Source organism: Pontibacter actiniarum (assembly GCF_003585765.1).
GTDB lineage: Bacteria > Bacteroidota > Bacteroidia > Cytophagales > Hymenobacteraceae > Pontibacter > Pontibacter actiniarum.
Genome location: NZ_CP021235.1, coordinates 2,242,185 through 2,299,855, shown reverse-complemented (window position 1 = coordinate 2,299,855; position 57,671 = coordinate 2,242,185). Strand labels below are relative to the sequence as shown.

53 protein-coding genes and 2 pseudogenes (3 of these 55 running past the window's edge) are annotated in these 57,671 nt (G+C 46.2%); 43 read left to right on the top strand and 12 right to left on the bottom strand.

What is annotated here, in order from left to right; translation table 11 throughout:
• Positions 1–6: the end of a hypothetical protein gene (locus tag CA264_RS09930; protein WP_025606781.1), read on the top strand. The gene continues 1,746 nt to the left of window position 1, outside the view; 6 of the gene's 1,752 nt are visible here — the last part of the coding sequence; its start codon lies beyond the left edge, outside the window; its stop codon occupies positions 4–6.
• Positions 1–1,573: the 3' portion of an alkaline phosphatase D family protein gene (locus CA264_RS09925; RefSeq protein WP_025606780.1), read on the top strand. Its footprint begins 8 nt before the window's first position; 1,573 of the gene's 1,581 nt are visible here — the last part of the coding sequence; its start codon lies off the left edge, out of view; its stop codon occupies positions 1,571–1,573. Before CA264_RS09930 ends, CA264_RS09925 begins: the two co-directional genes overlap by 14 nt.
• 139 nt (positions 1,574–1,712) lie before the next feature.
• On the opposite strand, the pseudogene CA264_RS22205 reads toward CA264_RS09925, so the two are convergent.
• A pseudogene (locus CA264_RS22205) lies at positions 1,713–2,483 on the bottom strand (IS3 family transposase); the annotation flags it as partial.
• Positions 2,484–2,783: 300 nt separating this feature from the next.
• Between CA264_RS22205 and CA264_RS09905 the strand changes: the two are divergent.
• The 16 genes from CA264_RS09905 to CA264_RS09825 all read left to right on the top strand — a co-directional run bounded on the left by CA264_RS09905 (position 2,784) and on the right by CA264_RS09825 (position 27,218).
• Positions 2,784–5,225, top strand: a complete 2,442-nt coding sequence (locus tag CA264_RS09905) for an outer membrane beta-barrel family protein (protein WP_025606778.1) — start codon at positions 2,784–2,786, stop codon at positions 5,223–5,225.
• A gap of 66 nt (positions 5,226–5,291) precedes the next feature.
• The gene (locus CA264_RS09900) at positions 5,292–6,308 is read left to right on the top strand and encodes a hypothetical protein (protein ID WP_025606776.1); all 1,017 of its coding nucleotides are present in this window, start codon (positions 5,292–5,294) and stop codon (positions 6,306–6,308) included.
• A gap of 43 nt (positions 6,309–6,351) precedes the next feature.
• Entirely contained in the window at positions 6,352–7,572 is a 1,221-nt protein-coding gene (locus tag CA264_RS09895) for a lanthionine synthetase LanC family protein (RefSeq protein WP_025606773.1), read from the top strand.
• Positions 7,562–8,743 (top strand): lanthionine synthetase LanC family protein, encoded by a 1,182-nt coding sequence (locus tag CA264_RS09890; RefSeq protein ID WP_025606771.1) that lies wholly within the window; start codon positions 7,562–7,564, stop codon positions 8,741–8,743. The genes CA264_RS09895 and CA264_RS09890 overlap by 11 nt, the downstream gene beginning before the upstream one ends.
• A 14-nt stretch (positions 8,744–8,757) precedes the next feature.
• Positions 8,758–9,672, top strand: a complete 915-nt coding sequence (locus tag CA264_RS09885) for an LLM class flavin-dependent oxidoreductase (RefSeq protein ID WP_025606769.1) — start codon at positions 8,758–8,760, stop codon at positions 9,670–9,672.
• 607 nt (positions 9,673–10,279) lie between these two features.
• Positions 10,280–10,492 carry a class I lanthipeptide gene (locus tag CA264_RS09880; protein WP_025606767.1) on the top strand — a complete coding sequence of 71 codons (213 nt, stop codon included), beginning with the start codon at positions 10,280–10,282 and terminating at the stop codon, positions 10,490–10,492.
• Positions 10,493–11,650: 1,158 nt separating this feature from the next.
• The gene (locus tag CA264_RS09875; RefSeq protein WP_025606766.1) at positions 11,651–11,863 is read left to right on the top strand and encodes a class I lanthipeptide; all 213 of its coding nucleotides are present in this window, start codon (positions 11,651–11,653) and stop codon (positions 11,861–11,863) included.
• A gap of 288 nt (positions 11,864–12,151) precedes the next feature.
• Positions 12,152–15,325, top strand: a complete 3,174-nt coding sequence (locus CA264_RS09870; protein ID WP_025606763.1) for a lantibiotic dehydratase — start codon at positions 12,152–12,154, stop codon at positions 15,323–15,325.
• A gap of 9 nt (positions 15,326–15,334) precedes the next feature.
• A complete protein-coding gene (locus CA264_RS09865; protein WP_025606761.1) occupies positions 15,335–17,788 on the top strand; it encodes an alpha/beta hydrolase family protein in 2,454 nt (817 codons plus the stop codon).
• An 83-nt stretch (positions 17,789–17,871) separates the two neighbouring features.
• Positions 17,872–18,069 carry a hypothetical protein gene (locus CA264_RS09860; protein ID WP_025606759.1) on the top strand — a complete coding sequence of 66 codons (198 nt, stop codon included), beginning with the start codon at positions 17,872–17,874 and terminating at the stop codon, positions 18,067–18,069.
• A gap of 11 nt (positions 18,070–18,080) precedes the next feature.
• On the top strand, positions 18,081–18,263 hold the full coding sequence (locus tag CA264_RS09855) for a hypothetical protein (RefSeq protein WP_025606758.1): 183 nt from the start codon (positions 18,081–18,083) through the stop codon (positions 18,261–18,263).
• An 8-nt stretch (positions 18,264–18,271) separates the two neighbouring features.
• Positions 18,272–20,548 (top strand): peptidase domain-containing ABC transporter, encoded by a 2,277-nt coding sequence (locus CA264_RS09850; RefSeq protein ID WP_025606756.1) that lies wholly within the window; start codon positions 18,272–18,274, stop codon positions 20,546–20,548.
• A gap of 57 nt (positions 20,549–20,605) precedes the next feature.
• Positions 20,606–21,292 carry an HlyD family secretion protein gene (locus CA264_RS09845; RefSeq protein WP_157593678.1) on the top strand — a complete coding sequence of 229 codons (687 nt, stop codon included), beginning with the start codon at positions 20,606–20,608 and terminating at the stop codon, positions 21,290–21,292.
• A 467-nt stretch (positions 21,293–21,759) separates the two neighbouring features.
• Positions 21,760–22,482 carry a LytR/AlgR family response regulator transcription factor gene (locus CA264_RS09835; protein WP_036776013.1) on the top strand — a complete coding sequence of 241 codons (723 nt, stop codon included), beginning with the start codon at positions 21,760–21,762 and terminating at the stop codon, positions 22,480–22,482.
• A 539-nt stretch (positions 22,483–23,021) separates the two neighbouring features.
• Positions 23,022–26,120, top strand: coding sequence for a lantibiotic dehydratase (locus tag CA264_RS09830; RefSeq protein ID WP_025606750.1), 3,099 nt, complete (start codon positions 23,022–23,024; stop codon positions 26,118–26,120).
• Entirely contained in the window at positions 26,121–27,218 is a 1,098-nt protein-coding gene (locus CA264_RS09825; RefSeq protein ID WP_025606748.1) for a sensor histidine kinase, read from the top strand.
• A gap of 1,515 nt (positions 27,219–28,733) precedes the next feature.
• Here CA264_RS09825 and CA264_RS09820 read toward each other — a convergent pair.
• From CA264_RS09820 to CA264_RS09805, 4 genes are all read right to left on the bottom strand, one after another.
• Complete coding sequence (locus CA264_RS09820; protein WP_025606747.1) at positions 28,734–29,645, bottom strand: helix-turn-helix domain-containing protein; 912 nt, start codon at positions 29,643–29,645, stop codon at positions 28,734–28,736.
• Positions 29,646–29,677: 32 nt separating this feature from the next.
• A complete protein-coding gene (locus CA264_RS09815; protein ID WP_025606745.1) occupies positions 29,678–30,040 on the bottom strand; it encodes a hypothetical protein in 363 nt (120 codons plus the stop codon).
• 63 nt (positions 30,041–30,103) lie between these two features.
• The gene (locus CA264_RS09810) at positions 30,104–31,009 is read right to left on the bottom strand and encodes an alpha/beta hydrolase (protein ID WP_025606744.1); all 906 of its coding nucleotides are present in this window, start codon (positions 31,007–31,009) and stop codon (positions 30,104–30,106) included.
• A gap of 582 nt (positions 31,010–31,591) precedes the next feature.
• A complete protein-coding gene (locus tag CA264_RS09805) occupies positions 31,592–31,942 on the bottom strand; it encodes a winged helix-turn-helix transcriptional regulator (protein WP_025606742.1) in 351 nt (116 codons plus the stop codon).
• Positions 31,943–32,056: 114 nt separating this feature from the next.
• Between CA264_RS09805 and CA264_RS09800 the strand changes: the two genes are divergently transcribed.
• Both CA264_RS09800 and CA264_RS09795 read left to right on the top strand, forming a co-directional pair.
• On the top strand, positions 32,057–32,686 hold the full coding sequence (locus tag CA264_RS09800; protein ID WP_025606740.1) for an NAD(P)H-dependent oxidoreductase: 630 nt from the start codon (positions 32,057–32,059) through the stop codon (positions 32,684–32,686).
• A 292-nt stretch (positions 32,687–32,978) separates the two neighbouring features.
• A complete protein-coding gene (locus CA264_RS09795; RefSeq protein ID WP_025606738.1) occupies positions 32,979–33,632 on the top strand; it encodes a hypothetical protein in 654 nt (217 codons plus the stop codon).
• A 703-nt stretch (positions 33,633–34,335) separates the two neighbouring features.
• Here CA264_RS09795 and CA264_RS09790 read toward each other — a convergent pair.
• Both CA264_RS09790 and CA264_RS09785 read right to left on the bottom strand, forming a co-directional pair.
• Positions 34,336–35,232 carry a helix-turn-helix domain-containing protein gene (locus CA264_RS09790; protein ID WP_025606737.1) on the bottom strand — a complete coding sequence of 299 codons (897 nt, stop codon included), beginning with the start codon at positions 35,230–35,232 and terminating at the stop codon, positions 34,336–34,338.
• A 72-nt stretch (positions 35,233–35,304) separates the two neighbouring features.
• Positions 35,305–36,309 carry an aldo/keto reductase gene (locus CA264_RS09785; protein WP_025606736.1) on the bottom strand — a complete coding sequence of 335 codons (1,005 nt, stop codon included), beginning with the start codon at positions 36,307–36,309 and terminating at the stop codon, positions 35,305–35,307.
• 194 nt (positions 36,310–36,503) lie between these two features.
• Here CA264_RS09785 and CA264_RS22480 point away from each other — a divergent pair.
• Positions 36,504–37,619 (top strand): annotated as a pseudogene (locus tag CA264_RS22480) (IS3 family transposase).
• A 144-nt stretch (positions 37,620–37,763) separates the two neighbouring features.
• Here CA264_RS22480 and CA264_RS09775 read toward each other — a convergent pair.
• Positions 37,764–38,228, bottom strand: a complete 465-nt coding sequence (locus tag CA264_RS09775) for a hypothetical protein (RefSeq protein ID WP_025606735.1) — start codon at positions 38,226–38,228, stop codon at positions 37,764–37,766.
• A 319-nt stretch (positions 38,229–38,547) separates the two neighbouring features.
• On the opposite strand from CA264_RS09775, the gene CA264_RS21845 reads away from it, so the two are divergent.
• The gene (locus tag CA264_RS21845) at positions 38,548–38,757 is read left to right on the top strand and encodes a hypothetical protein (RefSeq protein WP_157593677.1); all 210 of its coding nucleotides are present in this window, start codon (positions 38,548–38,550) and stop codon (positions 38,755–38,757) included.
• A gap of 82 nt (positions 38,758–38,839) precedes the next feature.
• On the opposite strand, the gene uraH is transcribed toward CA264_RS21845, so the two are convergent.
• The 3 genes from uraH to CA264_RS09760 all read right to left on the bottom strand — a co-directional run bounded on the left by uraH (position 38,840) and on the right by CA264_RS09760 (position 40,441).
• Positions 38,840–39,247, bottom strand: a complete 408-nt coding sequence (gene uraH / locus CA264_RS09770; protein WP_025606732.1) for a hydroxyisourate hydrolase — start codon at positions 39,245–39,247, stop codon at positions 38,840–38,842.
• Between the two features lie 16 nt (positions 39,248–39,263).
• On the bottom strand, positions 39,264–39,809 hold the full coding sequence (locus CA264_RS09765) for a heme-binding protein (RefSeq protein ID WP_025606731.1): 546 nt from the start codon (positions 39,807–39,809) through the stop codon (positions 39,264–39,266).
• A 62-nt stretch (positions 39,810–39,871) separates the two neighbouring features.
• Complete coding sequence (locus tag CA264_RS09760; RefSeq protein WP_025606729.1) at positions 39,872–40,441, bottom strand: Crp/Fnr family transcriptional regulator; 570 nt, start codon at positions 40,439–40,441, stop codon at positions 39,872–39,874.
• Positions 40,442–41,962: 1,521 nt separating this feature from the next.
• Between CA264_RS09760 and CA264_RS09755 the strand changes: the two genes are divergently transcribed.
• The 3 genes from CA264_RS09755 (at position 41,963) to CA264_RS09740 (ending at position 45,087) form a co-directional block, all read left to right on the top strand.
• Entirely contained in the window at positions 41,963–42,763 is an 801-nt protein-coding gene (locus tag CA264_RS09755; RefSeq protein ID WP_025606727.1) for an alpha/beta fold hydrolase, read from the top strand.
• A 10-nt stretch (positions 42,764–42,773) separates the two neighbouring features.
• Positions 42,774–43,415: a PAS domain-containing protein gene (locus CA264_RS09750; RefSeq protein ID WP_025606726.1), complete on the top strand. Its 642-nt coding sequence runs from the start codon at positions 42,774–42,776 to the stop codon at positions 43,413–43,415.
• 604 nt (positions 43,416–44,019) lie between these two features.
• Positions 44,020–45,087 carry an SDR family oxidoreductase gene (locus CA264_RS09740; RefSeq protein ID WP_025606724.1) on the top strand — a complete coding sequence of 356 codons (1,068 nt, stop codon included), beginning with the start codon at positions 44,020–44,022 and terminating at the stop codon, positions 45,085–45,087.
• A gap of 457 nt (positions 45,088–45,544) precedes the next feature.
• On the opposite strand, the gene CA264_RS09735 is transcribed toward CA264_RS09740, so the two are convergent.
• Positions 45,545–45,799 (bottom strand): hypothetical protein, encoded by a 255-nt coding sequence (locus CA264_RS09735; RefSeq protein ID WP_051364398.1) that lies wholly within the window; start codon positions 45,797–45,799, stop codon positions 45,545–45,547.
• 105 nt (positions 45,800–45,904) lie between these two features.
• Here CA264_RS09735 and CA264_RS09730 point away from each other — a divergent pair, with 105 nt between their 5' ends.
• From CA264_RS09730 to CA264_RS09645, 18 genes are all read left to right on the top strand, one after another.
• Positions 45,905–47,359 carry a tyrosine-type recombinase/integrase gene (locus CA264_RS09730; RefSeq protein WP_025606722.1) on the top strand — a complete coding sequence of 485 codons (1,455 nt, stop codon included), beginning with the start codon at positions 45,905–45,907 and terminating at the stop codon, positions 47,357–47,359.
• Positions 47,360–47,521: 162 nt separating this feature from the next.
• A complete protein-coding gene (locus CA264_RS09725) occupies positions 47,522–47,899 on the top strand; it encodes a hypothetical protein (protein WP_025606720.1) in 378 nt (125 codons plus the stop codon).
• A 135-nt stretch (positions 47,900–48,034) separates the two neighbouring features.
• Positions 48,035–48,424 (top strand): hypothetical protein, encoded by a 390-nt coding sequence (locus CA264_RS09720; protein WP_025606718.1) that lies wholly within the window; start codon positions 48,035–48,037, stop codon positions 48,422–48,424.
• A 75-nt stretch (positions 48,425–48,499) separates the two neighbouring features.
• The gene (locus CA264_RS09715) at positions 48,500–49,237 is read left to right on the top strand and encodes a hypothetical protein (protein WP_025606716.1); all 738 of its coding nucleotides are present in this window, start codon (positions 48,500–48,502) and stop codon (positions 49,235–49,237) included.
• A 57-nt stretch (positions 49,238–49,294) separates the two neighbouring features.
• On the top strand, positions 49,295–50,122 hold the full coding sequence (locus tag CA264_RS09710) for a hypothetical protein (RefSeq protein ID WP_025606715.1): 828 nt from the start codon (positions 49,295–49,297) through the stop codon (positions 50,120–50,122).
• A 62-nt stretch (positions 50,123–50,184) separates the two neighbouring features.
• Positions 50,185–50,625 (top strand): hypothetical protein, encoded by a 441-nt coding sequence (locus CA264_RS09705; RefSeq protein WP_025606713.1) that lies wholly within the window; start codon positions 50,185–50,187, stop codon positions 50,623–50,625.
• Positions 50,626–50,703: 78 nt separating this feature from the next.
• Positions 50,704–51,096, top strand: a complete 393-nt coding sequence (locus CA264_RS21840; protein ID WP_157593676.1) for a hypothetical protein — start codon at positions 50,704–50,706, stop codon at positions 51,094–51,096.
• Positions 51,097–51,198: 102 nt separating this feature from the next.
• Positions 51,199–51,795, top strand: coding sequence for an FEKKY domain-containing protein (locus CA264_RS09695; RefSeq protein ID WP_162912068.1), 597 nt, complete (start codon positions 51,199–51,201; stop codon positions 51,793–51,795).
• A gap of 117 nt (positions 51,796–51,912) precedes the next feature.
• Positions 51,913–52,350, top strand: coding sequence for an SMI1/KNR4 family protein (locus CA264_RS09690; protein ID WP_036776006.1), 438 nt, complete (start codon positions 51,913–51,915; stop codon positions 52,348–52,350).
• A 25-nt stretch (positions 52,351–52,375) separates the two neighbouring features.
• Positions 52,376–52,885, top strand: a complete 510-nt coding sequence (locus CA264_RS09685; RefSeq protein WP_157593675.1) for a hypothetical protein — start codon at positions 52,376–52,378, stop codon at positions 52,883–52,885.
• A gap of 82 nt (positions 52,886–52,967) precedes the next feature.
• Positions 52,968–53,363, top strand: coding sequence for a hypothetical protein (locus CA264_RS09680; protein WP_025606703.1), 396 nt, complete (start codon positions 52,968–52,970; stop codon positions 53,361–53,363).
• Between the two features lie 89 nt (positions 53,364–53,452).
• Positions 53,453–54,088 (top strand): hypothetical protein, encoded by a 636-nt coding sequence (locus tag CA264_RS09675; protein WP_025606702.1) that lies wholly within the window; start codon positions 53,453–53,455, stop codon positions 54,086–54,088.
• Positions 54,089–54,186: 98 nt separating this feature from the next.
• Positions 54,187–54,852: a hypothetical protein gene (locus tag CA264_RS09670; RefSeq protein ID WP_025606701.1), complete on the top strand. Its 666-nt coding sequence runs from the start codon at positions 54,187–54,189 to the stop codon at positions 54,850–54,852.
• A 118-nt stretch (positions 54,853–54,970) separates the two neighbouring features.
• Positions 54,971–55,609, top strand: a complete 639-nt coding sequence (locus CA264_RS09665; protein ID WP_025606699.1) for a hypothetical protein — start codon at positions 54,971–54,973, stop codon at positions 55,607–55,609.
• Between the two features lie 146 nt (positions 55,610–55,755).
• Positions 55,756–56,133 (top strand): hypothetical protein, encoded by a 378-nt coding sequence (locus CA264_RS09660; protein WP_025606697.1) that lies wholly within the window; start codon positions 55,756–55,758, stop codon positions 56,131–56,133.
• 144 nt (positions 56,134–56,277) lie between these two features.
• Positions 56,278–56,793, top strand: coding sequence for a hypothetical protein (locus CA264_RS09655; RefSeq protein ID WP_157593674.1), 516 nt, complete (start codon positions 56,278–56,280; stop codon positions 56,791–56,793).
• A 109-nt stretch (positions 56,794–56,902) separates the two neighbouring features.
• On the top strand, positions 56,903–57,325 hold the full coding sequence (locus CA264_RS09650) for a hypothetical protein (protein WP_162912067.1): 423 nt from the start codon (positions 56,903–56,905) through the stop codon (positions 57,323–57,325).
• Positions 57,326–57,429: 104 nt separating this feature from the next.
• Positions 57,430–57,671 carry the 5' portion of a hypothetical protein gene (locus tag CA264_RS09645; RefSeq protein ID WP_025606694.1) on the top strand. The gene runs 232 nt beyond the window's last position, so only the first 242 of its 474 coding nucleotides appear in the window; its start codon is at positions 57,430–57,432; the stop codon falls past the right edge of the window.

Below are 57,671 nucleotides of genomic sequence, written 5' to 3'. Positions count from 1 at the left end.
CCATAAATCGCAAAAAGCCGGGGCCTTCCCCGGCTTTTTCTTTTTAACTGTTTGGCTGCTGGCTGGCCTTCGCGCACAAGCGCAGGTGGACGCTCCAGAGCTGACAAACTTGTATGCCTTGGACAAAGCCCCTTTCTACCATGGGGTGGCCAGTGGCGATCCGCTGCACGAGCGGGTCATCATCTGGACCAGGGTGACGCCTCCGCGGCACCAGCAGGTACAGGTACAGTGGAAGGTGGCCACTGATGCCGCATTCAAGCACATCGTGCAAAAAGGACAGGTCCTCACCGACAGCAGCCGAGACTATACGGTAAAGGTGGATATCGGTGGCCTCAGGCCGGGAAAGACGTACTACTATGGCTTTGAAGCCCTCGGGGGGCACTCCATGACAGGGAGGACCAAAACGGCCGCTAAGGACGCCAAAGAGCTCCGGTTTGGCTTCGTGTCCTGCTCCAACTATCAAGCTGGTTTCTTCCATGCCTATGGTTTACTGGCCGAGCAGGAAGGGCTGGATGCAGTCGTGCACCTGGGGGATTATATTTATGAGTACCCGGCTAAGGTATATGGTGACACCACTTTGCACCGCTTTCATATTCCCAGGCACGAAGTGGTGACGGTAAAGGACTACCGGCAGCGTTACAACCAGTACCACCTGGACAGCAGTCTGGTGAAACTGCGGGCAAAGTACCCGATGATCAATATCTGGGATGACCATGAGATCGCCAACAACGCCAACCGGGAAGGCGCCGCCAACCACAACCCCAGCGAAGAAGGAACCTACCAGCAGCGGAAGCAGTCTGCAAAGACCGCTTTCTTTGAGTGGCTGCCGGTCCGGGAGCAGCAGGGGGAACGCCTATATCGCGCCTTTAACTTTGGCAAGCTGCTGCAACTGGTGGTGCTTGACGAGCGACTGCAGCGAGACCGTCCGCCCCGCAACATTGACAGGCCGCGCTACCAGGATTCCACGCGCACCATGCTCGGCCAGGAGCAGCGGGACTGGCTATTAAACAAACTGCAGCAGCCTTACCGCTGGCAGGTCATCGGCAACCAGGTGGTGTTTGGCGGCGTGAATATTGCTTTTCAAAAGCCCGAGCGGCCCAGGTACATGGATATGTGGGACGGCTATCCATTCGAAAAGCAACGTATCATTCGCCACCTGCGCAAGAGAGTTTCCTCGCAGGTGCTGTTCGTGACAGGAGACTTCCACAGCAGCCTGGCTTTGGATGTGACGGAAGACTACCTAAACCCTGCTAGCTATAACGGGGAGAGCGGGAAAGGGGCTATCGCCTCCGAGTGGGTGGTGCCGAGCATTACGGCCGCGAACTATGATTACTACATGCCGATGGAGCAGGCCCGGGAGATCGCACGCCTGCACAGACTCCCGCAGTACAACCCGCACATGCGCTACATCGATTTGACAAAGCACGGCTTTGTGGTGCTGCGCATCAACAGGAAAGAGGCAGTTGGGCAATATTTTTACGTCCATGACTTAGCTGATCCGCAGGCGGGAGGACAGGCCGGCCCTGCTCTAAAAGTAAAGCACGGTGAGGCGCACATGCAAATCATAAAGTAGAACGTTTAGGTGTGTGTGTTAAGGTGAAGGGGCAGCACTTGTGGCTGCCCCGACCTCTTTTATACCGGTAGAAGCTTCCCCTAAAAGTGTGAGCAACTTTTCCCTCCTTCAGTAATCTGTCGCTGAGCTCCTCCCAATTTTAGGACCGGTCAAAAGTAGATAATTCTGGTTTTGATATATTCTTATTTACCCACTCTTCCGGCGTTATGTCACCCAGTGAACTGTGGGGCCGGAAGCCATTGTACTCCTGTCTCCAGGCCTCTATTTTCTCTTTTGCACCCTCCAAGGAAAGGAACCAGTTCACATTCAGGCACTCACCTGAGGAGGCTGCCGTTGAAGGACTCGATAAAGGCGTTATCCGTGGGTTTGCCGGGCCTGGAGAAGTCCTGCGTCACTTTGTTTACATAAGCCCACCTATCCAGCGTCTTGGAGATGAACTCACTCCCGTTATCTACTTTGATACGCTCCGGCACTCGGCCGTGTTGTTGCTTTAGCCTCTCCATCACCGCCACCACCTACTCCCCTTTGACGCCCTGGTCCACCTCCATGGCCAGGCATTTGCGGCTATGATTATCGACTACAGTTAAGCCGCGGAATTTGCGGCCGTCGAAGAGCTGGTCAGCCACAAAGTCCATGCTCCAGCAGACATGCAGATTCGTGGCAGGAACTTGTTCCAACCGGTGGGCAGCGGCCCGGCAGCGCCGGGGCCGCAGGCTTCTCAGGTTTAGTCCTTCCAACTTATAGAGCCGGTGGACGCGCTTATGGTTGTCTGGCCAGCCTTCCCGGCGCAGCCAGCTGAGTAAATTCGCCACATGCCGTAGCGCACCCTCGTCCGGGCGATCTGCCGCATGCGCGCCCGCAGCACCAAGTCCCTTTCTTTCCCTTGTGCCTTGTAATACCAGCCCGAGCGGTGGAACATCACCACGCGGCCTTAATGGCGAAGATGATCTGCCCCTCGGTGAGTTTCGATTTCTTCAAGGCAATTCGCTTTTAAAACTATACGACTATTGCCCGTTTCCTCTACTATACAGCAGTCCGGTTTTTCGGGGGGAGGTCAAATACTTTAGTTGGTCTAAGGCATTTGCAACTTGGTCTAATAGAGTTTTAGATTTTTGTCTTCTTTCCTTGATTTAAACAATGAATCGCGGATGAGTTAAAGCCTGTTGGCAGTTTTTGCTCATGGTGTAAACAAAAAATTAATTGCGAAAGTATGAAGGCGAGAGAAAAATTCAACACAAGGAAGCACTGGCTTACTCTAACTGTGGGACTCATCTTGATGGGGTCTTCCTTGCAAGCCCAAGACGTCATTTCTGGCAAGGTGCTGGAAAAGGAAAATGCAGGAGCGCCCTTTGCCACTGTTACCCTTCTGGATGTCACCGACAGTACGGTGGTGAAGGGTGCTATCACAGGGGAGGATGGGCAGTACCATATCAAGCAGGCGCTACCAGGCCGTTACTTTCTGGCTGTGTCCTCAGTTGGTTATTCCCGCTATTATAGCCAGGCGTTTTTCTATGAAGGAAACCAGCTGGAGCTGCCAGCTATTGTGTTGAATGAATCGGCAAAAGTCTTAGGAGAGGTGACGGTAACGGCCCAGCGTCAGGTGATGGAACGAAAAGCAGACCGATATGTCATGAATGTGGCCGCGAGTACGTTTCAATCAGACAATCTACAGGACATTTTACAAGCACTGCCGTTTGTGCAGGTAAAAGGGGAGGAGATAACCGTCAACGGAAAAGGGGGTGTATTGATTCTCTTGGACAAGGTGCAAATGCCAGGTGCTACGTTAAGTACTGTTTTAGGCTCCATGACTGGTGATGAGATAGACAACATTGAATTCATTACCAATCCTTCTTCCCGCTACCCTGCCAGTGTAAGCACAGTCATTGAGATTACAACAAAAAAATCAAAACATTATGGGTTAACCGGGTCCGCGAGATTGACTGCTTCCCAAGGAGTTAAAGGGAAAGTGCTCAGTGGCACTTCCCTCACCTACAGGAAAGAGAAGTGGGTAGCCAACCTAAACCTGAACTATAATGCAGGTATATCCTATAGTGAAAATAGCGGCTACAGGGTTTTAAACACGAACGGTGAGAAGGTCGTACTTCACCAAGACCTTTCCTCCTCCCTTATGTCCCATAAGCCTTCTGTAAGAGGGAGTTTTGAATATACCATCGATAAGAACAACGTGCTAGGGGTACAGGCTACCACTTCATATGGTAGAACCATGCACAGCAGTCTTACCCAGAACAGAATTAGATTTGCCAGTGAGGTGAACGGGGCTACGGACTCACTACTGTCCACGGATTTCAGTGACGCCGGGTATAATCTTGTGCAGAACTACAGTGTGTTCTACAACCATAAGCTGGCCGCAAAGGGAAAATCGTTTGACATGGTTTTTACTTATACCCCGGCTCAAAGGAAGGAAAAAACGGAAATGCATTTCCAAAACCTATCGGATGAGCAGGGGGGATTGATCCGAAAGCTGAGGACGGTCCGGAACATCAATACGAGCCAAGCTGATATACTTGTCGGGCAAATGGATTGGAATCTTCCTTACAAAAATAACTTGAACCTTGCTACCGGCGCCAAAATAACACACTCCAGTAACAATACCCGACCAACACAGGAGGTTTTGACCAGTGACGGTTTTGTACCGGAGCGTGCGTTCAGCTTTATCAATGAATTCGAGGAAAACATCACGGCCGGCTACCTGACAGTTGACAAGCTTGTCAACAAGAACACCAACATCAGTGCAGGACTGCGGGCGGAGTATGCTACGATGCGCGTGGACAACATTACTTCTGGTACAAGAGCTGTTGACAGAAGCTTTCTGGATTTTTTCCCCACATTGATGATTCAGCACTCCTTAACGGATGATGTGCAGCTTTCCGCTAACTACAGAAGAACAATCCAGCGCCCCGGGTTTCAGGTATTGACTCCTTTCAGGACGTATGTGGATGACTTCACGATAACAGAGGGGAACCCCGGTTTACGGCCCAAATACAGCAACTCATACTCCGTCAATACAGTCTACAAAGGGAATTTATATGTAGAGGTGGAGTACAGGGAGGAGAAGGATGTCTATACCCAGTTGCCGGAGGCCGTAGGAGATATCACGATCTGGAAAGACAGGAACTTTGACCTTAGCTCTTATAGCCTTGTGGGTAACTATGGGTATAAAATCACCCCTTGGTGGTCTGGGAGTGTATTTGCCTACGGGGCTGTTTTTAACTCAGCGATCGAAACGAAGGATTTTGAAGCTATTTCAATTCCTAAGAGCTTTTATCACAGTGTTGGTCTAGAGAATACATTTAGTCTTCCGGGGGGACTTCGCTTGGAGACTTCTTACAAATACACGGGGCCTTTCCGGTATGGCTTGATCGACATTGTCGCCAACAACTTTTCCAGGGTTGCCCTGAAAGGCGACCTGCTCAACAAAAAGCTTCAGTACACCCTCGCTGTGACGGATTTGTTCAAAGGGGATGTGACAGGGGGCACAATCAACGCCTTTAACGTGAACACCAACTTAACCAATTACTATGATGGCCGCCGGATTCAGTTAGGTTTTGTCTACAAGTTTGGCAAGAACACGGTGAAAGGTGCGCAAAACAAGAAGTTGGGAAATGAAGACGTGCTGAACAGGGTAGAGTAGCAGGTATTATGGAGCAACGAGTTATAGCGTTGTTCCCAAATCATTCATGGCGGAAAACACAATACAATGGAAGAACTACTTTGTCAACTAAGTACTGCGACTACGAAAAGCGACAGGAAATACAAGTATGCTAAAGTCCTGGAATTCCTGGAACAGGCGGAAGTCGACTCCCTGAAATTTTCAGCACCTGGACAGGCCCATTACCAGCGGTATCGTGAGCGGCTGAAAGTCCTGAACCAGGCCATGTTTAAAGAGAACGCAGACTATTGCATGATCTTAGCTGACCTTCAGGGAGTCAGGCAGGAAATCTACGCAAACAAGGATGTAAGTCCATTCCTGAGAAAATACATGGAGGCACAGGTTTTTCCTAAAACAGCTTATTGCCACTATAAACTCAAAGCATATGCTCAAGCCGAGTATGACCTGAGCAGGAAGTTCTCCGTGGGATATGAATTATTCAATGAAGGCTGCTATTTCCAGTTCTTTGATTTGCTGGAGCAAATCCTGAACCTAGGCAAAGTACTACTTGCGCAGAAGAGGGTAGATGAGTGCGTCCAAAATTGGTCGGAGCTATTTCAGTTTTTGATGAATGGCCTCCCTTCCAGCTCATGCTATCTGCGGTTTGATTATGCCCATGTTAATGCTGGCCTTTTTAAGATACTGAAGGAGTATTCTATCCTCAACTTCTTGAACATGTATATTAATGGCTATATGAAGTTCGGAGTTTATCCCAGACCCAGCGTCCTCTTCTCTTCCTGGTATCATGAAATGGAGGTGCACACAACAGAAAGGCTCGCCATCTACCGGTACGTCTCCTTAGAAGAGAAAGCAGATCAAATGCCGTTGCAGCAGCTGACAAGGGAGGTGGTTGAGTTTGCGCAGCTGTTTGAACAGAGTAACTATCATGTGCTACGGTGCTCCCTCTTGGCCTTACTGGTAGATAAATTGGAGAGAGAAGACCTGTTACAGCAGCAAACAGCTGCCCGGGCAACACTCCTAAGAGACCACTTGCTTTCATTTTGTGCCGGAATTGAATGGGTCAAGGACTTGATCTGCAGACTAGAGCGGTTAATCCTGGTGTAAAGCGTTTATCAAAGGTTATACCATTTAAACAATGTCATCATTTATGCTACCAATAGAAGACGCGAGTACAGTTAAGGGTTTACCCAAGGGGCAGAGGGAGCTGAGGGCCCTGCTGGTGCAGCTTGAAGCAAGTATACAAAAACACACCCACTGTTTTGTCAGTCCTACCTTAAGCAATGGCTGGCTGGGTGCTTGCTTTTTTTACTGTTATTACGCAAAGTTCACCGGCGACCCTTCCTATTATACCCTTGCTGAAGCATACTTAGGCAATGCCTTAGAGCTGGTAGACTACAAGTATTATAAAAGAGTTTACCCCACAGACTCTTACGATGCCAACATTGCAGCTCTGGGAGTCTTTTTTATCAAAGCCACTGAGAAAGGGTTACTAGACTACGAGGCAAGCCCCTATCTCAGCACGATTGAGGATACCTTACATGCCCTTTGTAGAAATAAGATCAAGCATGCGGACTTCAGCATTTTCTCTGGAGCGCTGGCCACAGGCAATTACCTGTTGCATGCCAAAAGATCAGCTAAGAACGACCAGCTGCTAGCAGAGATTGTAGAAGCCATCGATGCGAAGGCGATACAGGGGGCCAGCAGAGGCATCTGTTGGAGAAGTCCCCGCCTGAACAACAAAGTCTATTTAGGCTTGAGCCATGGTTCTTGTATGATCATTGCCTTTCTGTCGGCCGTGTTTGAGCGGGGCATAGTACAAGATAAGTGCCGGGATTTAATTGAGCGGGCGGCAGCATTCGTCCTGCAGCATAAACGACAGAACCCTAAGGGACTCTTTCCTCACATCCTGGGGGAAGAGGTGCAGGATACGCAGTTTAGTCTTTGCTATGGTGACTTGGGAGTGGCATATGCCTTGTTAAAGGCGGGGCTCACGGTTAAAGATGATTATTTGGTAGCTGAGGCACGGGAGATATTAAACGTATGTTTAGCCAGGAGGTACGAAGATAAGCTGACCTACGATGGTAGCATGACATACGGTGCATCAGGGGTAGCCTACCTGTTTCTAAAGCTTTCTGAGCTGGATCCTGAAGGGGAGAAGTACCTAGCTGCCTATCGTTACTGGATACACCAGGTTCCCCGAAATATAACGGAGGAGAATGGTTTTTGTGGCTTCCGCTCCTTTTTCAAACCGGATGCTGACCTATTCAATTTGTCTTACGCTTGGGGAATAATCGGCATCGGCATCACATTGATGACATACCTTGATAGGGAACTGCCTGCAGTTGAAGGGTTAAACCATGGCATCTAAAGCTAGTGAAATGAAAGCGGTGTCGGAGGTGGTGGCCCGAAAACTGGTGGGCATAAGCTCCTTTGACCCTGCCGCACCGGATGCGCTGTACACGGGAAATTTGGGGAAAGTTGTGTCCCTGCTCACCCTGACCGAGTATTACCAAGATACGGCTTTTGCCAATCAGGCAGTGGAAATCATCAACAGGGTGGTGGCACGGGTGGGAACAGCGCATGGCCTGCGCTTTACGACTGCCATGAGTAATGGGCTAAGTGGTCTAGGGTGCGTTTTACTGCTGTTACAAAGGCAGGAGTACCTGGACAGGGATGGGAATACTACAGTACTCCTTGACTGGCTAGCTAGCAATGTATATGAAAAGTCGAAGGCTGAAATCGAGCGGGGGGATTTAGATCCAATGTACTCCTCCATGGGAGGGGTGTTTTATTTAGCCAAATATGCGGCGCTGTACCCAGCGGGGCTAAGGTATATAAAAGAGCTTGTTGAACTGTTAGCTACTAAAATTCAGGAAAATACGCATGGCAGGTATATCGCAAACAAGCGGCACCAACAAGCCGGGGACTACTTTATCAACACAGGGTTAGCACACGGCGTCTGCGGGATGCTTTTGATTCTCACGAGTGTCTGCCAAACGCATCGCTATCATGCTGTAGAAGACTTGATGCGCCTACTGCTGGGCTTTCTAAACGCCCTCTACAAACCCTATGAGCCTACAGAAGAAAACTTTTTATTTCCGCGGTCGGTGTCGAATAAGGGTGTTCCCCTATCCCAAGCGAGAAAACATAACGCCAACATCGGGTGGTGTACAAGTGATTTGTCTGTTGCTTACAGCATTTTGAAAGCGGGAAACGTTTTGCAGAATCGCGACCACCTTAGGTTCGGGAACGAAGTGCTTACAAGCTTCTTAAACTACAACCAAAGCCTTTTACCTATCCAGGAGGCTAATTTTTGTCATGGATACGCCGGGTTTTCCTGGCTTTTTAAAAGGTGTTACGACGTGACCAACCGTGAAGAGTGTCAGGCAGTAGCACAGCGTTGGCTAGGTGAAGCGGTGAGAAACGGCTATCCCCCTGGCGAAGATACCTTGTTGAATGGAAACCAAGGAGTCTACAATGTGATACTGCGTAGCAGTGGCATGCTGCCACAGGCGTGGGATGAGGTTTTTTTTCTTTAACAAATCCATAACATATGAAAATCAGTTTGCTAGAGTTTGGAGAGGGGGATGCCATGTCAAACAGCATGGTGCGGTTAAGCAATGTGTTGGACTATGCAGTTAAAGCAGATCAATTAGGTTTTAACAGGCTTTGGCTGGCAGAGCATCATTTGTACAACAGAAAGTCTGCCTGGGGATGCCCTTTGCCAATCATACCGGTTATTGCAGGCATAACGCAGAAGCTACGTGTAGGAACTGGTGGGATTTTGTTAAAGCTCCATAACCCTTTTGATGTTGCGGCGCAAGTTAAGCTATGGCATAACATTTACGGAGGCAGAATTGACTTAGGCTTGGCAAATGGGGGGGCTCCTAAAATAGAGCTACTGCAGCATGAAGGGACTTCCTCCGTCACCTTTGATACAAAGTTCGCCACTATCGTTTCATATTTGAAAGAAGAGGAAAAGTTGCGGGAAAAGAAGATCGTGCTGCCGCCATATCATGGTTCCGTTCCGGAGGTGTGGGCATTAAGTACGACCGGACGTGGTTTTCATCGCGCCCTGCAGTACGGGACGAACTATGTAAGGTCGATTTTTCATGAGGTGGCGGAACTGGCTCCTGAGAAGGAGCTTTTTGAGGATTTCAAAAAAGAGTTTGAGCAAAGACATGGAAGAAAGGTTAAAACCATGTTATCCATATCGGGAAGCTGCCTACGGAGTGAAAGCCGTTTGAGGGAGTTAAGAAGAGAGGCAGCAAAGGATGAGAAAAACCACCTGATCGGGTCAGTTGCTTATTTTGAAGAGAAGTTTCCTGAGCTTCTGTACACCTACGGGGCTGATGAGATAATCTGGCGAGACATGAACCGGAACGTACATGAAAAGCATGAGACGTTAGAGCTGCTTTCCGGATTTGTTACAAAGGAGGAGCCGGTAAGGGAAGTCTCCCTCCACTGATGAGCAGGAATGTTTCTGGGAATCGTGGATGCAAGCATTTAGATATCTTCACTTCCCCCAAAACAAAGAGGCCGGTACACACCGGCCTCTTTGTTTTGGGGGAAGTGAAACCCTACCATAGGCTTCCTGCTGTTTGCTCTCTCAGGTATTGGCTTTATCCGACTTCCGTGTGTTGGCTGGGTGCTGTGCATAACGTCTTCCCAAACATGACTGTCATACCCCTCTGAGCGCTAGCATAATGTAGTTTTCTGTCCGAAGAGCCGCTAAGCTCTGAGATGCTTTGGTGGAAAACCTCACCACCTTTTTAGCCGTGAGCTACCTGTAGACACATACTAGTGCCTGCTGCGGCTGGACAACTCAGGTATTCAGGTGCTGGAACAGCTCGCTGCTGCCTTGGCCCTCTATGGACTGTTGTGATCATTTGACACATAAGGCAATGCTTGTGCTCGGGGTAGCAACGCATCCAGAAAAGACTAAAAACACCCACTTTATCTAAGGGTTGGCCAGGTACGTCTAAAGAGTTCCCGTTCCAGCGCCGGTGTTCCTACCTTTCGAATGTTACTTGATCAATAACAGAAGAGAATTTCAAACCTTAACATGAACTAAAATGAAAAAGCAAAACAACGTAAACCCGCTGTCCCTGGACAAAGAAACCATCGCGAAACTAGACGAAAAGCAGCTTGAGGCGCTGGCAGGCGGTGCCGGCGACCCGGATGAAGGAGACGAGGCGACCTGCCTGTTCCTGACCAGGAACAATGGCCTGGAAGCAGAGACTGAGCCTACCGAACCGGTAGACTGCTGCGGAACAAGAACAGCTTAGTTAGGTTCTGCTGTGTACAAACGCATACACTACTTGCAGGGAGGTTCGAACTAACTAGTTCGAACCTCTTTTTTATTGGAGGTCTACAAGTAGTAGGAAGCGGTAAGCAGTTAGTTATGAAGAAATGAGGGGCCCTGCAAACCGGAACACGGGCAACGGCATCATCAACATCGCCTCCCGCTCCGGCAGCAACAGACAAACTTCTTTTCTCCTGCCGCCTTATGTGCCCCTCCTAGTGGGCGTATCCTATCTCTTATGATGAGTCCACAGATTAGCCGGAGGGGGCAAGACCTTACCAACAGGTTGGCCAAGCCAGTGGCGCGCGGCAAGCAGGTTTGGCGGGGGCAGTAAAGATTACCGAGCACGAGAGTGCGCATAAAACGCTAGCATGTGCGGCAGAGAGTTGCGGGCAAGCATATCTTTTCAAAACCTCTGTCCAGTGTACGACTCCGTACAGATGCCGCTGGGTTAGGTGGAATCTTCCCTGGGGAGCCCTCACCTGCCTTGTACAGAAGGTGTAATCAGCAGCTGTCGTAGTAGTCACAGGGAAACATGCCGTAAGCGCTGCGGAGGGACCTCCAAGGTAGTGAAGGACCAAACACAGAGCGCCTTGCGTTCGGCATGGAGGTCCAAACGAGAGCGCTTGCGCGCCCTGCCTGCAGGTCAGATGAAGGTGCTGTGGGTATCAAGAGCGGCAGCGTTATGCCTGGCGAGCCGCCGAATACGCAACGCGTACATTCGGTGGCGTGAGCGACGCGGACCGTCTCAGTTGACGCTGGAGGAGGCTTTTGTTTGATGTTCAAGCGGCTTGGGCAGTAGACTTGTAAGCCCACTTCCTGTAAGGGCGTGTTGCCGTACAGCAAAAGACAGCTGTCCATTACCGCCTGGGTGCAGTCATCTCCTGTTGCTTATGTGCCTTAGCAACTTGCATATTTAGCAGCAACTCTAAAGCCCTCATGCTGCTCTTCTTCCAGGACATTCCTTGCACAGCTACTATTTTTCATAGTTCCGCATCCAGAAAAGACTAAAAACACCCACTTTGTCTAAGGGTTGGCCAGGTACGTCTAAAGAGTTCCCGTTCCAGCGCCGGTGTTCCTACCTTTCGAATGTTACTTGATCAATAACAGAAGAGAATTTCAAACCTTAACATGAACTAAAATGAAAAAGCAAAACAACGTAAACCCGCTGTCCCTGGACAAAGAAACCATCGCGAAACTAGACGAAAAGCAGCTTGAGGCGCTGGCAGGCGGTGCCGGCGACCCGGATGAAGGAGACGAGGCGACCTGCCTGTTCCTGACCAGAAACACGGTCAAAGAGCTTGAGGCGGATACTACCGAGCCGGTAGACTGCTGCGGAACAAGAACAGCCTAATTGTATTTGGCTTAATCTATTTTCTAAGGCTGCCCAAAAACGGCAGCCTTAGAATTTTTACATTTAATTGGGGCAGTACACAGTGCGCAGCCTGCAAGAGCAGCGAAAGCTGCAGCATGGAGGGTGGTGCTACAAAAGTGGCTGAAAGTGACCTGTTGTGGAACGGGTCGTGGAGCCAAGGACAATGTGCCAGTGGAAAGACCCGTTTGGAGCACATCGGTCTTATTTTCAGAAACGATTAGAAGCCTGGGGATCTTCTAAACAACGCAACTTAATTGAAGCTTATCTATGAAATTATTTAACGATATAGATTACTACCTGCTAAGAACATCTGCACTTCCAATAGAGGATTCGTTCGATTTGATAGAAAACAGCCATGCACATGTCTGTCATGATTTCGTTCACAAGATTTCAAATCCATTTATCAAGAAGGCTTTTTTTCTGGCCTCCCCGGACTTCACTTATGCACTTGATAAGCACCTGCAGGATGGGAAGCCATTGGCAGCCGATGAAAAGATAGTTAAGTCACTCTACAAGTATTACATTCGTATGAGCAGCCGCTGCACCCCGTTCGGGCTGTTCGCGGGGTGTGCCTTGGGAACATTCTCAGCGTCAACTGATATCACGTTTGGATCAGATAAATTCAGGTCCGTGTCAAGGCTGGATATGTATTATGTGTCAGCACTTTCCGAATACATCAACCGGCTGCCCCACATTAAGGAGCAACTTCTGTTCTTTCCGAATGAGACCATCTATCAGGTAGGTGAAAATTTCAGGTACATAGAGTTTTCCACGTTAAAGTTTACCCGAAAGTACATGCTTTCTTCCTTCAAAGGGAGTCGTGTCATCCGAAATGTACTGCAGCTGGCAGGAGCGGGTGTGTCCCGTTGTGCATTGATCGAGTCTTTGAAAGCCGCAGGGTTCGACCAGGAGGAATCAACTGAGTTTATAGAGCAACTAATCGAATCCCAAATCCTAGTCAGTGACCTGCTGCCCTCCATCACAGGGGAGGATTACTTCAGTGTACTGATCAAAAGGCTAAAGTTACTAAACGGGACGGATGCGTTAGTTGCCGAGTTAGAAGCGGTCAACGCAACCGTGAAATTAAGTGACTGGACGAAAGAAGCCGCCTTGAAAGTAAAGGGGATTCTGGGGAGGCACGTGCCTGTGGGTACAAAAGACCTGGTGCAGACCGACTTATTCTTTCAAACAAAACAAAACACCATTAGCCGTGGAGTGATCGAGGAGGTAAGTAGCTTAGTCGAAGCCTGGGTAAGCCTGCAAGAGCCGGGGAAGTCGTCCGCTTTAACGCAATTCAGCAGGAAGTTTGAGGCGAAGTACGGAGAGCAGGAAGTTCCTTTATTAGTTGCGCTGGACACGGAAAACGGCATTGGCTACCAAATGACTGACCCCGAAGGAGCTTCTTATATGCCTCTTTTGGATAACATTCATGTGCCGCAAAGCAAACGCGCGCCGGGTATGACGTGGGGGGAAGAGAAAATCAACGCTTTGCAGGCGATACTGGATGCCATGCAGAATCAGAGCCGCGAAGTTGATCTTAAGCAGTCACAAGCATGCCGGGAGAAAGGACGCAGAAAACCGAACCTGCCCGACAGCATGTTCCTGTTTGGGAGTTTTTTGTCGAGCTCATCCGAAGATCTGGACAAAGGAAATTTTCAGTTTTTATTAAACGGTATCAGCGGGCCATCCGGTGCAAACCTACTCGCGCGGTTCTGCCATGGGGATGAGCAACTACAAGCAAAAGTGAAGGCAACACTGCAGAAGGAGGAGAGCCTGCACCCTGAGGTGATTTATGCAGAGATCGTTCACCTTCCCGATGGTAGGACAGGAAATGTAATCATGAGACCGACGGTTCGTTCCTATGAAATTCCCATCCTGACCAAATCTTCTGTGGAGGATGAGTTTACCATCAGGTTACAGGACCTGGCTGTTTCTATCCAAAGAGGAACAGTGGTGCTGCGGTCCAAAAAGCTAAACAGGAGGGTGATCCCCAGGTTGACCAATGCCCATAATTATGCAAGAGGCCTCCCGGTGTATAGGTTCTTGTGTGACCTTCAAAACCAGGGTTTGGAGAGCTTAAGCAGCTGGAACTGGTCTGTATTCAAGAAGCAGCCCTTCCTGCCCCGGGTAAAATACGGAAAAATAATCCTAAGCCGCGCTACCTGGAACTTGAAAAGGACGGATTTCCTGAAAGAAAAAAGTGATGCCTTCCGGGCTTATTTCAATAGGCTTCAAAGCAAGTACAACATTCCGGATAAAGTTGTCTTAGTGGAAGGAGATAACGAACTCTTGTTAAGTATGACGTGCGAGTTAAGCCTGAACATACTGGCAGACAAACTGAAGAAAAAGGATGTGGTCATTCAGGAATTTTTGTTCACACCGGATAACTGTTTTATCAAAGACAACAGGGGAAGTTATACAAATGAGTTAGTCATTCCCTTCTGCACAAAGGAAAGGAAGTTGCCACAAGTATCAAGTATACCTTCAGCGCATACACAGCCACTGGATAAAGCGGTGAAAAGGGATTTTCAGGTAGGGGAATCGTGGCTGTACTTTAAAATATTCACGGGGAACAAAACAGCGGACAGGATCCTGGTTGAGGCAATCAAGCCCTTAGCTGAATCGCTTTTGCTTGATGGGGTGATTGAAAAATGGTTCTTTCTTCGCTATGATGAACATGGTCATCATTTAAGAGTCCGGTTCTACCATGCAGACAGTGTTCGCTTGTGGGGTACAGTTATTCACCGGATGAAAGAGTGTTTACAGGACTTTCTGAAAAATGGCTTAATCCACAAGGTGCAGATTGATACATACCAAAGGGAGATAGAAAGGTATGGTGTAGAGACAATTAACTGGAGTGAAAGCCTGTTTTTCTACGATAGTATCGCAATCACAGAGTTTCTGGAGCTGTTAAACGGCGACCAGGGGGAGGAATACAGGTGGTTGCTTGCATTGCTGAACGTGGACAGGCTGCTGGATGATTTTGGGTTGACACTTTATGAGAAGTTCCAGTTAGTCAGCCAGCTCAGGGAATACTTTTACCAAGAGGCAAACAAGGGAAGCCAGTCCAAGAAGCTGTGGATCAGCCTCAACAATGGGTACAGGGCGAAAGCCAGGGACATATACGACATGCTTGAGAAAGGAACGAATAAGATGGAGGATGTACGGGAGGCAGTCGACTGTTTTAAGCGCAGATCAGAGAGAAACAGGTTGATTACGAAAGAACTGGTGCCACTGCTCGAGCAAGCCCACAGTCCTCAGCAGGTTTCTTTGTCGAGTTTTGTGAGCAGCCATGTACACATGACGCTTAACAGGACATTTCTTGCAAAGCAACGAATCCACGAAACAGTGATTTACCATTACCTGGCTAAATACTATGATTCAAAAATTGCAAGAGAGGGAAGCGTGTCGAAGAAGATCAATGCAAGTGTAACTGCCTAAAGCGTCAAAATGAGACAAATACTAAAACTACTCCTGTGCTGCGCATTATTAGCGGGCACCAACCTGTCCTGCCACGGTCAACACTCCCTAGCGTATCAAACGCCTTCCAAAGCGATTGAGGAGTTAGTGAAACTACCTGTAGAACCCGTGATGAGTCTAAGTCCTGACAGGAAGCTGATCCTGTTCTGTAGCTATGACCGGTTTCAGCACCGGAAGAACATACAGTATGGGGAACGGGTCCTAAACCTGGCCGGCATCCAGTTTAACACTGGCACAAACTTGCCTGCTGACCGGGAATGGTACAACGCCATTTCCTTTAAATACGCCACGGAGGATTCCGCTACCTTTTCCATTGAAGGCTTACCTGATACCCTTCAGATTGCGGACTATAAGTGGTCATTCGATAGCCAGTATCTGGGGTTGGCGCTCATGGAGGACAAGGGGGTAGGCTTGTGGGTTGTAAATGTTAAAACCAGAAAGGCAAAAAGAATATTCGAAGGGTACCTAAGCTTTTCCCTGGTAGGGGAGGAGATGTTCGCCTGGCTTCCGGGTGAAGAGGCGCTTGTCTTTACCGCGGTACCGCCTCGAAGCCAGAGAGAACCTGATCCAGGCGAAAGCAAGCCGACGGTGTATGAAAATGAGCACAACGTGTTGCCGCAACGCACTTATCAGGGACTGTTGAAGAGTGAGGCAGATGAAATGTTCTTTGAATACTACGCTACGGCACAACTCAAAAAGGTCAGTCTCAAAGGGAAAGTGTCTGACTTAGGACAAAAAGGGATCATAGCTGACTTTGCGCCTTCTCCTGATGGGAACTACATCAAAGTGCACTACGTGAAGAAGCCATATTCGTATGCACTGACCGTGCACCGGTTTCCCTCAGACGTGGTCATTCTCGGGAAAGACGGAATAGAGGTTACTACAATAGAGGTGCCGCCCGTGATAAGGCCGCTCGGAAGAGATGCCGCCTACAATGTACCCCGTAGTTTTGCCTGGCGAACAGATGTAGGGGCTACGTTAACCTGGGTGCAAGCAAAGGACGGAGGAGACCCGAAGGTTGAACAGAAGGAGAGGGATCTGCTATATTCTTGGCAAGCCCCATTTGATAAAGCTCCTGTGGTGTTGCAGAAGACTAGCCTGCGGCTTGACGATGTACATTGGCTGAATGACACCTTGGCTATTTTAGTGGAAAAGTGGTGGGCAAAGCGAACGACCAACTGGCTGCTTTTTAATCCCGCCACAAGCCAATTACTTGACACATTAGCGCAATTTAATGCTCAAAGCACGGCTTTTGACCAAGGTAGCCTTATCAGCATCAGAGACAGAGGCTTTAAAAGGCTATTCTTCCAGGATGGCAGCGTTTACCTATCCAGGAAAACACTCAACGGAAAGAAGGAGGTCGTGCCTGTGCTGGAGAAGCTGAACATCACCACCAAGCACAGGCAGGAGCTTTGGCGGTCACGTGCTCCTTTCTATGAGTACGTGGTGGCGATAGACGTTAAGGAGAGCGGGGACAGCTTTATCGTAGCCAGGCAGTCCAAGACGGTTCCAGTAAACTTAGTCCGGCAGTACCTGAAGACCGGGCGGGAGGGTATCTTAACCTATAACAAAAATAACCTGGCGTTACTAAACAGGTCGCTTGTCAAAAAAGAGTTAACGTACCTGCGGAGTGACAGCGTTACCTTACAGGCGACACTGTACTATAACAAGGACAGCCTGCGGGCTGACCGGCCGATGCGTTGCCTGATGTATGCCTACCCCATGGACTACATCAGCAGTGCCAGTGCGGGTAAGGTTTATACCTACCCGTATATGTTTGAATCTTCGTTTTCGCTGCAAAAGCTTCTGGCCTTGTCTGGCTATGCTGTCATGGATAATGTCTCGTTCCCTATCATAGGTATGAACGGAAGCAGCCCGAACGACACTTATTTAGAGCAAATCGAGCTGAATGCCCAAGCAGCAGTAGCCGCTGCCAAGGGCACGGGCATCGTCGATGTGGACAACATAGCGGTTATGGGGCATTCCTATGGCGCATTCATGGTGGCGAACCTGTTAACACACACAAAGCTGTTTAAAACCGGAATCGCCATGAGCGGGGCATACAACAGATCACTTACACCCTTTGGTTTCCAGCGGGAGTACAGAACCTACTGGGAAGAGCAGGCACTATACCATCGGCTTTCTCCTTTCCAGAACGCCCACAGGTTAGAACGACCAATTCTGCTCTTCCATGGAGAGACAGACGAAAATCCTGGGACCCACTACAGGCAGACAGAGCAATATTTTGCGGCATTGAAAGGCTTGGGTAAAACAGCCCGGTTTGTGTCTCTACCAGACGAAGCCCATGCCTATACCTTATTAGCGTCTTACCTGCATATCCTTTGGGAAGTAGACAGGTGGCTCAACAAACACTTGAAGCAGGGACCCGTGCTAAGGGCTGCCACGTTGAACGATGGGATGTAACGTTTGTCTAAGCCTTTTTAGGGTTGGTCTAAAATTATTTTCCTCGATAGAGCTTTTCAACAAATTAGAAAAAAAAGAGATACATGAAAAAGCTGTTAAAAATCAACACGAAGAAAAAAAGCCTGGCGGACTTAGGTGACGTGGCTATTGCTGATGCGGAGTCGCATACATTGAGCGGTGGATTCAAGGAGTACAAGCCGCCCCTCTATGATGCTGAAAAGCATCCAGCCGTGCGCATTAAAATCAGCCAGTTATTTGGCGGAAGAGAAGAAGTGGTATAAAAGCGTTAAATATGAAAAAGAGCAAGAAAATTAAAAACAAGAAAACGATCAGCGAATTAAAGAAGCTCAAACTATTCGGTGACTCAGAGATAAAGGATAGCGAGGAGGAACTAGACAACATCGCTGGAGGAAGCCAAAGCACCACTGTTGAGACCCACTGGCCCACGACATCAAATAACGTTTCAAATAAATAAAGCTGCCGATGCATTCTAAATATAAGTTTTATAAACAGTTGGACTACATGGATTGTGGTCCAACCTGTTTAAGAATGGTGAGTGCATTTTATGGGAAAGAATACACGCTGGATTACTTACGTTCCATTTCGCATATCACGAAGAATGGGGTGAGCTTTCTGGGGCTAAGCGAGGCATCTGAGAAAATTGGCTTCCGGACCTTGGTAGGAAAGCTGTCTTACAACCAACTGAAGGAAGAGGTTCCATTGCCGTGTATCTTACACTGGAACCAAGATCACTTTGTTGTACTGTATGACATCAAAGGGAAGACCTGGTACAGAAGGGAAGAGAAGCTAGTCATAGGCGACCCTGGCCATAACCTTGTGGAGGTGGATGTGGAGACCTTCAAAAAATGCTGGGTTAGCACGCAGGACAATAAAGGCATCGCCTTGCTGTTGGAGACAACCCCAGAGTTTTACCAGCCCATGAGCGAGGAGGTTGCGACAGAGCAGCATTCCTCGAGCATCGGGTTTTTGATGCAGTACATAAGGCCCTACAAGGCATACATCTTCCAGATATTCTTGGGAATGGTGCTGGCCAGCTTCATTAGCATGTGCTTTCCTTTTCTGACGCAAAGCCTGGTAGACTTTGGGATCAATAAGCAGAACCTAAACTTTGTGTACCTCGTGCTGATCTCCCAGCTCGCCCTGTTCATCGGAAGCCTGCTCGTCAACCTGATAAGGAACTGGATCCTGCTGCATGTTAGTACGCGGATCAGCATCACTATCATATCTAATTTCCTGATTAAATTAATGAAGCTGCCCATTAATTTCTTCGAATCTAAAAATATTGGCGACATCACCCAGCGGATCAGTGACCATCACAGGATAGAGAGTTTTCTCACAGGTTCTGCCCTCAGCACACTTTTTTCGATCATCAACCTAGTGATTTTTTCCGTTGTCCTCGGCATTTATGATGTACGCTTCTTGTTCATCTTCCTTGCCGGGAGTGCTATATCGGTTGCCTGGATCTTTCTTTTTCTTAAGAAGAGAAGAAACATAGACTATAACAGGTTTCAAAGGGCAAGGGAAAACCAGAACAGCATTTATGAGATCATTACCGGCATGCAGGAAATAAAGTTGTACAACAGCCAGAAGTCGCGCAGGTGGGAGTGGGAAAAGATCCAGTCCAAGCTCTTTAAAATCAACCTCAAGAGTTTGGCACTTGAGCAGTACCAGGAAGTAGGGTCCACTTTCTTTACACAGCTGAAGAACATTGTAATTTCTTTCATGGCGGCAGTCCTGGTGATCGACGGGCAGATATCGTTGGGGGTTATGTTGAGCATATCGTACATAATCGGGCAGATGAACGGCCCTTTATCTCAGCTTATCCAGTTCGTAAAGACGGTTCAGGACGCCAAAATCAGCTTAGAGAGGCTGGGGGAAATCCACAACAAGCAAAATGAGGAAAAAAGTAGCCGCCTTGTAGCAGGTCTACACGAGGAGAATTTTGGGCATTCCCTCAACCAGGCTTTTTTTGCCAAAGGGCTCAACAGTAGGTTTAAACCCGGCATCACGCTAGACAATGTTTGCTTTAGGTATGGGCATGCCAAGTCCCAGATGGTTTTGAAAAACATAAACCTTCATATCCCCCAGGGGAAAGTGACGGCCATCGTCGGGGCCAGCGGGAGTGGGAAAACAACCCTGTTAAAGCTGTTGCTAAAGTTTTACCCAGCCACAGAAGGAACCATACTCGTGGATGGGAGCAACCTTGATGACCTCTCGGCGAAGTTATGGAGGAGTCAGTGCGGAACCGTGATGCAGGATGGCTATATCTTCTCGGACTCGATTGCACGGAACATCGCGTTGGACGGCAACAAAATTGATGAGCTGAAACTGATGAATGCCGTGCATGTAGCCAACGCGCATGAGTACATTTCACAGCTTCCCCTGGGCTTTACCACCAGAATCGGCAATACCGGATCCGGGCTTAGCGGTGGGCAGAAACAACGTATTTTTATTGCAAGGGCTGTTTATAAAGAGCCTAACTACATGTTCTTTGACGAGGCGACAAGTGCCTTAGACTCCAACAATGAACGCGTTATCATGGAAAACCTGGATGAGTTCTATAAAGGGCGGACTGTTTTAATTATTGCGCATCGCTTGAGTACGGTTAAAAAGGCGGATCAAATTGTTGTCATGAAAGACGGTGAAGTTGTCGAGGTGGGTAACCATATGTCTTTAGTACACCAGCGTGGCTACTATTTTGAGCTGGTGAAAAATCAACTGGAACTGGATGCAGCTTAAACCATACAAGGTATGCCAAACTACAACCCGCTAAATTCCGAAGAGCAGAGTCATGAAATGGAGGAAATCATTGGAAGGGTTCCTCACTGGATTACAAGATGGGGCGTTACCATCCTGTTCATTGTTTCTGTCATCGGTGTAGGTATCAGCAATACCATTTCATTTCCCGACAGTGTTTCAGCTGAGGTACTGATCCAGGCAAAAGAACAACCCGGTAAGGTTCTATTGAAGCGGGATGACGCTAACCAGGAGTTTATTTTCCATGTGAAGGAAGAAGACTGGGTAACACCTGGGGATACCCTCTTTGTCCATAAAAACGACAGCAAAAACATTTGTGAGGCAATCACGACCCCTATGGCAGGCAGAGTGTTTATCGCAAAGGGGATTGATGCCAGCAACACGCAGGACTATGTTGTCTGGGTGGTGCCGGAGACCACCGACTTCGAAATAAAGTTGCTGTACCCTGTGAAGGGCTCCGGGAGGATTATACTGGGGCAGGAAGTCGTCATTACGGTGGACAACTACCCTACAGCGGATTTTGGGTTCCTGACCGGGAAAATTACAAAGATTCTCCCGGTGCCCGTTGAGGGGAAAGTACAAAGCTACGTGACGCTTGACACCAAAAAGCTGCGGACAAACCTGGGACAGGAGCTCCCTATAAAGTATTCGATGGTAGGCAAGGCCGAAATCATCCTGGAGAACAAAACGATTGCAGGCCGAATTTTTGGAAATATAATGCCATAAGTACAGCAAGCAAAGGTTACCGCGCCGCTGGGGACCCGCACGCCGGAACCTGGCAGTTCGAAAGCAACCGCGTGACAGGATAAGACGCTTGGAGGCTAACAGGCGAGCAACTTTTGTGGAAAAGAATGGTTTTCTTTCATTTTTTTATAGATCTTAGAAGGACAAAGACCGGTTTTATCGGTAGTTCTGGCAAGAGAAGGGGTTCCTGTAGGACCGCAGCTGTTTTTTCATCCCGCATCAACCAGGAACCTTCAGCCCATGGGAGTGCTTCCTTACAGCAGGTAAACAAGGCGTTACCACATGGAACTAAATACCCTTACTGCCTGTCAAGGTGATTTTGAGCAGCCGGAAACGTGCCGCAGACAGTCATAATGCTCAAGGGGATATACCTAGCCGGTCTTTTGTTGCCAAATGAAAGAAAAAGTTCCTCGTATGAGTGCTGAAAACAAATTTATTCGTTTCCCCAGATGAAGTGTATTATTATCGATGATGAGCCTTTGGCTCAGGAAGTGATCGAAAAACTCGCCCGTAAAGTTCCCTTTCTTGAAGTACTGCAAAAAGCCGGTAACGCCATTGAAGGCTTAAAGTACATTGAAGCGTTAAAGCCGGACTTAGTATTTATGGATATACAAATGCCAACAATGAGTGGCATTGAATTGATAAAGATACTGAACCATGTAAAGCCCCAAATCATCTTGACCACAGCTTCGCCCGATTACGCCCTGGAGGGCTTTGAGTTAGACGTTGCTGGGTACCTGCTAAAGCCTATCTCGTTCGAACGGTTTCTCAAAGCAGTCAACAAGGTGCACCATCTCATCAATAGCACCAACCAGGTGAAGTACCAGGAAAACGAGGGGCAGGCGTTTAATACCCATTTCTGGGCAAAAGTGAATGGGAAACTGCTGCATATTAAATTTGAAGACGTCTTGTTGGTGAAAGGCATGAAGGATTATGTCCAGATCTACTTGAAGGACCGAAAGATCATCACCTATTTAACCATGAAGCGTATTCTGGAGATTCTTCCCCCCCATGAGTTTACAAGGGTAAGCCGTTCATTTATTGTGCGAACTTCTTCCATCCAGGGAATTGATGGAAACGTTCTAGAAACCTCCGTTGCAGACGAAGAAATCATTATTGGTTCTACTTACAGGGAGAGCATTAAGAACGAAGCAAACAAATGGCTAAAGTAACAAGCCTGTGTTGGCGTCACTGAGCCAGGTTGCCTGGATGTGTTAAGAAGGTCCCGGAGGAGTTCTATTTCCAGGGGTAGGTGTCGGGAAGCAGGATGTTTGTTGGCCTGCAAGCGTTTGGCATACGCTACTAATAGACCACTGCAGATAGCCCGCTCCCCCAACTTTCCTGCATCAGCGCAGCTGCTTGTGGAGAGGTTCTTTTCTGAAGAGGGCGTGACGTAAGAATGACAGGCGGTGTTGGAGCCACTGAGGCAACAACCCTTTCAGGTGCGCCTCTTGCTGCCTCCTCTCACCCAACGAAGCCTTCGCCGATGCCGCTTGGTAGCCGCACAGCCCGATTTGTCAGCCCCAAACACAGACACGCGCTTCTGGATGGGACGCCTGTTTCCGCTGCTGCTATTCAAACACTCAGGTACCAGAGCGGCCTCGGAGAAAGGCCTGTGCCCAAGAAGGTCATCTGACGCATGTGCTAGATTGGCTCATCCCGTCACAAAAACATATATACAATTTTTACCAGAAGTCTACCTATAGGTATCATGTCTAAAATACATCATTTCGGTCGCTTTGTGATGCGTAGCCCCCTGTTTTCTTATAATAGTATCAGGCATGATGCCTCTCTAACCTTGGATGAGCTGCTGGAGGAGCAGTTAAGGAACGATACATTTCTAGAGGCGATCTTTTGGGCTTCACCTACCCTTTATGACAAGACGGTTAAAATGCTGGAAGGAAATGAGGCCAACAAGGACAGGGTGATCAGCAGCCTTAAGAAGTACCTGATAAGAGCTTCCAGCCGTTGTACCCCGTTTGGGACCTTTGCAGGGTGTAGTGTCGGGCGTGTTACCAGCACGAAGGACAACGTGGCTTGTGCAGCTGCCTCTTACACAAGCCACAAGCATGTCAGGATCGACATGCACCTTTTGTTTACCCTGAGTCACCATATCAGCAAGGACATAAGCATATGGCCTGTATTGAAGTACTACCCGAACAACTCCATGTATGAAGTGGGGGATAGCTACAGGTATGTGGAATATGAAGTGGAAAAAGGGCTAAGGAGCTACAGGGTTTCCTCCGTCGAAAAGGATAGCCTCCTCGAGACAATTTTTACCGCTGCCAAGTCCGGGGTTTCGGTGAAAGAAATAATCGACCTGATGGATTTTGATGAGGAACCCGCTGAAAAAGAGCGTTTTGCCTATGAGCTCATTGCTTCCCAGCTGCTGGTGAGTGAGCTGGAGATATCGGTGACCAACCCAGACCCGCTTGCCTCACTTACCGGGACGTTGAGGAGCATAGCACACAGCCTGGGTGGTGAACGGGTGAGGGAGTACCTAAGGGTACTGAATGACTTCCAGGAAGGAATAGCCCTGTTGCGTAAGAGTAGTGGAAAGCCTAACCTGGACAAGGTAGTGCGTGCCTTTAAGCAGGGCATCCAGGAGTTGGGCATCCCCGTGTACAACAGCAACTTTTTCCAGGTTGATCTTTTTAAAGAAGCGCAGGAGCAGGCCACCATTTCGGAGGCCACTGTGAACAATGTACTAAAAGGGGTAGAGGTCGTAAGCCGCTTTACAGGAAGCCAAACCATACACGAGCAACTCCTGGAAGATTTCAAGGCGGCCTTCGTGGAGAAGTACGAGACGGAGGAAGTGCCGCTTGCTGAAGTACTTGATTCTGAGACAGGCATCGGATTCCCTGTCCTTTCCAGTATTGGAAATGTCTCCAACATTACCTTACAGGCAGCCTACAAGGAAGGAAGACAACCCGGATCGGTGGTGGAGCCGTGGCATGGCTACCTGCAGGGGTTGTACGAGAAGGCCGTGAAGCAGGAGCTGAACACGATAGAGCTCAGAGACGAGGACATTGCTAAATTCCACCCAAAGACGGATCAGCTGCCGGCATCATTTGCCACCATGTTTTCTTTTCTTTCCTCCGAATCTGCCAGCCCGCTTTACCTTCAATCTGTTGGTGGCACTACGGCAAACTGCCTCTTGGGGAGGTTCGGTCATTTAGACCCTGCGATCCGCGCCCTAAGCCTGGAAGTTGCTGAAAAAGAGCAGGAGCTCATGCCTGATACTGTCTTAGCTGAAGTGTTGCACCTGCCGGAAGCGCGTGTTGGAAACATCTTACAACGACCTGTGCTACGGGAGTTCGAGATTCCTTACCTTTCTGAAGCAACTGTTGGGGATCAGTGTTCATTGCCGATTGCTGATTTAACCGTTAGCGTTGAGCGCGACACCATCGTGCTCCGCTCCAAACGCCTCAACAAACAGGTTATTCCACGCTTGTCTACAGCCCACAATTACGGGCAACACTCTTTGCCGGTGTACCATTTCCTGTGTGCAGTGCAGCACCAGGGAAAGCATGCCTTGAAGATCGATTGGGGAGGTTGGGCAGAAGGGATGACGTTTCTGCCCCGGCTATCCTATAAAAACATCATACTGTCACCTGCAACCTGGAGGTTCTCAGAAGAAGATGTAAAACACATCCTGGAAAGTGAGGATAAATATGAAAAGCTGGCTGAATTCTGTGAACGCTGGAAGCTTCCGCCTACTGTTGCTATCACAAGAGCTGATAACCAACTGGTTTGTCACATGGAAAAGCGGGAGTACCAGGAGATTTTTCTGCAAGAGATGAAAGTGCAGAAGTCTATTCACCTAACAGAATGGTTTCATTTTGAGGGGAACAGCAGCCCCAATAGCTTTACGAATCAAATTGTCCTGCCGCTCTACCACCTTCCCGCTGTGGGGGCTAAGGCGAAGCCGAAAGAAGGAGGCGCAGCAGCTGCTTCTGTTTTTCAGCGCTCCTTCTTCCCGGGGAGTGTGTGGCTCTATATGAAAATCTATTGCGGCGCCCATGTCTCTGATAGGATCTTGGCAGAAACAGTCAAAAGAGGCGTGGATAAATTGGTGGCGGCGGGCGATATAAGCCAATATTTCTTTGTGAGGTATGCTGACCCACACTATCATGTTCGACTTCGCCTGCATTTACAAGAGCGAGAAGGAAGCTTTACCAGGGCCCTGGACTGTTTAACCACTGCATTGGCTACCTTTACCAGGCAAAGGCTCGTGTGGAAGGTGCAGCTCGATACTTACGTGAGAGAGGTGGAAAGGTATAGTGCCGCGTTGATGGTGCTCTCAGAGCGTATTTTTTACCATGATTCTGCCCTGTTTCTCGCTGCAAATGAGCAGGTGGTGCTGGATGAGGAGGAGGACAGCCGGTTGCTTTTTGCGCTGCAGAATGTGGCCGCGTGGCTGGATACCTTTCAGTTAGATTTAGGGGAGAAACTCACTTTTGTTCAGGCAGTGGCTGCCAGCCTAGGCGCCGAGTTTCATCAGGAACTAAGGGTGGAACTCGATCAAAAATACAGATCCCTGAGGAAAAAGCTATTGCAGCAAGAGTCATCCACTATACTCGGCAGGCTCCTGGCTTTGCGAAGGGACCGGGTTGTAAATGAAATAAAAGCAGCTAATTTTAAGGATGAGAAAGCACTGCAGGGAAATTTAAGCAGCTATATTCATATGAGCATGAACAGGTGGTTTAAGTCCGACCAGCGCCTGCAGGAGTACGTGGTGTACTATTTTTTACAGAAGTTTTATACTGAGAAATCAAAGCGGGCTCGTACCTGCAATCATACCGAGTAGATGAAGTTAGTCGTTCAAATCTTTCAAGACTATAGTTTTTCCACCAGGGTTCTTCTGCATGCGATCATGTGGTTAGGGATGTTCTGCCTGCTTCTGCTTTTGCTCAAACTGCCCTTGCAGGGAGATCTGTTAGCTCCCTCTTTTCATGTTTTTATTGTGGCACTGCTGGCAATCGTGGCTGTGAACCACTATACAGTAGCCTATGGTTTGGCAGCACTTGCTCAAAGAGGGAGTTGGGTTTTAGTAGCTGTCTCTCTGGTCGGCTTGTACGTGTTTTCCGCATATGCCTCTAACCTTTGCCTGGGCCTGTTGGCGCATTTGTTCCAGGAAAACAAGGTTTTCCTGGCGTTATTTACACGCTATAGGATACAGGAGGTGTCCGACATCATGTCACTCAACACATTCACCTGGGTCATGTCCTTTGTGTTTCCTTTCTGCATGTTCACCCTGTTCATGAAGTTCTATAAAAAGAACCTTGACACATCAAGAAGGAACCTTTCGTTACAGAAAGCTAATTCTGAGCTGGAGTTAAGCTTCTTACGGTCCCAGATAAACCCTCATTTCTTTTTTAACACCCTCAACAGCTTGTATTCACTTGTCTTTGATAATGAGCGTGCAGCTAAAATTATTTTAGACCTTTCTGATATCATGAGGTTCTCCTTGTATGAAGCCAAGGCAGCGCGTATTGCCTTGGCTCGGGAGGTTCGGTTCCTGACTGACTATATTCAGTTGGAAGAACTACGCCATGACAGCCGTGTGGCCATCACGTACAACTTTGATACAGCGGGATGCGAGGACGTAGAGCTGCCCCCGCTTCTTCTGGTGAATTTTATTGAAAATGCCTTTAAGCACGGCATCAACAGTACCGTTGACAAGGCTTGGGTAAACGTTAGGCTATGCTGTGAAGACCAGTTTTTAGTTTTTTCTGTGAAGAACAGCAAACCCAAAGCCCCAAAGTCTAAACAGCAGTCTAACTTTGGCATAGGACTGCAGAATGCCAGGCGGCGGTTGGACATCATTTACCCTAACAGGCATGACTTAACGATCAGCGACGCAGCAGATACATTCAGTGTCGTACTTTGCATCCAAGTGAGGTGATCCAATTTCAAGATGTGTTGCCGTGGTGCTGGCAGCCTTACCTTGGGTGCACGGCACGTTCTCAGTTTTAGAAGGACAAAAGGCGGGAATGTAAAACGGAGTGAAAAACTGAAGTGTCCGTTATAAAAACACGTACAACTTCAAAGCCCGTTGTCTGAGCATCTTTATCGTTTAGGGTAGCAGGAGAGTTCATGCACATCCACTTGTGGGCCTGCCTAAATCGTCAAAGCCAGGCGCTAACGCACAGAGCATTCCGTACGTTTCCTTTTTCCGGGAGCAGGTTCCGGGAAGAGAAAGGATCAGATCTCGGCTTAGAAAGTGAAAGTGCACTTTTACGTTTCAGCCTCTCACATAAGCTTGCCGAGGAAAGGGCACTGCCAATTTGCAGCGTTTTCTGAAGAGGAAGTGCAGAAGAGCCCTGTGGCACAGAGACAACCTCTCCTGCTACCAAAGGGGCATCCCCGTATACCACCTGCCCAACATCCGCTAGGAGCGCCGGGTAAGTAGACGTAGCCTGAAAAGGCAGCAGTCGCTGTTTGTTTCATGAAGCCAAGCCGCAGATTCTTGCCTTACCCAAGCACCACCAGCCATAGCGGCAGCTTTTTAGCCATACAATCTACCAATCAAACTACCTGCCTGCAAAGTGCATGGATGATACCCGCCAGGGAAACAATGTCTCCGGATTGAATATATGTCGGTTGGTTTAGCAAGTTCGTCTAAGGGACTTATCCCTACGTCTAATATATTGTACAATTTACAGGTTTATGTATACCTTCGAATATAACCTTAAGCAAAAGATATATGAAAAAAGGCAAACTGCATCTGAAGAAACAATTGGTTTTCACACTTACTTCCCCAGCTGTTAAGGCAAACAAGCCGAAGGCGATATCTTCCTCTTCAATTATCATGACGATAGAAACGAATGTTTAACGTTAGCTTCGCGGCTATCTCGAAATCTTGCAGTGTAGCTTTTCGTCCGTAGGCCACACGGTGACAGCACAGCGAACGATAGGCTAAAAACGAAGAGAGCAGATCGGCACAAGGCCACAGGACTCAGGTGATTCCACGGCGGCAGCACAGGCTCGCTGCAGGTGGCCCTGAAGCAAGCTGTGCAGACGAAGCTGTCATCGATTTCACGCGAAGAACGGGAGCAGGTGCCGAAAACAAGCTTACCCGGTGAATGAGGTGACGCCACAGCTGTGGCGTCACCTCATGGCTTTTGTGGTGAGGCGTGTCGCAAACAATGGTTGAAGAGGTCCGGGCAGGGAGGCGAACGCTCCGGGAGCCGGGGTGGCCCGGCACTTGGCCGGACGGATAGCGTGTTAGGCTTTCTGAAGAATATGAGGCAGCAATAGCCTTTACTATAAATCAGCAATCATCGGACTAAACCAAGACGCAAACTGTCGCTTTAAGTTAAAGACTTGTTCCCTGATTTAATGGAGAGTAGGGGAGCAGAATTTATATGAGTTGACATTGAGCCCAACTGCTCAACATCCATTGTTGAGGTAGAAATTTTCAGTTAAACGAGCGCCTAAACTCCAAAGGCGACATTTCGGTTTTGCTTTTAAACAACTTATTGAACGATTGCGAATGCTCAAAACCCAGATTATAAGCAATTTCGGAAACCGATAAAGTGGTTGTTGTGAGGTACTCTTTTGCTTTTTCTATTAATTTTTCATGGATAAGTTGCTGTGCACCTTGTCCAGTAAGCGAACGCAAGCTATCGCTTAGATAGTTTGGGGATAAGTTAAGTAGGTTTGCCAAATACTCTACGGTAAGGATACCTTTTTGCAAGCCCGTTTCAGTGTTGAAATATTCATTGACCAAGTGTTCGGTTTTTGCAAGCAAAGTATCATTTACTGCCTTCCGGGTGATGAACTGCCTTTCGTAAAACCGGTTGCTGTAATTGAGCAACAAATCTATGTGCGTAAGAATAACGCCTTGTGTATGGTGGTCTATGTGTTGATATTCCTCTTCTATATTCCTGAAAATGGCAATCACACTGCTTTCTTCTTTTTCCGAAAGATGCAACGCCTCGCTTACTGCATAGGAAAAGAAACCGTAGTTTTTAATGGTTCCGGCTAAGTGATGTTTGACTAAAAAATCCGGATGAAACATCAGTACATAACCGGATCCTGTAGTTGCGTTGAATTTATTGGATAACTCAGCTTCAACAGACTGCACTTGTTTAGGTGCTGTAAAAATCATCGTGCCACTGTCGAAATCATAGTATTTCTGGCCATATTTCACTTTGGACTGAATATTCTTTTTCAATGAAATCGTGTAAAAGCTTGTGGCAAACCTTTTCCATACCTCAGAATCTACTGCGTGTAATTCTGAAATTTGCACCACACTAATTAGCGGATGCAGCGGCGGAGTAAGGGATAACAACCGATGGAACTCAGATAAGGAATCAATGATTTGCATACTGTCTCAATGTCATAAAATTATTACTTCGGCTATTTTAGTATTTTTGCCTCCAGAATGAAAAAGAATAGGGTGAAAGCCGCCACTTCTATTCCCAACCACAAAAACTGCTTAGTGAATAAACCATCCAGCACAAAACCCAGCAGCCTTGCCATGATGACGCCAAACGTTAATGCCGTTAATAATACTGCTGCGATCAATCCCCACGATGTCCAGGTGTGATGGAAAATCAGGAAAATTCCAGTACCTATCAATAATCCCCACTTTACTCTTTTTTCTATCATCCGATAAGCATCTATAGGGGCTGAAAATTTACCGAATAAATCGGGCTTAAAGGCTAAGGCGAATCCAGCAAGAAGCAAAATGACACCTGATACTCTTAGAATTGTGTTCATGATAAATCAATAAGTTTAGTAAATATTCGCAGATGCCATTTTGCCTGCCATCAGCTAAATGGCTTAGAGATTTTCCTGAAAGAAAGGAATGATCTGTTTCAATGCTTCTTCGGTAGCTTCCGGACGGTCATACAAATCATAATGGCTTGCGCCTTTTACAATATGGATTTTCTTATTGGTAGATCTAGCTTTGTTATACAACTCGAACCCATCCCGATACGACCCAAAGCCTCCCACCTTATCGCCCACAATCACCAATAACGGTTGCGTGAGAAAATATTCCGCCAGGTGGAAAGCATCGAAAAGAATAAGGTTGGACATACTTGTAAAGAGTAATTTATTACAGGAATTCGGGTGTTGCCCACGGGCTGTCCTGTAGTAGTCGATGGCTTCCAACAAATCCATTTCTTCCATGCCTACCCCTTTGGCTTCCTCGGCAGAATTGGGTATCCAGTTGTTGATGAGCTTTTCTGCACCATTGGCTTCGGAAGTTCGTTGTAACGCAACTGCTTTAAGTGTTGCCTCCGGATTTCCTTCCCTGAAAGCCCTGCTCGGATTGGTTCCTACCACACTTGCAACGGCTTTGATTCTTTTTTCCGAAATGGAAGCATTTGCAGCATACCCGCCACCTGCACAGATACCCATTGCTCCAATACGGCCATTGTCCACATACGCCAATGTTGTGAGAAAGTCTACCGCACAGCGGATATCTTCGACACGTGTTGCAGGGTCTTCCAAAAATCTCGGTTCGCCACTGCTTTCACCTTGGAAAGAAGCATCAAAGGCTAAAGCAATAAACCCGTTTTTGGCCAGCTGGGCCGCATATAAGCCTGCGGTTTGTTCTTTCACACTACTTCCCGGATGTACACAAACAACGGCAGGATATTGCTGCGTGTCATCAAAGTTTTCCGGAAGGTGTAAATGCCCTGCTAAATCCCAGGTTCTGTTTTTAAATCTTACGTTCTGCATTGTTATTTGATTTTAAAGTTAACAATGCAAAATTCCACAAATCCTAAAGAGGGCATGTTTCCATATTACGGTTAATTGTATCTAGATTGGAGTAAAGGCGTGTATATTGAGCATATATCTGTACTCAGTTTATTCAGAGGGTGCAGATCCCGTTCGCATCGTTGGCGAAACCGATCAGCAAGCCGTAAGCTGGCAGGCAGTGAAGGCGCCCGAGCATGGGGGAGGGAAGAGAGTGCACCTAGTGCTGCATAAGAGGCAGGGGGTAAGTAGGTACGTCATTGCAAAACACCAGAAGGGTAGATGCCTCTTGTGAAGATGTAACAGGTTACGTGGAAGTATAAGTGTCAAAACCGGGCGCTGGAATAGGGTCGATTTTGTTTTCCCAATCCAACGAGGAGGTTAAATCTTTATAATTGGTTATCCTTACCCCGATTAGAGTGAGGGCACAGCTTGTGTAAACAGCAGCGCCTTCGCTCTGTGCAAACCACTGAATAATATCCCCGTACCCTCAATAGTATGAGAGGGTGGAGTACTAGAAGCTTCAACTTGATTAGCAGCAGTGTTCGCTCTCAAACAGTGCGATTAGTTATCCATTATCCTTTTCCGGTGTGCCAGCCCCCATTCGGCAATCGTACTCGTTAAATTTTTAAGGGTTGAGCCGTACTCCGTTATCTCATATTCAACCGTCACGGGCTGGGTATTTAAAACAGTTCTTGTGATAAGTTGATTCATCTCCAGTTCTTTCAAATCTCGCGCCAGCATTTTTCCCGATATGCCCCTTACTTCTCTTAGCAGATCAGAGTACCGCATTTTTTCAAAGCAAAGGCAGGCGATAATCGATACTTTCCACTTGCCATTGAGCAGGTCCATCACATCATGAATTGCCATGATAGTTTGACCACATTCCTTTATCGGTTCTACTTTTCTTTCCATAACATGTCACTTGGTTACTCGAATGTCACTATTACTTTTTGATACTAAGTTATAAAAGGTAACCCGCTATCCTTAGCTTTGCTCTATAATTCTTAAAAAGAAAAAGAAATAGAAATGAAATTGATAGATGATCTAAAATGGCGTTACGCCACAAAAAAATTCAGTAACAGAAAAGTGTCGAACGAAGATTTGGAAAAAATAATTGAGGCAATTCGTCTTTCTGCGTCCTCTATTGGAATCCAGCCCTATAGACTTTTTATTGTCGATAACCCGTCATTGAAAAAAACGCTGGGGGAAGGTTCGTTTAATTCTCAGATTGCCGATGCCTCTCACCTTCTGGTGTTTGCTGCCTTTGATTCAATCAGCCAGGAGAGTATTGATGCTTACATCCAGTTAATTGCCCAAGAGAGAGAAACACCAATCGCAGAATTGTCCGGTTTTAAAACCACGATCAGTAGCCACCTCCTGGCACAGACCGACTATGATAACTTTGTTTGGTCCACTAAGCAAGCATACATTGGCTTAGGAACCGGAATGATCGCTGCTGCTGCATTAAAAATAGATGCCACACCAATGGAAGGTTTCGATGCTGAAAAATTTGATAAACTCCTAGAATTGAAAAAAAGGAAACTCAAAAGTGTTGTCCTTCTCGCATTAGGCTATCGTGATGAAGAAAACGATTTCTTCGCCAACCTTAAAAAGGTAAGAATACCGAAACAAGAGTTTGCTATTGTGGTAAATTGATGCCTACAGGTTGTATGGGTTAAACGTATTTCATCCTGCAGTTTATAGAAGGGAGCAGTAGGTCATTTTGTTGAAGCGATAAGCCAGTGCCGCCTTTTGTTTAGGGTAACTGTCCTGTATACGAAAAAGCCCTGGGGCGGCCCATTCGATAGGGCGGGAGGGAAGGACCGTTCTTTAGCTTAGGCTTCCTACTCCCTTGATACGCAAGCGACTTCCGTGATTGCGGTCATTCTGGCTATTGGTGAGGAACCGCCGTTTATAGTGACATCGGAGATCGATAGACACAGACACTATGAGAAAGCTACTTTCTTTGCTGACCCTTTTCGCGGCCTTCTCATGCGGGGAGAGCCCTCCGACTGATTCTGCGGCTGGAGCTGGCGGTAAAGGTGTGGTCGACACTACGGCAGAGGCACCCGATACAGCTACCAGCGCACCACAAAGGCTGGAGAGCCTGGAGGACCTCAGAAGGGAGTACAATGACATAGCCTCCAGAGCAGAAAGCGGCGGTATGGACTCCACCTTCTTCGATTACAACTGCCGCGGTGAGAAAGTGGGAAGGGTGGTATACCTCTCGGATGAAGGAGGATTACGGCTGATAAGGCACACCTACAGCGAATACAGCCATTTCTCGGCGACAGACGAGTATTTCATGAAAGACGGCACCGTGTTCTTTGCCCTTTGCAGGCATGTGTCGTGGAGTTTTGTGGGGGAGGGCGAAACTAGAGACGAAGTGACGGAACGGCGGTTCTACATCCTCGATGGCAAGCCCCTCATGTGCCTAGAGAAGAAGTACTCCTTCACACTGCCCACCACCGCGGACAGGCGGGCGCAGAAGGCGGCAAACAGGGAGACGAACTGCTCCTCGGCGGAGGCCGTGCTAGATAGGTGCAGGTTGCTTGTCAGGTACGGGAGCGGGGAAAAGAGCCCCGACTGCCTTGGGGAGTAGGCTGCGCTGTGCTGGCGTACCCGGGGCAGGCGCTGCCTCCGTAGTGCTTTAGCCAAAAAGGGGAGCGGCCGCGGCATGAGCGGCTGTAACTACTTGGTTCTCATATGAATTTGTGCTTTATAGGAAAATGGCGGCGCACCGCCCTCCGCTGAACCGCGGTTTGCGCGGATGTTACGGCACGGATCACGCAGTTGTCACGGAAAACACTTGTGAAACCGTTGGTGTGTTCGGTTGCATGTTTTTTGCCTTCGCATGGCGTTGAAACGCATCGTGTTGTGGCGATACAGAGCGCCCAAACACTGCATTTGCAGGTCTGTGGACGGGAAAGCGAAGCCCCGCACACTCCCGCATCGGCAGGAACCGCAGGCACGCGCTGTACGCCAGCCAGAGGAGCATTCGAGGTACAGACAGTCCGTGGCAGTTTGCAACAGGTTGTTTACAGTTTGTTGCAGCCTTGAAAGGCAGCCATGCACAGGGTAAGGTTTGGTCGGGTATCTGGAAGCACGGTCTTCACGCCAGCGCCACGCTCACCGCAAAACAGGTTGGCACGGCTTGCCCGCGGGACGTACCGGGTGCGGCGAAAGACAGGGCATGCAGTTGCAGGTTATGTTAATTTGGAGCCGGATTTGAAGTGAGTTTCGCTGCTGGAGCTTAGAGGCTTTTTTTATTATGCGCTCCTGATGGCCGTGGCAGCCTGGAGCTGTCAGTTAAATGACTGTCGAAACTCCAGAGGTGACATTTGGGTTTTCTTCTTAAAAAGCGTGCTGAATGACTGGGCATATTCAAAGCCCAAAGCATAAGCGATTTCGCTCACCGATAAGTTGGTGGTGGATAGTTTTTCCTTTGCCTTTTCGATCAACTTCTCGTGGATATGTTGCTGGGTGTTTTGTCCGGTGTGTAGGCGCAGGAGATCGCTTAGGTAGTTTGGCGATAGATTCATGCGTTCTGCAACACGCTGTACCGTTAACAGTCCCTGTTGCATGGTAGCATCGGAATTGAAATACTCCTCAACAAGAAGTTCAAATTTCGTAAGCAGTTGATGGTTGTGGTTCTTGCGGGTGATAAACTGTCGCTCGTAAAAGCGGTTGGAATAGTTAAGCAGCAACTCGACTTGTGACAGGATGATTCCCTGTGTGTGTTTATCAATATGCAGGCATTCCTTGTCGATCTTGCGGAGTATAATGATAAGATCATCTTCTTCTTCAGCGGAAAGATGCAGCGCCTCGTGGACTGCGTAAGAAAAAAAACCATAACCGTTAATAGTGCTTGCCAAGGAATGGGTAAGCAAAAAATCCGGATGGAAGATGAGCAGATGGCCCGACCCGCATTCCATATGCTGCAGATCCAGATACTGCACCTGATTGGGTGCAGTAAAACTCAAGACACCGTTATCGTAATCGTAGTGTTGCTGACCATACCTTATTTTACCCTTGGCTTCTCTTTTTAGGGCTACGCAGTAGAACCGGTTAATAAAACCCTCCCAAACCTTGTCTTCCAGGAAAACGCTTTCTGCCAGATTTATGACACTCACCAGCGGATGGCGGGGTTCTGGCAAAGACAACAGCCGGTGAAATTCCGAGACAGAATTAATAGAGTTCATAACACTACTTTAAGTACCACAACTTATAAAATAACGGCTGCATTGTCAAAAAATGCAGCCGCGGAGAGTTAATCAGTCAATAAGCCCCATGCTAAATTCATCGTACGGTTTACCGGTATCAGTCCCTAACGGCACAATACTTTCCAGACCAGCTAGGTCTGCTCCGCTTAATTGAATAGCGGTGGCCGCTATATTCTGCTCCAGGTATTTTCTCCGTTTGGTGCCCGGAATGGGTAAAATGCCCTTGCTCATGATCCAGGCTAGCGCCAATTGGGAAGGGGTAACGTTCTTTTCTCTCGCTAAGGCCTCAACAGCCTTGACCAACTCTAGGTTTTTAGAGAAGTGGGCTTCCTGAAAGCGGGGGATCGCACGGCGGAAATCATTCTCCGGAAGATCGTCTGTGGTACGAATCTGTCCGGTCAAAAAACCGCGGCCCAGCGGTGAGTAGGCCACGAAACCTATGCCCAAATCATGTAGGGTTTGCAGTATTCCCCGTTCTTCCACTGTACGCTCAAACAATGAGTATTCACTTTGTACGGCCGTAATCGGGTGAACCGCATGCGCTCTTTTTACCGTATCCGAGGAAACTTCTGATAAGCCGATATAACCCACTTTCCCTTCTTTCACCAGCTCACTCATGGCGGCAACCGTTTCTTCGATGGGGGTGTTTTTATCAAGCCGGTGCAAGTAATACAAGTCTATGTAATCGGTGTTAAGGTTTTTAAGGGAACGCTCCAACGCTTTTTTTACATATTCCTTTTTGCCATTGATGGCCCAGGTTACCTTGCTGTTGTCGTCTATTTCCCAGCCAAACTTGGTAGCGATAATGTACTTGCTGCGATTGCCCTTGATAGCTTTCGCGATAAGCTGCTCATTTTTGAATGGACCATACAGGTCTGCCGTGTCTAAAAAGTTGCCGCCTAATTCGAGGGACCGGTGGATGGTGGCGATGGCTTCCTGCTCGTCTGCCTCCCCGTACATGTTTGCCTCTTCAAAGCCGGTCATACCCATACACCCTAAACCAATACCTGGTACAACCAAACCCTGGCTTCCCAATGTCATTTTCTTTATTTCCATAATGTTGATTTTTATAGGCCAAAGATCGCTAAGGTTATATTACTAACTGTATGCAAAACCCTGATCCTTGTATGCAAATCAAGGGTTGTGTTAAATGTGGGGACGAATGAGATCTGACCTCCCCCCCGAAAAACCGGACTGCTGTAAAGTAGAGAAAACGGGCGATTTGTCGTACTAGCATAAAACGAATTGCCATGAAGAAATCAAAATTTACTAAGGCGCAGATCATCCTCGCCATCAAGCAAGCAGAGACGGGTACTAAGGTCGAAGAAGTGTGCCGCAAGATGGGCATCAGGAGAGGCTACCTGCTAGAGTTGGAAGAAGAAGTACGGTGGTTTAGGAGTGTCGGAACTATCCTGGGCTCCGGCAGTTGGAGGAGGAGAACCTTCAGCTGAAGAAGCTGGTGGCGGACCTGAGCCTGGACAAGCAGATGCTGCAGGACGTGCTGCGGAAAAAGCTTTAGCAAGCCCAGGTAAAGCGGCTGGCCTTAGAACTACAGAAGGACTACCGAATTTTGGTCAGAAGAGCATGTGAGGTGGTGCTGTTTCACCGCTCAGGTTGGTACTACCGCTCCAAAACCAGGGACAGCTCCGTGATCAGAAAGCGGATGCAGGAGATTGCCCAGGTGCGGGTTCGCTACGGGTTCTAGCGCATCTTTGTCCTGCTCAGGCGGGAAGGCTGGCGAGATAACTATAAGCGCGTGTACCGCCTCTACAAAGAGGAGGGGCTAAATCTGAGGAGCAAGCGGCCGAGGAGAAGTAAGGTCGCCGCCCACCGGCTGGAGCGTCCGGAACTCTCCAGTAACCACGAGTGCTGGAGTATTGATTTTGTGGCTGACCAGCTCTTTGATGGCCGCATGTTCCGCTCCTTAACTGTAGTCGATAATCATAGCCGTAGGTGCCTGGCCATTGAGGTGGATCAGGGTATCAGAGGGGAGCAGGTAATGGCTGTCATGGAGCGGTTAAAGCAGGAACTTGGTCGGGTGCCGGATCGTATCAAAGTGGGCAACGGGAGTGAATTCATTTCCAAGGCCATGGACAAGTGGGCTTATGACAATAAGGTGACGCTGGACTTCTCCAGGCCGGGCAAACCGATAACGCCTTTATTGAGTCCTTCAACGGCAGCTTCCGGGATGAGTGCCTGAACGTGCATTGGTTCCTGTCGCTGGAGGATGCCAGAGAGAAAATCGAGGCCTGGCGGCAGGAATATAAAGCTTCCGACCTCACAGTTCGTTAGAGGGTGTGACCCAGGAAAAATGGGCACAAAAGAGCATACAAAATTCCGAATTCTCTACTTTAGATCGGCCTTAAAATTGGGAGGGGATCATGTGGTACGGTTTGGAAGAGCTAAAAGAGCGGCCTTTCATCACAACAAACATTGAATACAGTTAGCTTATCTCCAGGTTTGCGCCAACATCCTCAAATCGTCCAGAAAATGGTTCGAAATTTGTACATTTAAGAGCACCTTACTGGACAAGAGCTTTTTTGGGCTCTTTGTCCAGTTTTTTTTACACCTAATATACTGTTTATCTGATAGATAAAGTGGGCAACCTCGTTTACCCGAGCGGTTCGAACTCTTCCGTCGTCAAATACCAGATTATCCGGAAATATCGAACCGATCAGCAGGCGCTTCTCCCGATTGCTGCCGTTTTCGTACAGGTAGTCCAGGCGCAGCAATTGCTCTAAACCCTTCTTTAAAAGCCCCTGCAAGTCCGTTTCCCGCGCTAAAGCGCTTAGTTTTGCCTCCAGTTTCTCGATGGTGGCCGTGCACGCGGTTTTGATTTCACGAAAGTCGACCGGTTCGATTTGTGCGCTTGCCACCAGGTCGCGGGCATGTGCAATGCGCTGTTCCAGTTCTTTGACTCGTACCAGGGTTTTATGCCTTGCCTGGTGCGTGGCGTAGTGAATATTTCCCGGCAAAGCGGTAACACCTACGGGTGCTGCCTGTATGTTTCCCGCGGGCGCAGTGCGGAAGATCCTCTTTTACAGGGGCATTTCCCTGCAAAAGGAGATATGTCAAAAGAGTAAGATCTAGAGCCCTTTCGTATAGAGGGGGCAGGGCGCTCTTCCAGACCAGCCGAGCGTGCACGAGGCGCTTCTCCATGAGAAGTAGCCCGTCATTGAGAACTGCTTGTTCGGCGGAGACATGCCACCTGCACCTCTAGGCAGCGCTGCACCAGGACGCCTACTATCAGCAGGAGACAGGCAGCTACAGCCTCTGCCCAACATCGGCATCAGCATGAGGCATAGCAACTTGCGCAAGAGCCGCTACCCGCTCTCTGACGACCTTCAGGAAGACTTCGGCAAGAAAGGACATCGTTTGCATGGCGACTGCGGTGCGGAGCTAAACGACAAGCACACCTACTTCAAGGGGAATAAAAGGCGGCAGGTTACCTTACAAACTGCAGCTTTTGGACATTTAACAGACAGGATTCGAATGGTTCTCTGACCGTTAGTGTAACGAAAGTGCACTCCAAAAAGGACAGTTTCGCCTAGGAGAAGCGAAACTGTACATGCTGTGTTGCTTTAGGTTAATTTCCTCTGTAGGTGGCGTAGCCGTAAGGGGACAGGGTGATGGGAACATGGTAGTGTTCCTTGTCCTTAATTTGGAAGACCACTTCAATAAACGGGTAGAAGCTCTCCGTTTGTTTGCCCTTGAAGTAATCAGCTACTAAAAAGCGAAGCCTGTATATGCCCACGTTAGGACTTTTGGTGGACAGAAATTCCTTGATTCGTCCGTTGTCGTCCGTTCTCTTTTCATCGACCTGTATCCACTGCTGGGTTGTTTCATCCAGTTTTTCCAGCTGAACCGGGACACCTTTGGCCGGCATGCCAGTGGCCACATCCAAAATATGGCTCGACAACTGGTAGGATGAAGTTTGGGCATGCGTAACTGTCGTTATGAGAACAAACAGGAGTAATAGAGCTAGGTTTTTCATGTTGTGCGTGTTAGAGTTAAGGTATAAGTAGTGCTGTTGCTGCTGTGGATGCGGCTTTAGCGATGGTATGGTCGTTTTCAGGTCCGCCGCCGCCAGCTACGACGATACCTCCTATCACCTGACCGTTATGCCAGATGGGGTATCCGCCGCCAAGCAGCAACAGCTCCGGAAGGTTGGCCAAGTTCTGAGTGTCGGCATTGGCTCTGGCACTGCGGGCCAACATGAGGGTAGGGGTTTTGGTGGAGAGCGCCGTGTAAGCCTTTCTTCTGGCGGCTTCGGTGTTGTGCGGTCCCACGCCATTCCCCTTTGTCAGCATAACCAGTTGACCAGAGCCATCCAGTATGGCGATGCTGACGTCCTTATCCAAAGAGGAGGCAGCAGCCCGTGCCCTACTTGTTAGTTCTATGGCTGCTTCCAATGTGAGCTGATGCGCTACAGCCGTATACTTCGACTGCACTTGATTGGAGCTTTTTTTCCGTTTAGAGCTATCTGGCCTGGTGTTCTGGGCCAAAGCGAGCATGGGGATAAAAAGGATGAGGAGCAACTGCAGTTTGTAAAGCATGGTTCGTTTTTTACAAAACTACCAGTGCTTCAAACACAAAGCATTGCCTTAAGTCAACGTTTCTACAGCCGGGCTTTAACTCTGCTTAAGGTAGAAGGGGAGAGGCCGATGTAGGAGGCTGCCATTTTGTTGGACACCCGCAAAAGAAAGTCAGGTTGATGCTCAATAACCCATTTTACTTTCTCTAAGGCATCAAATCCCTGAAAGCCATAGATTCGCTTTTGGGCGGTGATGAAGCCTTGTTCTAAAATCTGCCTGTATATGAAAGCAAAGGGCGGTATTGTTTCCACCAAGTGAAAGAAGTCCTCTCTGGCAATTCTGAGGAGTTCAGATTTTTCGATGGCTTGCATGTACTCAAAGGCGGGTTTCTGCTCGATAAAACTGGGTAGGGCAGTACCAAACCCGCCTTCAAAGGCAAAGAACCTTGTCGTCTCCACCCCATCCTTATTGATAGTGAAAAGCCGGATGCAGCCTTTGTTCACAAAATAATAGTGCTGGCAAACAGTGCCATAGGGAAGTAAAATCTCGTTTCGCTTGGCTCTCAGCGGCTCAAAGTTGGAACATACTTCCTTTAGGCAGTCCCCGGCTATGTCTGTTCTGCTTGTCAGAAATGCTTCTAAAAGGCTGTACATGCTAAGAGAAGTCCTATACTTTTGTGATGCTTATACCAGCTGTTAAACGTACTGAAGGCCATATTTGCTTGTATTGAAACTTTGGGAGCGCCTAAATGTTTAAAATTTCTGGCGCCGCAGACTAGCAATTTGCTTTGCCTGTAGTCTGTATGTGCTGGAGAGAGTAAAAATGTAGTGCGATACCGTCAGGGGAAATAATACGCCTAGCCCGCCATTAGCTGTTGACTTACTAATAGTATAGTCTGTAAGAAACATAAAAAACTTCAGTTTTACCTAAAGGCTTTTAACTTTCCTTTCGAGAACTCATTACCTGTTCAGCGGCCTTGAAGCTGTTCAATGTAACGAGGCGTGGTAAAGCTGCTCAGGCAGACCCTTTCTGACTCCCAGTTGCTCCCTCGTACAGCAGGAGACCTATGGATACGGGAGCAAGGGCCGTGCTAAATACCCTGATCATCTAGAAAGGGAGCGTGCCTGGCCCACCCGGTTTGTTCCATCTGTTTCTGCTATAACTGCGGAACTGACAATGCTGACTAAACCGGCCGATAATCCAATGAGAAGCAGGAACAGAAGAGCTGTAACTCTGCCCGGAATTTCCGCCAGCGAAACAAAACAAAACAGTATCATAGGGATGAGGTAAACTGGTAATAACTTACTTGCCGTTAACCTGTCGGTAAGGACTCCTCCGTAGCATAGAAATAGAAGTTGTACGGTAGCAAAGCCTGAAAAGCACTGAGCGTAGTATTCCTGAGGCCACCCCTTCTCACGAGCCAGCACGCATCGAGAGGAGAAAACACCAGGAGTTATAAAACTGAAACTGGTTAAAATCTGGTGCTATCAATAATTGAACTTATCATCAATATTACTTGCTCTTATTTAGGTCAATAATGATCATAAGTGAGAAACGATAAGATGTGATTCAGGGATTAGAAAGGTAAAGAGTGCTACAGGTAAAGCAACCAATGCAAATGTAAAGGGAAGGAGTAACAAGGGCTAAAATCTTTTTTGATACTCTTGAAACAAAAAGCCGCCTATTTATCAAAATATGCGGCTGCCGTTCCTGCTTGCATTGTACTATTTGTGGTTGCTAGAATAAATCTTTGTCAAGGTATATCAGAACAAGTCAGAGGAGCGCGTGCTTGTCCCTGCTAAAGAGTGGAGTTAGCTTCTCCAGGGGCAGAGCAATGCACCAGAGAGCTTACCCAACGTGATTGCAACGCCCTTATTGATGCCCAACTCTTCCAGAAAGGCAAATGTAACAACTTACTCTCTTTATGGACCTCTGAGAGAACTTGTAGAAAAAGCTTTAGCGGTAACCTTTATCTTCTTAATCTGGATGTTATCCTGAAAAATTGCAATGTGTGATGTTTCGTATTACATTTGTGATATGATGCTCAGCCGCTCAACAAAAGCGGACTGAGACTGTTTTATGAAAAAAGGAGCTTCCAGGCTACCGCCGCAACACATGTGCAAAATCCAAAACACCCTGGCGCGCCTGACTGCCATTTTTAACCTTATTATGGCATGACAGACGTTTTCAAGCGAAACAATGTCCGCACAATCGGCCAAGGAGATAGAGCAATTATATTTGCCCATGGATTTGGATGCAGCCAAAATGTGTGGCGGCATTTAGCTGCCGTGTATAGGACAAAGTTCAAACTGATCCTTTTTGATTTTGTAGGGTCAGGACAATCTGATTTGAGTGCTTACGACTCTGAAAGGTATAGTTCCTTAGATGGCTACGCAAAAGATGTTCTGGAAATTTTAGAAGCACTGAATATTAAAGACGCGCTTTATATAGGGCATTCTGTAAGTACTATGATAGGAGTGAAAGCGGCAATAGCACAACCTTCTTATTTTAGTAAGTTGATTTTTATTTCTCCTTCTCCATGTTATATAAACGATGGGGAGTATATAGGAGGTTTGGATAGAGAAGATTTAGGCAATCTGTTAGAACTGATGGACAGTAATTACCTGGGCTGGTCAAGCTTTCTGGCGCCGCAGGTTATGGGGAATTCGGACAGACCAGAACTAGGAGAAGAACTGGTGGCAAATTTTTGCGCCACTGATCCGGATATTGCGAAGGAATTTGCCCGTGTGACTTTCCTGTCTGATAATCGAGCCGATTTGGAGAAACTTCAAACTGAGAGCCTTACCCTGCAATGTTCTGAGGATATTCTAGCTCCTTTAGCAGTAGGGTATTACTTGGAGAAGAAAGCGAAAGGTAACACTCTGAAGATCTTGAAAGCTACTGGTCACTGTCCCCACCTGAGTGCTCCGGAAGAAGTGATTGCAGCTATTAGTGCCTATATCAATTTTGAGTAATAACACTTTCATGGAACAAGAGCCCAAAAACGATTTCATAGATTTCAAGTTCTTATATGATACTGCTCCCTGTGGCCTGTTAACCATTAAGATGAACGGTCACATCATCTATACAAATCAAACTTTGTTAAAGTGGCTTGGAGTCAGTGAGGAAGAAATAGCGGATAAAAAGATGACGGATTTCTTGGATAAAGCAGGCGTCATGTATTATGAGCTTTTCGTGCAGCCTATCCTGAAAATGCACCAGGAAGTAAAGGAGATTAATCTAAATATTCAGACCTCAAACGGCGCTTTCTCTTGTTTGTTTAACGGAGTAGCAGTCGACGGTAAAGCGGGGGAAGGGGAAATCATCCATGCAACTATCTTTAAAGTAGAAGATCGGCAGAAGTATGAAAAAGAGCTTCTACTAAAAAGAAACAAGGCAGAAGAGGACAATAAACTTAAATCTAAAGTTTTACGAGAAGTATCCTTCGATCAGTCTCATCTGGTCCGGGCTCCGTTGGCCAACATTCTGGGCCTTGTTGCTATATTGGAAAGAACGATTCATAAAGACCATGAGGCTCATCGGTTGGTTACCATGCTGCAGCAGAGCGCTTCCAAACTGGACAATCAAATTAGGTCAATTGTAAACAAAACAAATTTTAACCCTTAGCGGGTTTTCTGTAGAAAACACTCCATCTGCTCATTCATCAGTATTCCACTATCCTTTGCAAACATTGCCCTGTTTAGAAAGTCCTTCTCTTTAGCATAACTGAGCTTAAAGGCTACAAATAAACAAAGGCTCCTCATCACGGGGAGCCTTTGTTGTTCTATAGCGCCGACTATGTTCAGCTGCGAAGCATTGTCAATCCATTACAACACTAGTTACGCCACTGTTCTTTTGTCCCGGAAGAGGTGGTGTTATGAGATAGGTTACCTCCCTGTTCTTTCACTGGCTTTGTCTGTTTATCAGGTATACGTATCTCCCCAAAGGTTCTGGCCAAGTAGCTCAAGGGCTTGGAGCGGCACCAGCTGATTAAGCGAGTGGTGATAGACAACTACCCGGTGAAGATTCTCTACAAGTCGGAACCCTATTAACGATGTCTTGAAGATTTAGGGCCTGAATCACGGGAGGGGATTTTCAGCAGGCAATAACCTTGGAACAAGATCCGTAGATGCCTATTAAGAAAGGGTAAGTCGGATTTTTTGCTGTCAGCCTATGGAAGCTAAAATTCGTACCTATAGACTTTACATGAAAGTATAACCAGTAACCTAGTATGAATAGAATAGCTTTAGTGGTGGGAGTGAGCGGGATCACGGGAAGCAACCTCGCGGAAGAACTGATCAAGCAGGGGTGGACCACCTACGGCTTGGCCCGTAACCCGAACGTTAGCTTGGAGGGCTTGCAGCCGGTTGCCGCAGATCTGCTCCGCCCGGAGAGCCTGTCGGCCGCCCTTGCCGATGTTGCCCCCACGCACGTGTTTTTCACCAGCTGGATGCGCATGGAAACGGAGGCGGAAAACATAAGGGTGAACGCGGCCATGGTCCGTAACCTGCTGGATTCCTTGGCTCCGAAGCAATCGGTGCAGCACGTGGCGCTGGTGACCGGGCTGAAGCATTACCTGGGGCCTTTCGAGGCCTATGCCAAAGAGGGCTTTCTGCCCGAAACGCCCCTGCGCGAGGAGCAGCCCCGGCTGGATATAGAGAACTTTTACTATGCTCAGGAGGATGAAGTATACGCCGCTGCTGAGCGGGGTGGCTTTACCTGGAGCATTCACCGGCCGCACACGGTTATCGGAAAGGCAGTAGGCAACCAGATGAACCTGGGCACTACCCTGGCCGTCTACGCCTCCATTTGCAAGGAAACGAACCGCCCTTTCAGGTTTCCCGGCTCTGAGGCGCAGTGGAACGGACTGTCGGATGTAACCGACGTGCGCGTACTGGCTAAGCACCTGATGTGGGCAGCCACTACGGAGGCCGCGCAAAACGAAGCCTTCAATGTGGTGAACGGGGAATACTTCCGATGGAAGTGGCTGTGGAAGCGCCTGGCCAGTTGGTTTGGTGTTGAACCGGTAGGCTTTGATGGCACCATTCATCTTCTTGAAGACGAAATGGCGCAGGACGACACTTTGTGGCGCGGGATTGCCGAGCGGCACAGCCTGGTGGAGCCGGACCTGAGCCGCCTTGCCTCGCCTTGGCACACCGACTTGGATTTGGGACGACCTATTGAGGTGATGACCGACATGTCCAAGAGCCGCAAGTTAGGGTTCCTGGTTTACCAAAACACTGAAGAGTCGTTCTTCGACCTATTCACGCAACTGCGCAAAGATCGGTTAATCCCCTGAGATTTTTTTATTACAAAACACTGGTATCAGCATGCAGCAGAGAGGTGGGGAAACTTTCTCCTGTTTCAAAGATGTGAAATAGGAGAAAATTTTTAGCTTCAATGTTGTAGCAAAGCACGAAGAGAGTCAAAACCTTCATGATTCAAACAAAACCAAAGAAGATATTTCAAATTATATCGAATCAAAAAGTCGCTCTATTTTATGTGGAGCGGCTTTTTTACTGTAGTAGCCCGTAGGATGGAACTATCAAACCTTATCCACAGCGACCAGGCAGTTTTAGAATCATTTATGCTGTAGAAAAAGCAAGTATGTTTCCCCAATACAGCGCTCCTTTAACTGCGCTCGTCCATATAAGGCTGCCAGTTCACGATCAGCACTTTCTCCTCGGGCAGCAGCAGGTAACCATAATCGTAGCAGAGGTGATAGGTGTTTCCTTTCCGGGTGCGGTACACCTGGGTTAGGTAGCGGAAGTCAAAGCCGCCAGCTCCAGGTACTGGCGGGGAATGGTGGTTTTTCCCTGCGGGCTGAGCTGCTTCAAGATGCTGCGGTTCTTTCTTAATGCGGCGTTGACCTGGAGAATCCTGCGCTCGTGCCGGTTTTGCTGCTTGACCGCGTTGTTGGCTAGGTGGCGGCAGGAATCGGAGCAGTAGCGCTTATCGCTTCTGCCCACGATGGCTGCATCGCACTGGACACATTTTCTAGACTGGCTCATACCTTAGCTGTGTTAATAAGCGCGTATATCCGTGTATACTCGCGTATTAACGCGGCTAAGGCCTTTAAAGGTTTTACTTTTACGGGCTTAACAGTCTCTATAGTCATGTCTTACGCAAACTTACTGCCCGTTATTTTCCTCAATCCCCTGGAACAAGAGGGCAAAAGGTTTATCCGCATCTGGCACAAGCCGAACCCGTTTATCTCCAAACGACTTAAAGAAGCTACGTGGATTCGCTACAGCAAGACCTACAAATGCTTTGTCATGCACCACACGGGCCAGGCCATCGAAATGGCGCACCAGCACTTTCAGGGGTTGGCCAGAGTGGACACCAGCTATTTGTTTAAACCCAGGCGGCTGCGACCGGCACTGGGAGCAGTGGTTTTGCAGCAGGACAAAGCCATGGCCGAACCATTGGGGAAAGTGCCTGTAAAACCCGTGGTGCGCCTTCAGCTCCTGGAGCACCAGGGCAAGCAGTATGTGCAGCTCAGCTACCGATACAGCAAAGAGATCTATATCAGCCTGAAGCAAAGCAAGGTAGCTAAGTGGCTGCCGGAGGTGCAGTGCTTTGTCATAAGCGGAGAGGGCAGCAGTATGCACACACTTCTCACAGAACTCGAACGCGTAGCCCAACTGTGGCTGGCGCAAACCATGCGGGTGCAGGACATGTCTCTGCAGGCAAGGCTCTGGGAACAAAGCTACCTCAAGGACAGTGGCTACATCCCTTGCCCGCTGCCGTACCTGGAGAAGCTGTTTCTGCTTAACTACTCACCCAGCACCCTTCGCACCTACCACAGCCTGCTGCTGCGGTTTCTGAATGTGCATAAAGCTAAGGGGCTGGGAAGCATCAATGCTTTCTCAGAAGAACAGATCAACCATTACCATCGGAGCATGGTGCAGGCAGGCACCTATTCAGTTTCGTTTATAAACCAATCCATCAACGCGGTGAAGTTCTACTACCAGCGCGTGCTATCGCGCCATGAAGTACAGTTAAACCAGGTAGAGCGGCCTGAGAAGCCCGAACGCCTGCCCCAGGTGCTGAGCAAGCAGGATGTGCTCAAGATTTTATCGGCCACTGATAACTTGAAGCACCGCTGCCTGCTGCAACTTTTGTATGCAGGAGGGCTGCGTATTGGCGAAGTAATTAACCTGAGGCTCACGGATGTGCAGTCGGAGCGCAACCTGCTGCTCATACGGGGCGGCAAGGGCAAGAAAGACCGCACCACGCTGCTTTCACAGAGGCTGCTGGAGAACCTCAGGGCCTACTATAAGGCTTACAGGCCGAAGGTCTGGCTCTTTGAGGGGCAGACGGGCGGGCAGTACACCGTGGAAAGCATCCGCAACGTCTTCCGGGCCAGCAAGGAGAAGGCCGGGGTGAAGGCGCCCGCCACGCCCCACACGCTGCGTCACTCGTTTGCCACGCACCTGCTGGAGCAGGGAACGGATCTGCGCTACATTCAGGTGCTGCTGGGCCACAGGAGCAGCAAGACAACAGAGGTCTACACCCACATCACCACCCATGCCTTGGATAAAATCGTCAGCCCATTGGATAATCTCTAGCAAACTGTTACATTAGCTAAAAGATATACTCCTATGCATGCATTACCGACTCCTACCAGACCCAGCCAGCAAAAAGGTGCTAAAAGAGGGTTCGGCTATTACGTACATAGTGCAGATAAGCGTATGTTGTCGTATATACAGTAGTTGGCAGCCATATAAACTATGACGGACATAAGCGAAAATGAAATGGCAAATACATTAAGGAAAAATCTTTTAGATGTCCTTGATCTGTGGATTTCCAAAGAAGAACAATTGGCGTATCAGGAGAACGTGCCGATTGCTCAAGTATCTTCAGAGTTGTTTAACCAATGGGAAGATTTTTATTATCCCGAATCGGACTCTTTTAAATTGGCATTTGACGAGAGGGAAAGAAAAATTCTTTCAGACTTTGATAAAATATTAAATCACATAAATGATAAAACATTGAATAACCTGCCATATATAACCGACTTTATAAAAACAAACGATTGGCAGGTTGTTAATAAAGCAGCGATTGATACGAAGAAAAGGCTGAAAAATACGGCTGCCAACAATATATAAGAACAATGCCTAAACCAGTCTCGAATCGAAGCTTCGTGCTCGCTTGCAGCGCCTGATTGTCCTGCGGACAATCAAGCTCCCCAGCTCGCACTGTTTTTATACGAGACGTTGGGCTGCATGCATAATTAATGAAGAATGGAGTTTAGCGACACTCACTCCATTGTAATCCAATCTGTATTTCGCTCAGAAAAGGGTGAAGAAGGAGCGTGTTTGCTGGATATTATTGGCTATTTTGACTATGTAAATCATGCCATTCTAACCTATCAGGAGTTTTCAGAAAGTGTAGAAGCAGCTAAAGCCTGTGGATTAGTAGAAATAAATGAGGGTAAGCTGAAAACCACAGATACATTGAAGAAATGGAAAAATGGTTTGCCCAAGAAGTTAAGTATTCAGAAGGAAAATTTAGAATTGCGAAGTTACTTGAATAAGAATTGCAAAAAGGAGGATAGAGTCAATGGCACCCCTGGCTTTTCAGTAGGTGAGTTTAATGCTGTAGTAGAAGAGTATTTGAAAGAATCACGATAGCCCAACAAGGTGTAGCAGTAAGCCTTGCTGACGCTTCGGCTCTGCTACACGAACACGTTAGCTTGCATTTAACTCATGAAGAACAAAAACCTTCTTCATGATAAGAAACTCTCGAAGGCTCAAGTACAGGAAATACTTAGGAAGCAGGGAAAGCTTATTCCTGAGCTGATGGAGGCGTTCTGCGAAAGAAGGCCTGATGGAAGCATCTTTGAACAGGACTTGGTGTATGAGCTCAATGATGGTAACTTTCTGGTGGTTCGGGACCCTAGTATAAAGAGAGAGGGTGGTAAAGGGGACATCTGGAAGCGTGAGTTCATGAATCGGTTCGCCAGTTGGTCCAAAGAGGTGAAAGAGGACTATGCTCAGGGCCGAAGCAGCTCAACTGAGCATTGGCGATATTACTCGAAGTATAAAAATGAGCTGATTGACAACGTTGAACTGCTCATTCAAGAGCTGTCACATAGACTAAACATAGACATTCTTGATTTAGACAAATCCTATGATAGCCTGGGTTTGGTGTCGTCTAAGGTAGAGAAGTTGGGGCGGGATGTGGCTCGGCCTGAACTGTACGACAATCTAGTGGCATACGTGGGTGAAGTAATCAAGAGCAGAGTTCAGGGGCAATGGAAGTTTGACAGCGTTTTCAAGGTGCCTTACGTGGGGAATGAAAATGAGCATACTCACCTGAATCCTGTAAATATCGTTTGGGGGGAATTAGGCAGTTTGGAGCCGATGAACCTGAGAAAGGCTACAGTCGCTGAAATCAGGAATGTTTCCCATTTACATAAGATAGTAAAGCAAAACAAAAGCTAACAACACCTTTACGGTAGCTGCGCCACCGCAAAGCCAAGTCCGTTACCACACATTTAAATGATAATAGAAAGTAGAGAGAAACTGGAAGAATGGCTTGACCAAAACAATTGGTTTGAGGATGGTTATGTCTCTACGATTGAAGGAGAGCCAAATATTGCTCTGAAGATAACGATCGGATACCAAGTAGAAGGTACCTATGTAGCTGGCGAATATCAAAAGCTAATCGAGTATGATATTCACCCATTCAATGTTAGCAAATGGACTTATAGCAGTAGCCATGCTTTCAGCCCAAGCCGTGAATGGTGTATAGAAGGGATAGATTTAATAGAGGAAGGATTCGGGCTAAAGTTCGATACGCCTTATACTTTTGAGATAGTTTGCTCATCGCTTGAAGTAAGTGAACCAAAGTCTATAGAAGGATATACCCAGCCTTGGACGAGTGATAGTGAGGTGTTCATCGAAGCGCCACATAAAGAAGTTCCTACACCAGATTACTGGATTGATGAGCTAAGGAAAAGAGGGTATAGTGTATCCTTCCGCTATTACAGTGGAACAGCAAAAGGAGTAGATGAACTGCCTTACCCAGACTACTCAGGTTATTATATACAATCAACTGGAAGAGTCAAGCAGTCGCAGGAAGGAGTTTTCTTCAAGTGTATAACAGATGAAAATTGTAAGCTAAGAATCACGCTTGAACTTAAGGATGAGAAATCAGCAGAAGTATGGAAGGCTCTTCTCCGAATAGTAGCCAATTGGGAAAAGGTGAAAATTAGTAGTGGTAATGTCGTTTTTGAGGGAGCTGAATGGCTTCAATTTGTAGAAACTGGAAAATACCCGGAGAGAATCGAAAAAATAAAAACAAGTGGTAACACTGTGCAGTCTTAATGCTTCAGCTTCGCCTTGCACTTCGTCTGCACTATCCGTTAGCGGTAACAGATAAATATTAAATGAAGAGAATTATTCATCTACTTTTCTTAGTGATTCTCTCCTCTTGTGGATTGGGTAGCAAAGAAGGTGCGGACCTATCAAAAGACGAGATAGCCTATGTTCAAAGTCTAGGCATACTTGGAGAAGATGAGAAAATAATTTTGTTCAACTCACAATTGGATACCGAAACAAGCGGAAACTTTATTTCTGATAAAAGATTAGCTTCTTACTGGATAGACAAACGCGACAATAGTAAAACGAAAGTAAGTTATGTGTACTACGAAGACATTGACACTATTGTCTTTAAAAACTTATATAAATCCCTGACCTATGCTTCATTTCTGGAAGTGGTGAAAAAGAGCGGGGGTAAGATGAGGATTTATGTAGACGGAGACAGTAGTGTTGTTTGGCATTTCTACAATGTAGCTAACAGAGAAAGAAATAAAAACTTCAACCGCTAACAACACCTAAACCACAGCCTTCGGCCGACGGCCTCGCCCGCCGTTTAGCCTAGCCGTTAGCAGTAATACAGAAAATCAATGATGCTTTATCTAGCTTTATTTTTCGTATGGATACCAACTTTTTTAGTGCCACCGATTCATAAATATTTAAGAAATAATTTAGTATATACTTGTTGCCTTATAATAGCAATCTCAATTTTTGGTTGGTCTGTAGCGAACTATAGCGAAAATCTTCCTCCTATCGAAAAATCCCACACCCCATTCTATATTGGTCCATTAGTCTTTATGATTTTATATAAAGTATTTGACAAGATAGTGCAAAGAAGACTTGATAGGCATATGTATTTCTGGATGAAGTTTATGAGAAACAAAGAATCCGTAGAGCAAACATTTTATGAATGGTTACTACAAATGATACTTGGATTTGTTCCTTTGATTTGTGGTGCCATCTGGCTTTTATTTTTTGAATAACATAAGTAAAAGAAGTAATACTGCTAACAAGGTGCATAAGCCATGCTGCGGCCGAAGGCCTTGCACGCTTCATGCACGGGGCCGTTAGGCTTCAATAAAATTATGAAAACAGTTTTCCTGATACTACTCCTTCTCACAACCTACCTTGACTCATTCTGTCAAACAGAGAATCGAACTAAGGCTTATATAGAAGGTATAGTTGTATCGGGAGTGAATAAAAAGCCATTGGCTGATGTGTATGTTTCCTTAAAGCATAAGGGGTTTGGTACTGTTACAGATAGCTTGGGTTATTTCCGATTTGATGGTGTTCCAGAAGGGAAATACCACCTGATTACCCATTACTTTGGTTATAGTGAAACTGATACAGCATTAAGCGTGGTGTCAGAACCATTAACAGGTCTCCACATTACTCTTGAAGCTGATTGTTCCTATGACAGGAGAGTAGCCGAAGCTGATATAGTAAGTGGTGAACCAAAGTTACTCTTAGTTGGAAGTATTGCACCTGTAGTTCATAAGAATCAGTATAGGTTTGAGAGAAAGTATAAAGTACAGTACTTAGACTTCGGAGATACTCCACCAGCATATGAATGTATAGAAGAATATAACAAAGTTATCTTTAATTATCTGGACAAGAAGTATGGTGATAAATGGCGAAAAGAAGTTCGACCAGATGTTATATTCTTAAAGGATGAAAAATAAAATATCGTAGCCTAACAAAGTGCAGCCTTAACCCTTGCTACGCTTCGGGCTTCGGCTGCACAATTAACGTTAGCGGTAACAGGAAGTATAAAATAAAAGCTTTAACAAGACTATCTTATGCCCCATATAGAAGCTATACTCGCTAAATATAAAGTCCCTAAGCGGAAAGAAGCTTCCAATGAAGCCATTAAAGAATTAGAGAGTGGAGTAGGTTTTACTTTGCCCGAAGATTATAAAGGTTTCCTTATCAACTATCAAGGCTTCGAAGATTCAGTTGGCGAAGAGTATGTGAGGCTATGGGACTTGAACGAGTTAAAGCAGCAGAATGAAGAGTATCTTATACTTGAAAACCTTCCAAATACTATTGGAATAGGTTCTAATGGAGCTGGTGAGTTAATAGCTTTAGAAAAAAAAGACGAAGAAGAGTTTCGGGTAGTGCTAACTCCATTTATCGACCTAAGCGAAGAGTATCACATATATATTGGAGATTCCTTCACTGATTTCTTGCAGCGTCTTGAAAATGGGCAAGAGTGGTTTAGCGAAACAGAAAAATAAAGAACTGTAGCCGCTAACAAAGCACATGAGCAAAGCTGCGGCTACGCCTTGCTCACCTCATGTACGAGCCGTTATGTGCAAGCAAAAGAATTTAAAATATAAAGTGACAACGATTGCGGATAATAAGATTTTTGGTTTTTATGTGAGTCTTCCATCAAGTGAAAGCCACGAAAAGTTAGTGAAAAATTTTGTATGGGGGGAGAATGGATTAAATGAGAGACTTAAACCACTAAAATGGCAGGTATATGGAAAAGACTTCGAGCTTATTCTAATTCAATTTTACGTTAATCCAGCATCAAGTTTGCGTGAAGCTTTAAAAGAAATAGGAAGCTACAGTCGAAAAGAGAAATCAATTGCGATTCCTGTTATTCTTGACCAAGAAAATTTTTTCAGACATAGTGAGATTGAACGGCAAGAATATTTTATAACCATAATTATCGAAAGACTTGAATTATTAAAAGAGAAGGTAAAAAGGAATAAACTGGATTTAAATCTTGAGAAACTAAAAATTGACACAATAAAAAATCTCAATTGAAAAACAGCCAGCACATAACAAAACCTATAAGTTAGCTTCGCCACCTTATAGCAGAGCCGTTGGGAGGTATAAGAATTAAGAAATGAAGAAAATATACACCATCTTCTTTGTGTTGCTTCTGATAAGCTGTAGTGTAAAAGAAACCGAGAAAGAACCTGTTGTGCAACATCAAGGTAACACATCTTCTCCAGCAGTTGAATCACTGCAATCAGGTTCACAATCTTCATTTACTAAAGAAGATATAAAAGGAATATGGACTTCAGGAGAATCTGAGAATGCGAGTTTTCGTATCGAAGACGACTCAATTTTGTTTGTAGACACATTTGAGTACTTGGAGTACAAATTAAGAAATGATACTTTGATATATCTTGATGATAATATTCCCTTTTTAAAAATGAAAGTAATAAAAGCAGACAAAGATTCTTTAGTGCTTTCCAATGAAGATGGGGTTCGTAGATTGTGGAGATTTAAAGATTAGAAGTTGATATAAGAATTACATCTCCCAACAAAATCTATAAGTTAGCTACGCCACCTTATAGCCCAACACGTTAGGCTTCATGTAAAAAAATGAAATTTTTTAAAAGCATATTCAGGAAAGCGAATAATAAAGAGACTAAGGGAGCATTCTTTGGCTCGAGTGCTTATGAACTAAAAAATATGCTTTGCGGAATTGGTGAGTCTAAAATCAATGATTCGACTATTCAAATTACAGAATATCCCTTTAAGCCTTCTTCTGCTTATCCAGAGAAATTAATTACAGTAAACTTGATAGATGCAGTTTGTTTAGATTCTTATCCGCCTTTTATTAAAAAAGAAAAGGAAGCCATTTTTATCTCCAGGGTACAGCTTCCTGAATTGGAAGATTTCGTAGGTAGGAACCAAATACCTATTGTAAAGCCGACAAATAGTTGGACTTGGATATTAGAACCTTATTTAGATACTGAGTATACAGACGATACCCATAGGAATCTGATTGACCTTTTATCAAAGAAGGGGATAACAGAAGATGAAGTTAATGCAATAAGAGCGGAAGTAAAGGAGAAAATGTTCAAATACAACTTTAACACAATGCTTTGGGAATGGGGCATGCTTGATCTCTCGAGTGTTTTGGCAGCAATGAGAGTAAAATATAATGATGAGCAGTTCAGAGACTTTTACTGGCGTGCTATGGAAATACATTTTAGAAACAATAAAATCACGTAGGCCTAACAAGGTATAAAAGTTATACTTCGGTTACACCTCGTTCACCTTTTATACAAGCACGTTATGCTTAAGCGTGGGACAACCCAGCATCTAAGAAAATGAAAGAGATAATTAAACTCATTTTAGAACAAAATCCAGGACTTGTGACAGTAGCCCTAACAAGTTTCTTGCTACCTATTGCAATACTTTGGTTGACAAACAGGAATAATAGAAAAATAAAAGAATTAGATAAAAGCATAGACCAAAAGTTTAAGGCAAAGGACGACATAAGAGAACAAGAAAAAAGAGTCTATTCTTCGCTTTCCAAAATACTATTTGATGTTCAACAGTTACACGTTTCTTTGTCAGGATCCTGTATTGACACTTCGTGTATCAATGACGCATTAAAAAAGTATGACAGTTCTGTTAGTAAATGTCATACTGATATTGCTGACAATATGCTTTACTTATCATCAAGTTCAATCAACTTGATTTATGATTTTTATAATACTATAGGACAGTTAAAAATTCAATTACTAGAACTTGAAAAACAAAAAGAATATAGCTTAGCCCACGTTACAGTTTATTATTCGGCGCAGAACTTAGCAGACATTCTGATTCAAATTCAGGAGTTGTTCATATCTCAACGAAGCGACCTAAAAGTAGAGTTTAACAAGCTGCAACAAGAGAAAATGAAATACTGTTGTGGACAAGAACCTCCAAAAGAGTTGAAAGAAAGATATGAAAAAGTAAGAAGTGCTATGATTGAACAAAGTTTGTTATAATAAGATAAAAAACGCTTTAAGCATAACAACACCTTTACGGTAGCTGTGCCACCGCAAAGCCTAGACCGTTGGTAGCAAGCCAAATGAAAAAGTTAATGTTGCAGATGATATAATCCCTATGAAAAAGTACTTTATTTTGCTATTGCTAACAGTAATTAGCCTGCAAATACATGCTCAGCGTATCCAATTTGATATTTTCGGAAATCTACAATATGAATCTAAAGCACAACGATATACGGCTTATTTGAAGAAAGACATTTTTGATAATCTAATATTTAGCGATAATAACAACAATAAATTAGCTTTTACGAAGAAGTATCTTGATTTGAATTACAAATACATATTAGAGGATGAAGAAGCCAAAATAACCTTCTTCAGGTATGTCATTAACAGATACATCTCAGAAAGAGGATATAAGGCAAAATTTGATGTCGATATATTCGATAAGGTAATAATAGAAGACAGCAAGAACAACAGAGTTGAAATCGGTACGGATATTTTTGGCAATCCAACCTATGAAGAAAAAAGAAATGATGTGGTAACTTCCATTAAAAGAGACCTTTCTGGAAATTTAGAATACAGATCAGATAAAGAACAAGCTTTTCTAAAAAAGGATATTTCGAATAAATGGGGTTATAGTGATAGTAGTGGCAATAAATTTGAATTTAGTGGTAAAACATGGGACAAACTGATGCATGTATATGAAAGCGATGAAAATATTTTCTTTTTTTTGATTCACAAGTTTCTTCACTTTTAGCAATTGTCCTCCAGTTAAGTGCTAGACTCTATTTATTAAACCCTCTTTTACAATAATATAAGTCCAGCCACCAACACAGTGCAGCCTTTATGCTCTGCTACGCATCGCCCATCGGCTGCACGAGTACCGTTAGGCAACATTAAAAAATGAATAAAACTGAACCTTATAAATCTCCAGACGGAAAACATAAAATTGAATTACTGTTTGCTGGAGAAATCAGATTTGGGCCTGAATATTATTCTGTTGCTGTAAACGGACAGACAATCAAAGAAAGAATATTTGGACGACCTTACAAATGGGATTCAGAATCTAAATATCTGGCTCTACAGGAATGGCTAACGACAGATTACCAAAAAGGCCCGATTACAGCATTACTTGTCTTTAACTTGAAAGAGAATAAACTCGCCCGATTAGCAATTGCTGAAAAAGGATTTGTAATGCCAATCCAATTTGACGAAGATAAGGTGATTTACAAAAAGGAATATTCTTCAAGTGGACAAACAGAAGAATGCAAGTTAGATTGAAAACAGTAACAAACTGGATTCAAAACGTCAATAATTAAAAGAAAATAGTTAAAAAAGTAACGTTGCCTAACAAGTTATAAACGTCATCTCGGCCGACGGCCTTCGCCGTCGTTTATACGAGACCGTTAGCGGTACGCAGTAATTATGAAAACAGGAATAAGAATAACTATACTTTATTTATCAATTACTCTTCTCTTTTCCTGCCAAGCGAGTAAAGATGTTTCAGGTTATTATAGTAGTAACTTTCCTGTTATAGGTTTTTTTGGAACAGCCATTCAATTGAACCCAGATTCGACTTTTGAATATCGTTTTGCTGGAGATTTAATGTCTGATAAAGCAAATGGAATATACAAACTGAAGAGTGACACGATTTACCTTGCTTATAATCCAGAACAACCTGATGAATTTATAATGTCATTACCTGATTCTGCAAGGCAAACATTCAAAGCTCTCGAAGTTCCTAATTATGCTGCTGCAAATCGACCTTACAAGCTCCTTTATAGAAAGGAAAAGCTTTTGGAAATAAATGAAGAAGGAGAAGTGGTAAGAAGAAAAGAAGGTGAAAGTAGGAATAGGCGATGGCTCTTGTGGGGAGACTACTATATGAAGAAGCGGAAATACTATTTAGAGAAAAGACCTGGTAAGACAATAGTAAAATAAAAAACGCATTCCGCTAACAAAGCACATAACCCAAACTTCGGCTACGCCTTGTTCGCTTTATGTACGAGCCGTTGTGGGCAATGACAGTTAAAAATTGAAGATTTATAAAATGATTATAAAAAGAAGGTTTAACCCTTTGGATGCTCTTTTCTTAGGTTGGTATCACATTCTTGATAGAACCATTTATTCATTTGGAACAGATAGAGAAGGTGTTGGTCCGAGAGAGCATTCCTTTTTTATAACCTTCTTATTTCATGGCATTAATGTATATTCTATTTTAAGGTTTGTTGCCGTTAAGTACTTTGAAATAAACGTTCCGCTGTATCTAAGTTTAACACTTGCTATCATAGTTTTTATACTTGGTTATTTTACATACTTTAAAAAAAGTAGAGCAAACTGGATATTAAGTATCAACTCAAATAATGGAATAATTTTGTTCTATGCCATAGTTTCATTGGCTTATGTAATAGCTTCGGCATATTTCATGCTTCAAGTTGGGGACTATGTCAGACTAAAAATGAACACGAACTAAAAACCACAACCCACAACATAGTTCAGCCTTAACCCTTGCTACGCTACAGGCTTAGGCTGCACGAGCAACGTTAGTGGGTATATTAAATTATAGAAAAAGAAAATATGAAAAAGCTTCTGTTGCTGCTACTTCTCATGCCAATAGCTGTGCTGGGACAAAGTATAAACTCTACAGAAGCTTATGGACTTAATAATATCTATTATGACGCCTTAAGTCAGTATCTAAAGGACCTTGATAAGAGTGGCATTAAGTACGACACTCTTTACTTGAGTAATCAACCCGAAGTAGTGACTGACAGCCTAATGACTATAATAGGGAACACTTTTATCAAAATAGTCAACGAAAA

What these genes read in the sequence shown, in the direction of transcription:
- CA264_RS09905 (WP_025606778.1), top strand. Translation starts at nt 2,784, where the DNA reads ATGAAGGCGAGAGAAAAATTCAACACAAGGAAGCACTGGCTTACTCTA.
- CA264_RS09655 (WP_157593674.1), top strand. Translation starts at nt 56,278, where the DNA reads ATGAAAACAGGAATAAGAATAACTATACTTTATTTATCAATTACTCTT.
- CA264_RS21845 (WP_157593677.1), top strand. Translation starts at nt 38,548, where the DNA reads ATGAGGCATAGCAACTTGCGCAAGAGCCGCTACCCGCTCTCTGACGAC.
- CA264_RS09650 (WP_162912067.1), top strand. Translation starts at nt 56,903, where the DNA reads ATGATTATAAAAAGAAGGTTTAACCCTTTGGATGCTCTTTTCTTAGGT.
- CA264_RS09820 (WP_025606747.1), bottom strand. Translation starts at nt 29,645, where the DNA reads ATGCAAATCATTGATTCCTTATCTGAGTTCCATCGGTTGTTATCCCTT.
- CA264_RS21840 (WP_157593676.1), top strand. Translation starts at nt 50,704, where the DNA reads ATGATGCTTTATCTAGCTTTATTTTTCGTATGGATACCAACTTTTTTA.
- CA264_RS09860 (WP_025606759.1), top strand. Translation starts at nt 17,872, where the DNA reads ATGAAAAAGCTGTTAAAAATCAACACGAAGAAAAAAAGCCTGGCGGAC.
- CA264_RS09665 (WP_025606699.1), top strand. Translation starts at nt 54,971, where the DNA reads ATGAAAAAGTACTTTATTTTGCTATTGCTAACAGTAATTAGCCTGCAA.
- CA264_RS09730 (WP_025606722.1), top strand. Translation starts at nt 45,905, where the DNA reads ATGTCTTACGCAAACTTACTGCCCGTTATTTTCCTCAATCCCCTGGAA.
- CA264_RS09875 (WP_025606766.1), top strand. Translation starts at nt 11,651, where the DNA reads ATGAAAAAGCAAAACAACGTAAACCCGCTGTCCCTGGACAAAGAAACC.
- CA264_RS09680 (WP_025606703.1), top strand. Translation starts at nt 52,968, where the DNA reads ATGAAGAAAATATACACCATCTTCTTTGTGTTGCTTCTGATAAGCTGT.
- CA264_RS09830 (WP_025606750.1), top strand. Translation starts at nt 23,022, where the DNA reads ATGTCTAAAATACATCATTTCGGTCGCTTTGTGATGCGTAGCCCCCTG.
- CA264_RS09890 (WP_025606771.1), top strand. Translation starts at nt 7,562, where the DNA reads ATGGCATCTAAAGCTAGTGAAATGAAAGCGGTGTCGGAGGTGGTGGCC.
- CA264_RS09845 (WP_157593678.1), top strand. Translation starts at nt 20,606, where the DNA reads ATGGAGGAAATCATTGGAAGGGTTCCTCACTGGATTACAAGATGGGGC.
- CA264_RS09715 (WP_025606716.1), top strand. Translation starts at nt 48,500, where the DNA reads ATGAAGAACAAAAACCTTCTTCATGATAAGAAACTCTCGAAGGCTCAA.
- CA264_RS09790 (WP_025606737.1), bottom strand. Translation starts at nt 35,232, where the DNA reads ATGAACTCTATTAATTCTGTCTCGGAATTTCACCGGCTGTTGTCTTTG.
- CA264_RS09835 (WP_036776013.1), top strand. Translation starts at nt 21,760, where the DNA reads ATGAAGTGTATTATTATCGATGATGAGCCTTTGGCTCAGGAAGTGATC.
- CA264_RS09800 (WP_025606740.1), top strand. Translation starts at nt 32,057, where the DNA reads ATGAAATTGATAGATGATCTAAAATGGCGTTACGCCACAAAAAAATTC.
- CA264_RS09685 (WP_157593675.1), top strand. Translation starts at nt 52,376, where the DNA reads ATGAGCAAAGCTGCGGCTACGCCTTGCTCACCTCATGTACGAGCCGTT.
- CA264_RS09895 (WP_025606773.1), top strand. Translation starts at nt 6,352, where the DNA reads ATGCTACCAATAGAAGACGCGAGTACAGTTAAGGGTTTACCCAAGGGG.
- CA264_RS09825 (WP_025606748.1), top strand. Translation starts at nt 26,121, where the DNA reads ATGAAGTTAGTCGTTCAAATCTTTCAAGACTATAGTTTTTCCACCAGG.
- CA264_RS09810 (WP_025606744.1), bottom strand. Translation starts at nt 31,009, where the DNA reads ATGCAGAACGTAAGATTTAAAAACAGAACCTGGGATTTAGCAGGGCAT.
- CA264_RS09695 (WP_162912068.1), top strand. Translation starts at nt 51,199, where the DNA reads ATGAAAACAGTTTTCCTGATACTACTCCTTCTCACAACCTACCTTGAC.
- CA264_RS09880 (WP_025606767.1), top strand. Translation starts at nt 10,280, where the DNA reads ATGAAAAAGCAAAACAACGTAAACCCGCTGTCCCTGGACAAAGAAACC.
- CA264_RS09755 (WP_025606727.1), top strand. Translation starts at nt 41,963, where the DNA reads ATGACAGACGTTTTCAAGCGAAACAATGTCCGCACAATCGGCCAAGGA.
- CA264_RS09670 (WP_025606701.1), top strand. Translation starts at nt 54,187, where the DNA reads ATGAAAGAGATAATTAAACTCATTTTAGAACAAAATCCAGGACTTGTG.
- CA264_RS09805 (WP_025606742.1), bottom strand. Translation starts at nt 31,942, where the DNA reads ATGGAAAGAAAAGTAGAACCGATAAAGGAATGTGGTCAAACTATCATG.
- CA264_RS09740 (WP_025606724.1), top strand. Translation starts at nt 44,020, where the DNA reads ATGAATAGAATAGCTTTAGTGGTGGGAGTGAGCGGGATCACGGGAAGC.
- CA264_RS09870 (WP_025606763.1), top strand. Translation starts at nt 12,152, where the DNA reads ATGAAATTATTTAACGATATAGATTACTACCTGCTAAGAACATCTGCA.
- CA264_RS09690 (WP_036776006.1), top strand. Translation starts at nt 51,913, where the DNA reads ATGCCCCATATAGAAGCTATACTCGCTAAATATAAAGTCCCTAAGCGG.
- CA264_RS09675 (WP_025606702.1), top strand. Translation starts at nt 53,453, where the DNA reads ATGAAATTTTTTAAAAGCATATTCAGGAAAGCGAATAATAAAGAGACT.
- CA264_RS09725 (WP_025606720.1), top strand. Translation starts at nt 47,522, where the DNA reads ATGACGGACATAAGCGAAAATGAAATGGCAAATACATTAAGGAAAAAT.
- CA264_RS09765 (WP_025606731.1), bottom strand. Translation starts at nt 39,809, where the DNA reads ATGCTTTACAAACTGCAGTTGCTCCTCATCCTTTTTATCCCCATGCTC.
- CA264_RS09660 (WP_025606697.1), top strand. Translation starts at nt 55,756, where the DNA reads ATGAATAAAACTGAACCTTATAAATCTCCAGACGGAAAACATAAAATT.
- CA264_RS09815 (WP_025606745.1), bottom strand. Translation starts at nt 30,040, where the DNA reads ATGAACACAATTCTAAGAGTATCAGGTGTCATTTTGCTTCTTGCTGGA.
- CA264_RS09855 (WP_025606758.1), top strand. Translation starts at nt 18,081, where the DNA reads ATGAAAAAGAGCAAGAAAATTAAAAACAAGAAAACGATCAGCGAATTA.
- CA264_RS09850 (WP_025606756.1), top strand. Translation starts at nt 18,272, where the DNA reads ATGCATTCTAAATATAAGTTTTATAAACAGTTGGACTACATGGATTGT.
- CA264_RS09750 (WP_025606726.1), top strand. Translation starts at nt 42,774, where the DNA reads ATGGAACAAGAGCCCAAAAACGATTTCATAGATTTCAAGTTCTTATAT.
- CA264_RS09865 (WP_025606761.1), top strand. Translation starts at nt 15,335, where the DNA reads ATGAGACAAATACTAAAACTACTCCTGTGCTGCGCATTATTAGCGGGC.
- CA264_RS09900 (WP_025606776.1), top strand. Translation starts at nt 5,292, where the DNA reads ATGGAAGAACTACTTTGTCAACTAAGTACTGCGACTACGAAAAGCGAC.
- uraH (WP_025606732.1), bottom strand. Translation starts at nt 39,247, where the DNA reads ATGAAAAACCTAGCTCTATTACTCCTGTTTGTTCTCATAACGACAGTT.
- CA264_RS09705 (WP_025606713.1), top strand. Translation starts at nt 50,185, where the DNA reads ATGAAGAGAATTATTCATCTACTTTTCTTAGTGATTCTCTCCTCTTGT.
- CA264_RS09785 (WP_025606736.1), bottom strand. Translation starts at nt 36,309, where the DNA reads ATGGAAATAAAGAAAATGACATTGGGAAGCCAGGGTTTGGTTGTACCA.
- CA264_RS09720 (WP_025606718.1), top strand. Translation starts at nt 48,035, where the DNA reads ATGGAGTTTAGCGACACTCACTCCATTGTAATCCAATCTGTATTTCGC.
- CA264_RS09795 (WP_025606738.1), top strand. Translation starts at nt 32,979, where the DNA reads ATGAGAAAGCTACTTTCTTTGCTGACCCTTTTCGCGGCCTTCTCATGC.
- CA264_RS09735 (WP_051364398.1), bottom strand. Translation starts at nt 45,799, where the DNA reads ATGAGCCAGTCTAGAAAATGTGTCCAGTGCGATGCAGCCATCGTGGGC.
- CA264_RS09760 (WP_025606729.1), bottom strand. Translation starts at nt 40,441, where the DNA reads ATGTACAGCCTTTTAGAAGCATTTCTGACAAGCAGAACAGACATAGCC.
- CA264_RS09885 (WP_025606769.1), top strand. Translation starts at nt 8,758, where the DNA reads ATGAAAATCAGTTTGCTAGAGTTTGGAGAGGGGGATGCCATGTCAAAC.
- CA264_RS09710 (WP_025606715.1), top strand. Translation starts at nt 49,295, where the DNA reads ATGATAATAGAAAGTAGAGAGAAACTGGAAGAATGGCTTGACCAAAAC.